Raw genomic sequence first — 42,160 nt, 5'->3', positions numbered from 1 at the left:
GCTAAACACGGGAGCTGCGCGGCGGACACGCCGACGTCACAGCTACCGCCACGCCATTTTTGCAGAACTTGACGCACACAACTGCCAAAACGCTTTACTACGGCGGCAGGGCGGGCATGGAGGTCACAATCGTCAAGGCATCCGGCATCGGCTCTTCGCATGCCAGGATACTGACCGGGCACACAAGGCGGAATGCAATCGCCTTCTGCCGCGACTATGTTGGCAAGGTGACCGAGGACTGCATTGCCAAGGAGTTGCAAACGCCTTTGCACCTCGAGATCACCGCTAACTGCCGGACCGGCAAATTCACCACCCTCTATGGTGCGAACATGCGGTTCCAGGGCCGCAACCCCGATGCGGACGCGACGACGGACTATTTGATATCGGACACCGACGACAATGTGGTGCTGGATGGCTCGGGTGCCTCGGGATACGACTACACTCTGGACCAGTTCAAAGCCCTGTGCCCCAATCGCGTGCGCTAGGACCATTCGCGAGGCATTGCGGCGTTGCCTGGCCCGCTAAAGCCTGAAGATTGGAGTGTGGCAGGCACAGCCATTTGTCGATACTCGTCATCGCAGTTTGACGCCTCCGGGCGTGTCGTGAATGCAGCGGAGGCCAAAGAGCATGACCCTTACCAACCGGGACATCGTCGAATTGACCGCGTGGCGGCGCCAGTTGCACCAGCATCCGGAAATCTCGAACGAAGAGGAGAAGACGGCAAAAGAGGTCGTCGACTTCCTCGCCGATACCAGACCGGACAAGGTGCTGACCGGCTTGGGCGGCCACGGCGTCGCGGCCATATACGACAGCGGCAGAGCGGGGCCGACGGTGCTGTTCCGATCGGAGCTCGATGCCTTGCCGATCGAAGAACTTTCGGGCGTACCGCATTCGTCGCGCGTGCCTGGCAAGTCGCATATGTGCGGCCATGACGGACATACCGCGATCCTTGCATCCCTCGGCCGCCAGCTCGGGCGCGAGAGGCCGGCAAGCGGCCGCGTCGTGCTGATGTTCCAGCCGGCGGAAGAAACCGGCAATGGCGCGGCCGGCATCGTCGCCGATCCGCGCTTCGGCGAGATCGCGCCGGATTTCGCCCTCTCGCTGCACAACTTGCCCGGCGTGCCGTTCGGCGAAGTGCGGCTCAAAACCGGCGTGGTCAACTGCGCCTCACGCGGCATGCGCATCGTGCTGGAGGGCAAGACCGCGCATTCGTCGATGCCGGAGACCGGCGTCTCGCCGATGCTGGCGATCAGCCAGCTGATGCCGGCCCTGCCCGCGCTCGGGCGCGGGACCTTCGCCGATGACGACTTCTCCATGATCACCGTTACTCATGCCGCGATGGGCGAAGCCGTGTTCGGCATCGCGCCTGGTCATGCCGAGGTGTGGGCGACACTGCGGACCCGCCGCGACGAGCGTATGGCTGACCTGTGCGCCGCCGCCGAGGCGCTGGTCGCGAAGATTGCCGCCGAGCATCGCCTCGCTGCCCGGTGGGACTATCACGAAATCTTCGTCGCCAGCGTCAACGCGCAGGATGCGGTGGAGCACCTGCAACGCGCGCTCGGCGAAGAGGGCGTCGCGCACAGCGAAGAAGCGCTGCCGATGCGCGCCTCGGAAGATTTCGGCCTGTTCGGCCACAGCGCGTCATCGGCGATGTTCTTCCTCGGCGCAGGCGAGCGGCACCCGGCATTGCACAATCCAGACTATGACTTTCCCGACGAGCTGATCCCGATCGGCTCAAGGATTTTCATGCGCGCGGCACGCAATGTTCTGGGCTGACTCGATGTTGGAACAGCCTGACGCAGATGGACATCCGCAGCTGGCGAACGCAGCGTGCGCTAATGCCGCTTGAAGTACTGGACCTCACGCTCGTGCTTCTCGGCGGCCTCGCGCGATTTGAACGTACCGAGATTTCTGCGCTTGTGGGTTTTTGGATCGACCTTCCGGGAATAGAGTCGGAACTCCCCGGACTTCAGCTTGCGGATCATGGCAACCTCCTGTGCCAATATTGAATTCGTCAGGGCCACGCCGGTTCCGTCGGTCCATGCGGGCTGCGGCAGTGGCGAGAAGCGGTTGGCGACCTATGTCAGAGCGCGGGTGGAACGCGAGGACGGAAATCAGCCTTTAGATCGAAAGGAACACGCAGTGCCAAAGACGCCGAAGAACACGATTTGCCTCTGGTTCGACAAGGACGCCGAGGCTGCGGCTCGTTTCTACGCGGAGACCTTTCCAGACACCAAGGTGGGTGCCGTTCACCGTGCGCCGAGCGATTTTCCGTCCGGCAAGCAGGGCGATGTGCTGACGGTCGAATTCACCGTCGCCGGCATTCCCTGCATCGGACTGAACGGCGGCTCCGCGTTCAAGCAAAGCGAGGCCTTCTCGTTCCAGATCGCCACCGACGATCAGCAGGAAACCGACCGCTACTGGAATGCCATTGTCGGCAATGGCGGCCAGGAGAGTGCGTGCGGCTGGTGCAAGGACAAATGGGGCGTGTCCTGGCAAATCACGCCGCGCACACTGATCGAGGCGATGGCGGCCGGCGGCGACGAAGCCAAGCGCGCGTTCGATGCAATGATGGACATGAAGAAGATAGACGTCGCAGCGATCGACGCGGCCCGGCGCGGCTGAGGCTCTTTCACTGCCGAGTTTTATCTGACCTTGATGACGACCTTGCCCTTGGCACGTCCGCTTTCGACGTAAGCCAGAGCCTCGTTGGTCGCTTCGAAGGGAAATATCCGATCGACAACCGGGCGGATCGCTCCGGATTCGATGAGGGATGCAATCTTGCTCAACTGATCACCCTGCGCCCACATGAAAAGGAACGAGAACTTCACGCCGCGGCGTTTGGCTTTGGTCCGGATATCTCGGCTCAACAGGCGCAGTATCAGCCTCAGCACGGGGTTCAGTCCCTTTTCCCGGGCGAATTCGGGATCCGGCGGACCGGAGATGGAGATCAATTTCCCACCCGGTTTCAGCACATTCAGCGATTTTTCAAGCGTCTTTGCGTCCTGGCTGTTCAAGACGACGTCGTATCCCGACAGAACTTTCTCGAAATCATCTTTCTTGTAGTCGACGACAACGTCGGCCCCGAGCCCCCTGACCAGATCGGCGCTCGCCGCGCTCGCGGTTGTCGCGACGGTCGCGCTAAGATGCTTTGCCAATTGGATGGCGAATGTGCCCACGCCGCCGGAGCCCGCCTGGATGAAGACTTTCTGTCCCTTCCCTAGGTTTGCCCTTTCAATGAGCGCCTGCCAGGCGGTCAACCCCACCAGCGGGACCGAGGCCGCCTCTTCCATGCTGAGATTTTTGGGCTTCAGGCCGACGTCGGCTTCGTCCATGGCGATGAACTCGGCGAATGCACCGATCCGTCCATCGCGCGGCCGTGCATAGACATCGTCGCCAGGTTTGAACTTGCGGACTTTCGATCCCACGCGGACAACCCTACCGGCCACGTCATGGCCCAGGATAAAGGGCCTGCGATAGGGCAGGATGAGCTTGAACTCTCCGGTTCTGACCTTGGAATCGAGGAGGTTCACGGCCGCGGCGTGGACCTCGACCAGGACGTCATTGTCCCCAAGCACCGGCTCCGGCATCTCGGCCAGCCGCAGAATGCCCTTCTTGTTATATTTATCGACGACAAATGCCTTCATGACAGTGACTTTCTGAAGAAGTGTTTGTTGATGTTCCGGGACGAAAAACCGCCCTGAGAGAGGCGTCAGGCATCAAGCATCAAGGAAGGCCAGGGCCTTCAAGACGAAATCGGCGTGGTACTGGAAGACCCCGCCATGTCCCGCATCGGGATAGATCACCAGTTGCGCTCCAGGGATACGCCGGGCGAGATCGTGCGTGTTGCCGGTTGGCACCATCCTGTCGTGATCGCCGTTCGCAACCAAAGCAGGAATTCGGATGGCGCTCAGGTCCTGCGGCGCCTGCAGTCCGTAAGCCTTGATCGCCTTGAGCTGAGCGCGGAACGCGCTCAGCGATACCGGCTTGTCGCGATCGGCGTGGCGCTCCGTCAACCGCTGCAGGAAAGCTTTGGCGGCGCGGCGCCCATTCGCCGTCCTTGTGAAGAAGAGATAGTATTTCGGATCCCGAAGAGTAAGCGCCCCCTTGATCATGTCGACGATCGTCAACGGCGTCACCTTGTCGATGCCTTCGCCACCGGCCGGCCCGGTGCCGGCCAGGATGAGCTTGCGCACAAGCCTGGGCTCGCTCAGCACGATCTCCTGCGCCACGAAGCCGCCGAGCGAAAAGCCGAAGAGATCTACTTCTTCGAGCCCCAGCGCCCGGATAAAGGCGACCGCATCCCGTGCCATCTCGGCAACGCTTGACGGCGTTTTGCCGCCCGAAGCACCGATGCCCCTATTGTCGAAGGCAATCACCCACCGGGTCGCGGCGAGGCCATCGACGATGCGTGGATCGAAGTTGTCCAGTTGAGCAGCGAGATGGTTGAGCAGGATCACCGGTACGCCGGTCCTGGGGCCGAGCTCCCGGTAGACGAACGCCGTGCCGCCGACATCCACCGAACGCGTCGGCGTGTCCTGGAACGACGCCGGTGAGCGGGGCGACTGATTGAACCTATGCGTCGTGCTTGGCACCTCCGTCTTGTGGGGACTGGCCAATTGTGTCGTCGTTGCTAGGCGCATGTGCGTGAGATCCTCTATCTGACTGTTGTTCAGACCGGCAGGCGGAACTGCTTGCGCAGGCTCTTGTCGAATATCCCCGCAGGGGCAAAGCGGCGCAGGAGGCTGACCTGGCGCGCGGCTTTGCCGGCGGTATAGCGCCGTCGCGGATTGGCATCGGTCGCCGCCTTGACGACCACCTGGGCCACCACTTCCGGTCGATCGGCTACAGGCATCACATCGCGAAGGAGCGCTTCGAGCCCGGCTCGTGCCCGATCGTATTCTCTCAACAGGGAATCCGGCGCGATCCCGTTCTGGTCGAAGACGGTGCGGACAAATGCCGGTTCGATAACCGAGACGCGGATATTGAAGGCACGAACCTCGTGGTCGAGCGATTCCGAATAGCCCTCGAGCGCGTGCTTGACCGCCGAATAATAAGCCGAATACGGCGCCGGCACGAGGCCCAGCACCGAGCCGATGTTGATGATGCGTCCCTCGCCGCGCCGCCGCATCGACGGCAATACCGCATTGGTCATGCGGATGACGCCGAACAGATTGACGTCGAACAGGGCGGCCTGCACCTGTGCCACGGAGGATTCCTCGGCGCCTCCGAGCAGACCGACGCCAGCATTGTTGACCAGGAGGTCGATCCGGCCGGTCTGCGCGAGCACCGTTGAGACAAGTGCGGCGACGGCCTCACCGTCGGTCACGTCGCAAATCAGCATGGTTACCCCATCCGGGCCGTTGGCCTTGCGGCGGCTCGTTCCGAAGACGGTGAACCCTGCCCGCACCAGCGCCTCGGCACTGGCGCGGCCGATGCCCGAGGAGGCTCCGGTAACGATCGCGGTTTTTCCGGAATTCATATTCATTTCGTGCTCCAAACTCATGGGGGCTAGCTTTTTTGTGCCCATTGAATTACAGTCATACTATCAGATTATGACCATAATGCAATAGCAGAGAGGAATAGCAGCCATGCGTTACGAAAAGGGCCGGAAAGACGCGTCACGCAGCCGAATCATGGAGGTCGCCGCCGACCGTTTTCGCGGCGACGGCATAGCCGCGTCCGGACTTGCAACCATCATGAGCGACGCCGGGCTGACGAACGGCGCGTTTTATCCCCACTTCCAATCCAAGGCGGAGCTTGTCCGCGAAAGCATCGCGGCGGCCATGGAGCTTCAGGCACAGCAGCTGGCGGAAGCATTGGCCTCGGGTGGTCCGGAGATGGCCATAGAGACGTATCTGTCGGCCGAGCATCGGGACAACCCGGGAAAGGGCTGCGCGTCAGCCGCGCTGCTGCCGGAGCTGGCGCGTCAGCCACCTGAAACGCGCGACGCCTATACCGACCATTTGCTGGCTTTGGTGCGCCAATTGGGTGAGGCACTTCCGCGGGCCAAGGACCCGGAAGGCGTGGCGCTTGCTGTCTTTGCGACGGTCATCGGTGCGCTTCAAATGGCCCGCGCTGTCAAAGGAACCGAATTGTCCGATCGCATCCTCGCGGCAGGGAAAGACGCGGCGCGGACGCTGGTCCAGCCTCACATGGGCATGTAAAGGACATCCTCAAACGGATTGGATGCAACGCGCAAAGCTCCGCACAAGCTCAACCTTGTGCGATCTGCCGAAGTCGCGCAGCCGACGGCGACCCTAAAGGTCGAGAGCGACCGTCATGCCGCGGACTTCGGCCATTTCCAGCAACAGGTCCTGCAGTGTTTCGTCCAGCCCAGCACCGGTCAGCGTCAGAAGCTCCCTGATGCTCTCTCTCATCGATATGACGGCGGCACCTGTCTTCTCGGCGAGCAGCCGTCCGACGGCCGCTCGGATCAGGTCGTCCTGACCAAGCATTGTTTCACCTCCCAACGCCTCCCCCACCGGCAGTTCCGTGAATGGGTCGAAAATCGAGAATGGGCCTGTCGGCTCCTCCAGGATTTCGAAACGCTCCCATCCCAAACCTCCCCTGCACAAAAGCAGCTACCAGCCGATACTCCTAAAAGGTTCACTCCGCGATATCTTTTTCGCGTCTTGGTTGTAGCGAATGCCGGCAAGCTAGTCATGGCGTAGGACTGCACGATCAAAATCCCTGAGCGCTGTTCTAAATGCTGACGCGTCTCAACTTATTGGAAGACATGCGGAAAACGCAGGGATAGGAGCATGCCGTAGCGGTCGGCGAAGCCACTGACCGACCTTGCAGTCGCGATCTGGCGCGGATGACCGATATCGTCGAGCGATAGAGGAAGGCGGCCAGCGTCGAGGCCTAGCCTACTGCCTACTGCCTAGTGCCTACTTCCCGCAGTGATGATCGTTGATCTTGTTCAACGCATTCGCGTCTGGCCCGACGCGATGGTAGGAGCACGCGCCGGCCGCCGTCGTGAACAGCTGCTGATCATAGTAACGCGGGCCGCCGAACAAGATGTCGATGAGATCGCCTTCGGCGGGAACGTAGCGTTCGGAGTGGGCTCGGCGGTCGTAATGCCGGTCGCCAGCGAATGCCGGGGCACAGAGGCTTGAGCCCATTGCCACAGCGAGAGCTAGGATCGCAACGCATTTCGTGGTCATCGGCAACATCCTCCCGGCCATTCCGGAATCATACCATACATCCAAAATCGCCAGCCGGACAAAAGTTCCAACGAAGACCTCGATAGGTCTTGCCGAAGCAGGCCACCTCGCTCATCCATGGCGCGTGGAAATGTGGGACCAGTGATGACCGATGGAAGCCTTCATCTCGTCGAAGCGACGATCGGCCAATTGCGCCGCGCGCTCGACGACGGCACTGTCACCAGCGTCGAACTGGTCGGTGCGTATCTCAGGCGCATCGCGCATTTCGACCGCCACGGCATAACTCTCAACGCCGTCCCGGTGCTCAATCCAGCGATGTTCGAGGAGGCTGCCGCCTCCGACGAGCGGCGGCGCAAAGGTGCCGTGCTCGGGCCGCTCGACGGCATCCCCTACACCGCCAAGGACAGCTACAAGGTATCTGGCCTGACGGTGGCCGCCGGCTCGCCGGCCTTCGAGCATCTCGTCGCCAATGAGGACGCCTTCACCATCGCCCGGCTCAGGGCAGGCGGTGCCGTGCTGATCGGCCTCACCAACATGCCGCCAATGGCCAATGGCGGCATGCAGCGCGGCGTCTATGGCCGTGCCGAAAGCCCCTACAACGCCGACTTCCTTGCTGCGGCCTTCGCGTCGGGCTCATCCAATGGCTCCGGCACGGCGACGGCAGCCAGCTTCTGCGCCTTCGGGCTTGGCGAAGAGACCTGGTCGTCCGGCCGCGCGCCGGCGACCAACAACGCGCTGGTCGCCTACACGCCGTCGCGCGGCATCATTTCGGTGCGCGGCAACTGGCCGCTGGTACCGACTATGGATGTCGTGGTGCCGCACACGCGCAGTGTGCCTGACATGCTCGAACTGCTCGACGTGATCGTCGCCGACGACCCCGTGACCCAAGGCGATTTCTGGCGCGCGCAGCCCTGGATCATCTTGCCGAAAGGCTCCGACGTGCGGCCGCCACGCTATGCCGACCTCGCACTGGCGGGATCGTTGAAAGGCATGCGGCTCGGCGTGCCCAAAATGTATATCGGCCGCGACAGCGAAGCGGACAAGCCGATCGAAACCCGGGCCTCGGTGCTTGCATTGTGGGAGCAGGCGGCGGCCGATCTCACGCGGCTTGGCGCCGAAGTGGTGGAGGTCGATTTTCCGGTTGTCTCCAACTACGAACGCGACCGCCCCGGCTCACGCACTATGGTCGAGCGCTGGCTGGTGCCGCAAGATTTCGCCGAGCGCGAACTCTGGGATCTCTGCATCTGGGGCTGGGACGACTTTTTGCGCGCCAACGCCGATCCCGCCCTGCCCGATCTCGTTTCGGTCGATGGCCCCAAAATCTTCCCGCACCCGCCGGGCACACTGCCCGACCGCTACGAAGGCGGCTTTGACCTGGCCGAGTATGTCGAGCGGGCGCGAGCCGGCGTCACGCCTTTCGCGGAAATTCCAACGCTCGAAGAGGGCCTGAAGGGGCTGGAGACGACGAGACGGATCGATTTCGAGGACTGGCTGGATGCACTGGGCATCGACGCGGTGGTGCTGCCCGCCGCCGCCGATGTCGGCCCGTCCGACGCCGACGTCAACGATGCATCCGCCGCCATTGCCTGGCGCAACGGCACCTGGGTCGCCAACGGCAATCTGGTCTGGCGCCATTTCGGCATCCCGACCGTCACCGTGCCGATGGGAACGATGGCCGATATCGGCATGCCGGTCGGCCTGACCTTCGCCGGCAAGGCTTATGACGACGAGAGACTGCTGTGCATGGCCGGCGATTTTGAGCGCTCCACGCAGCGCCGCACCCGCCCGTCACGCACGCCAGAATTGGTCGACGATGTGTTTGCGGGCCGCCCCGACGCAGGGAGCAGCAAGGCGCCTTCACTCACAATAACGCTCGCCGCCGAGACGCGGCCTTCCGGCGATCAGGACGAGATCGTCGTCACGCTCGACCTGCCTAGTGACGTCCCTGAAACGGCCAGCGTGAAGGTACACGTCAATGGCGAGGCGGTCGCGCTGCGGCGAAGCGGGACACGCTTCAGCGGGCATGCCCTCGTCCCGGCCGCCGAGCATCGGCGGCTACACAGCGTCTGGCGCGGCTCGTATGGGTCGATCGTGACGGCCGTGGTGCTGTTGGAAGATGGGCGTAGCGCCGGCGCTTATGTGGTCACCGGCGGCATCGAATGAGCGGGGAAGAAACTCAGCATCCACGTCAAGTTCCTTCGCGCCCCCCTCTGTCCTGCCGGACATCTCCCCCACGGGTGGGGAGATTGGCAATTTCGATGCCGGCTCTCTCCCCGCTAGGTCGAAGATTGGCAAAGACCGCGGTGACGGCCAATCTCCCCCCTCGTGGGGGAGATGTCCGGCAGGACAGAGGGGGGCGCCATAGAGCACCAGTTTTGCCGCTCTGCGCCGCGTCGCTTCGCTCCTTGCTACGCCCTTGAGACTCAGCGGCTCTCGGCAAAAGCAATATCCCGGCGAATGGCGTCCCGCTTATCCTGTGACAGACCGGCAAGCAGGCCTTCGTCGAGATAGCCTGCCCAAATAAGACCCGCGAAGACATACAAAAGCTGAGAGTAGCGGTAGTCGAACATCCGGTCGATCTCCCGCCGCCGTTCACGCAAATAGTCTCGACCTCCCACATGTCGGCGGCGACTGTCGCGGCGTTGGCTTTGCTCTTGAATTCGGCCATCGTCCTTGCGAGCGCCACCTCAAGTGCCGCGTCGAAGGCGCGGCGTGCGATCTTCTTTTCGGATGACGACCAGCTTTCCCTGGAATCCATGATTTTCTCCGTCTTTCGATCATTCCATCGCAAAACGCCGCCAGACGGCCCTCTCAATCCGTCCTTATCCACACGCCCTTGGTATTAAGATATTCGTCGAGGTGCTCCGCCCCGCCCTCGCGGCCGTAGCCGCTCATCTTGTAGCCGCCGAAGGGCACTGCCGGGTCGATGGCGTGGTAGGTGTTGACCCAGACCGAGCCGGCGCGCAGGCGGTTGGCCAGTTGGTGCGCCTTGCCGAGGTCGCGGGTGAACACGCCGGCGCCCAGCCCATAGGGCGTGTCATTGCCGCGCCGCACCACTTCGTCCAGCGTGTCGAACGGCAGCGCCGAAATGACCGGGCCGAAGATCTCTTCGCGGGCGATGCGCATGTCATCGGTGACGCCGGAAAAGACGCTGGGCGTGATGAAGTTGCCCGCTCCAAGCACACCTTCGGTGATGCGCTTGCCGCCGGTGACCAGCCGCGCGCCTTGCCTTGTGCCATCCTCGATGAATCCAGCGACGCGTTCGAGTTGCTTGGGCGAAATCAGTGGCCCGATCTCGGTCTCGGGGTCGGCGCCGTCGCCGATCCTGAGTTTTTCCGCATAGGCCGAGACCCGCTCGACGAATTCGTCATGGATCGGCCGTTCGACGAACAGCCGTGAGCCGGCGATGCATATCTGGCCGGAATTGGCGAACACCGACATCGCCGCGATCGGCACGGCGCGCTCAAGATCGGCATCGGCGCAGACGATGACCGGCGACTTGCCGCCAAGCTCCAGCGAAACGCGCTTCATGTTGCCGGCCGAGGCGCGCAGGATGTTCTGGCCGGTCACTGTCGAGCCGGTAAAGACGATCTTGTCGACGTCCATATGGGCGGCGAGCGGCGCGCCGGCCTCGGCACCAGTGCCGGTGACGACATTGACGACGCCGGGCGGCACGCCGGCCTCCATCATCAGCGCGCCGATCAGCAGCGGTGTCAGCGGCGCTTCCTCGGAAGGTTTCAGCACGATGGTACAGCCGGTCGCCAGCGCCGGGCCGATCTTCCAGATCGAGGCGGCGGTCGGCGCATTCCACGGAATGATGGCGCCGACGACGCCTACCGGCTCCTTGCGCGTGTACGAGATGATCTCGCCCGGCAGCGAATTTCCGATCGTGTGGCCATGGATCGATGTCGCCATGCCGGCATAGAAGCGCAGCATGCCAAGCACGCGGTTCTTGTTGGCCAGCGTACGCACGATGGGCATGCCCATATCCGTGGTGTCCGAAAGCGCGATCTCCTCCCAATGGCGCTCCATCAGGTCGGCGATCTTGAGCAGCAGCACCTGGCGCTCATAAGGCTTGAACCGGCTCCACGGCCCGTCGAAGGCGCGCCGGGCCGCCGCCACCGCGAGGTCGATATCGCTGGGATCGGAGAGCGGCACGGTGCCGATCACGGCGCCCGTGGCGGGATTGCGCGTCTCGAAGGTCCGGCCGCTGAGCGCGTCGCACCAGGCGCCGTCGATCAGCATCTTGCGGTGCCGGCCATCGATGGGCGTGTGCAGCGGCAAATCTGCCACCGAGACCGTCATGCTCATGTCCTCATTTCCGCTGATCTATCGGGCGGCCCAGATAAGACCCCGCTCGACAATCAAGGCCATTTCCGGGACCGCGAACTCGTCGGCATTGTGTCCCAGAGCGCTGTAAAAAACCTTTCCAGCTCCATAGCGACGTTTCCAAACGACCGGCATGACGACGCCACCTATTCCCGGGAAATGCGCGTCGGTGAAAATGGTCGTCGCGAGCACATCGTTGCTCGGGTCGACATGCATGTAGTACTGCTCCGACCGGTAGGCGAAATCACCGATGCCTGATGTGATCGGGTCATCCGGCCTGGTGATAGCGACCCTATAGTCGATAATGTCGCCGGGATGCGCCACCCACTGGCCACCGGTCATGAACTGATAGTCGGGTTCGTTGCGAAAACTGTCGCCCATCGTGCCGTGAAAGCCGCCGAGCCCGCTGCCTCCGCGAACGGCAAGCGTCAGGTTCTGAAGTTCGGCTTTCTCGATCGTCGACATCGTGATCACCGGCACGATGAGATCGAAAGAGGCAAGCTCCGGATCGGCGAACATCGCGGTGCCCTGGCCGAGCGTGATGTCGAATCCGTTGCGCTCAAGCAGCGAGCTGATGATTTTGCCGCTGCGCTCCGGTGTGTGACCTTCCCAGCCGCCCCAGGCGATCAAAGCCTTCTTCGCCATGGTATATCTCCCTGAAATGATCCGTCTTGAGCGATCCGGTGTCAGCGCCAGCCCAGCGCCGGGGCAACATGGGTCAGGATCGCCTCGATGACATGCGCATTGTAGTCGACGCCGAGCTGGTTCGGAACGGTGAGCAGCAGCGTATCGGCCTCGGCGATCGCCTCGTCCTCAGCCAGTTCCTTGATCAGCACGTCCGGCTCGGCGGCGTAGCTGCGGCCGAAGATCGCCCTGGTGTTCTCCTCGATGAAGCCGATCTGGTCGCGGCTCTCATTGCCGCGTCCGAAATAGGCGCGGTCGCGATCGTCGACCAGCGCGAAGATGCTGCGGCTGACAGAGACGCGCGGTTCACGACTGTGGCCGGCAGCCTTCCAGGCCTCGCGGTAGATGCGGATCTGCTCGGCCTGCTGGACGTGGAACGGCTTGCCGCCCTCGTCGAATTTGAGCGTCGAGCTTTGCAGGTTCATGCCAAGCTTCGCCGCCCATTCCGACGTGGCGTTGGTCGCTGCACCCCACCAGATCCGCTCGCGCAAGCCCTCCGAATGCGGCTCAAGCCGCAGCAGGCCAGGCGGGTTGGGGAACATCGGCCGTGGATTGGGCCGTGCGAACCCCTCGCCGCGCAGAGTGTCGAGGAAGACCTCGGCGTGATGCCGCGCCATGTCGGCGTCGCTTTTGCCTTCCGGCGGCGCGTAGCCGAAATAGCGCCAGCCGTCGATCACCTGTTCCGGCGAGCCGCGGCTGATGCCGAGTTGCAGGCGGCCGCCGGCGATGATGTCGGCCGCGCCCGCATCCTCCGCCATGTAGAGCGGATTCTCGTAGCGCATGTCGATGACGGCGGTGCCGATCTCGATGCGGCTGGTCTTGGCGCCGACAGCCGCCAGCAGCGGGAACGGCGAAGCGAGCTGGCGGGCGAAATGATGCACGCGGAAATACGCTCCGTCCGCGCCAAGCTGCTCGGCCGCGACGGCAAGATCGATGGATTGCAAAAGGGCATCCGATGCCGAGCGCACCTGCGATTGCGACGAGGGCGTCCAGTGCCCAAACGACAGGAAACCGATTTTCTTCATAGCCATGCGATATAAGGATGCGCGGCAGGCTTCAATGCAAAAGAAGTTTTCCAGCGCCCGGATTAGGGCTCACGCATCGCCATTTTCGAAGGCACCGATGCCTTGTGCGATGAGGTTGGTCGCCATCACCAGCGAGACGATTGCCGCGGAATTGAACACGACCACCCACCATTTGCCGCCGGTCAGGAAGCCGTAGCCGTCGGCGACGGCCAGTCCCCAATCGGCCGACGGCGGCTGGATGCCGAGGCCCAGAAAACTCAGCGTCGCGATCGAAAAGAACGCGTAGCCCAGCCGGGTGACAAGTTCGATGAGGATCGTCTCCCTGATGTTGGGCAATATCTCCAGGAACATGATGGCAAGCGCGCCTTCGCCGCCAAGCCGGGCGGCGCTGACATAGTCGCGCTCCTTCTGCTCGCGCACGGCGGCGCGGACGGTGCGCGCCACCAGCGGCGCGTAAGCGATGCCGATCACCAGGATGACGGTCAGGTTCGACGGCCCGATCGCCACCAGCGTCATGGTGACGAGAACGATGAACGGAAAGGCCATCAGCGTATCGAGCAGCCGCGCACCGATGGCATCGGTGAGGTCATCGAAATAGCCGAGCACCAGGCCGATGATGCTGCCGGCCGCAACGCCGGCCAGCGTCGCCAACGGCGCAACCAGCAGGATGTCGCGCGATCCAACCACGATGCGCGACAGCACGTCGCGGCCGAGCTGATCGGTCCCGAACCAATGCAAGGCATCGGGCGGCGTCAGCGTCGCCAGAAAATCCTCGGCATAGGGATCGTAGGGAACGAAGAGATTGCCAAACAGCGCGCAGGCGACCCAGAACAGCAGCAGCAGCGTTCCAATCACGACCGATGGGGGCAGTCCGGAGAAAGCACTGCCGATCCTGCGCACCGCTGGCAAACCAACCACAGCGCGCCGCGACGGCGGAGATTCCGTCAGATCCGTCATGGCGAGGTCCGACGGCGCTGCCGCGGATCGAGCAACGCCAGCACGAGGTCTCCCACTGCCGCCGACAGCACGAAGGTTGCCGCCATCACCAGCACGCCCGCTTCAAGCATCGGAAAATCGCGTGCCTTGGCCGCGTTCAAAACCAGATTGCCAAGCCCCTGGATGCCGAACAACGCCTCGATCACCACCAGCCCGCCAAGCATGTATCCGGTCTGCGTCGCCAGCACCGCGATGGTCGGGGTCAACGCGTTGCGCAGCACGTGCCGAAGGATGATCTCGCGTCGATTCAAACCTTTCAGTACGGCGGTGCGTGTGTAGTCGGCGGCCATCGCCTCGATCACGCCTGCCCGCGTCATCCGGGCAATATAGCCGGCAAGATTGAGCACCAGCGGCAACGCCGGCAGGATCAGATAATAGCCATGCGTCCAGAAGCCCGCGCCATCCGGCGCAACGCCTGAGATCGGGAACCAGTTCAGCCACAGGCCGAAGACGATGAGCAGCATCAGGCCGGACACAAAATCAGGAACGATGCCAAAGGAGACGCCTGCCATCACGATTAGCCGGTCGATGAGGCGGCCGGCGTTGAGTCCGGCAACGACCCCGGCGCCCACGCCGAGTGGAACGAGAAAGATCAGAATAATGGCGGCAAGGGCCGCGGAACGCTTGAGGCTCTCCAGCACGAAGGGCGCCACAGGCCCGCGCATCGACAGTGAGGTGCCGAAGTCACCTGTAACCGCCTTGCTGAACCACAGCCAATACTGGACGACAACCGGCTGGTCGGCACCGAGCTGCTTGTTCAGCTCCGCCACCGCCTGCGCGTCGGCAAACGGCCCGAGCATTACGCGGCCGACATCGCCGGGCAGAACCTGCCCGGCGAAGAACACCAGGACACTGACCAGCCACAGCGTAAGGACGAGTGTGCCCACACGCGCTGACAGAATGCGGCCGGTCAGCATGTCGCGATCATGCCTGGACGAAGGAAACGCGATCGAGCAGCAGATGCGAGATCGCGGTGAAGCGCACGCCCTCGACCTTTGAGCTGACAATCCGGCTGTATTGCGAGAAGTAGCTGATGATCGCCGGCGTCTCGTCGAGCAAGAGGGTCTGGATCTTGCCGGCAACGAGGCGCTGCGCCTGCAGATCACGTGCCTTCGAGTAGTCGAGCAGCAGCGCATCATAGGCCGGGTTGTTGAAATGCGCCGCGTTCCAGGCTCCCGAGCTCTTCAGCGTGGCGTTGAGGAAGATATCGGGAGTGCCGCGATGGCCGTAGTCGGTGATGCCGAGCACCGAATCCAGCCAGGGCGAGCTGCCGAAAGTCGCCGAGCCGTAATAGGCGTCCTGTGGCAGGACATTGAGCTTGACGTCGATGCCGGCCTTTTTGGCGAAGTTCTGGATGATCACCGCGTAATCGGGAATGTCATAGGCGCGTTCGGTGGTCAGCGTCACCTCGAAGCCGTTCGGCACGCCCGCCTCGCCAAGCAGGCGCCTGGCCTCGGCGATGTCCTGCTTGCGCTGCGGCACCGACGGATCGGCCGAGGGGAAGATCGGCGCGAACGGCGTGTCATTGCCGACGATGGCGCGGCCCTTGAGCAGGCCCTTGACCACCGCCTCGCGGTCGATGGTAAGCGCCAGCGCGCGGCGGATGCGCTTGTCGGTGAACGGCGCCTGGTCGGTTCTGAGATGCACCTGGTCGTGCGAGCTTGCCTGCACGCTCAGCAGCTTGAAATTGGGATTGCCCTCGATCGCCAGTTCCAGACGTGTCGTGCTCGGGATGACGTCGAGCTGGCCGGCCTGTAGCGCCAACACCTGCGCCTGCTCGTCGTCGAAGAACTTGATCTCAACCCGGTCGGGCAGCGCCTTGTCGCCCCAGTAATCCTCATTGCGCACGAAGCTGGCGCCCTGCTTGGGACGGAAGGATTCGAGCTTGAACGGGCCGGTGCCGTTGAAAGTCTTCTCGAAATCGCCGGCATAGTCGGCCGGCAGGATGACGGCGTTGTAGACGTCGGAGGAGACATAGAAGGGGAAGTTGCTGTTCGGACCGTCGAGATCGAAAGCGACTGTCTGCTCGTCGACCAGCTTGGCACCACCCTTGGACAGGATGCCCTTGTAGGCCGACAAGGCAGACGAGCCGCTGGCCGGATCGACCAGCCGCTCGAAGCTCGCCACCACGTCTTTGGCGGTGACCGCACGGCCATCGTGGAATTTCACCCCTTTCCGCAATTTGAAGGTCCAGCGGCTGGCCGTCTCGTCGGCTTCCCAGGACAGGGCAAGCTTCGGCTGCAGCCCGTCCTTGGGGTCGTCGAGGATCAGATATTCGCCGACCTGGCTGATCACCCCGATACTGGCCGGATCGGTCACTGAAACCGGATCGATCGCCTTGGTCGGCTGGCCGAGCCCGACACGCACCGTGCCGCCTGCTGCGGCGGCAGCGCGCGCGCCTCCCAGCCCCTGCGAGGCGGCAAAGCCGGTCAGGCCAAGCAAAGCGGCATATTTCAGGAGATCGCGGCGCTTGAGAAAGCCGTCTTGATATTCGTCGACGGCGACATTCCAGATGTCTCCCGACAGATTGCGAAGTGCGTCGATATCCCTGTGTTTGGTCATGTTAAAACCCCTGCTCTGAAATGAAGATTGAAAGCTATGCGACGGGTTCGCCGTCGAGATGGATGCGGTCCACGGCCTGCGGATAGAAGGCGATGAGGCCCTTGATCTTAGGCATCTCCGCGATCGGATCGCGATAGCTCCAGGCGATGTCCGGGCGCACCGTTCCATCGCTCAGCAGACCGGACCAGTAGGAGGCGATGCCCTTGTAGGGACATCGCGTCGTTGTGACGGACGCCGTCAGCCGCTCCAGCCGGATGTCTTCCGCGGGCAGATAGAAGCGGGTCGGCAGATGCGTCTCGAACAGCAGCACCGGACGATGGCTGTCGGCGATCGGTTCGCCGTCGAACCAGACCTGCACATGGCTCGTGCTTTGCAGCACATCGATGCGCGCATAAGGGTCTCGCGCATGGACGAAGACCTCTTCGTCCTCCTCGAACCATTGGTCGACGGCCTTCCAGGTGAAGGCGATGCGGCCGGCGAGCGGTGCCAGGTTCTCATCCGGCGGCGAGATGAAGGCCCACGCTGCGTTGGCACTGCGCCTGTCGCCGCTGTCGATATCCCAATAGGCCGTCTCGCCACCCACTGGATGCGGTTCGCGATGCAGCGAAGGCTTCAGCACCGACGGGTCGACCGCTGACGGCGGGAAGAAATAGATCGGCAGGAAATGGTTGGAGCGCAGCACCAGCACGTTGCGGCTGTCGGCGATGGTGCGGCCACCGAATTTGACCCGCACGCGCTTGGGGCTGTGCAGAACGTTGACGAGCTGCGGAGCGGTCGCTTCACGAGGCTGCAATCTTGGGGCGACGGTCATGATCGTTCTCCCGGTCAGGACACGGCGCGCGCATTGTCGCGCTGCTCGGCGAAGCGGTTGGCGGGCCGCGCCAGGCCGAAGCGGTCGCGCAGCGTTCCCTGCGCGTATTCGCTCGGAAACACGCCGCGCCGTTGCAGCTCGGGCACCACCTGTTCGGCGAAGTTCACCCAGTCCTCCGGCAGCAGCGGGAACATCAGGTTGAAGCCGTCGGCGGCACCGGAAACGAACCAGTCTTCGAGTTGGTCGGCGATCTGTCTTGGCGTGCCCGCGACGGTCGGTACAGAACCGCTGTTGGCGAGCTTGCGGGCAATCTCTCGCAGGCTGAGATTCTGCTTCGCCCACTGCTTGACCCGGTTGAGCGACGTGCGCCCGCCATTGAAGGTGCTTTCGTCCGGCAGCGGCGGCAGCGGCCCGTCCGGCGGATAGACGGAGAGATCGATGCCGCTCCAGCTCGACAGCAGGTCGATGCCGACCTGGTCGGGCAGCAGGGTCTGGAGGTATTCCTGTCTTTCCCGGCCTTCCGCCTCGGAAGGGGCGACGATCGGCAGGATGCCGGGCAAGATTTTGAAGCTCTCCGGCCGCCTGCCGTGGCGGGCGAGACGCTCGTTGATGTCCTGGCGATATTTGATGCCATCCTCCTTGGTGCTGTAGGTGGCGAAGTGCGCATCGGCCTGCGCGGTGGCGAAGTTCTTGCCGTCCTCGGACGATCCGGCCTGGACGATCAGCGGATGGCCCTGCGGCGGCCGTGAGACGTTGAGCGGCCCGCGCACCTTGAAATGCTTGCCCTTGTGATCGATGGGATGGACCTTGTCGGGGTCGGCGAAATAGCCCGACGCCTTGTCGATCAGCAGCGCCTCGTCTTCCCAGCTGTCCCACAGCGCCTTGACGATATCGAGGAATTCGGCCGCGCGCTCATAGCGAAACGCATGCTCGATGTTGCCATCGCAGCCGAAATTGCGCGCCTCCTCATCCATCGCCGAGGTGACGACGTTCCACGATGCCCTGCCCTTGCTTATATGGTCGAGCGAGGCGAACATGCGCGCCACATTGTAGGGCTCGCTGTAGGAACTCGACGCCGTCGTGATCAGGCCGATATGGCTGGTCGCCCCGGCCAGCGCCGACAGCAGCGTCAGCGGTTCGAGGCGGGCATTGGCGTAGTGGGCGACACCGCTCTTGACCGAATCCCAGATCGACACGTGGTCGGCGACGAAGATGGTGTCGATCCTGGCCCGCTCGGCCGCCTGCACGAGATCGCGGTAGAACTCGAAGTCCAGCACCTCGCGGCCCGGCGCCCGCGGATGGCGCCACGACATCCGATGATCGCCCTGCGGGTTGAAGAAAAATGCGCTGAGGATCATGTGGGCTCGAGCCATGCCGGTCTCCTTCCAGATCTGCTCCGAGGGACGTCGCGCTGCTTCGGCAGACGGCGACAATCTCTCTTGAGCCCTGAAAGTTAGATTGCGCTCCGGCTTAATTCGAGTAACTTTATAGAGATAATGCATTGACAAAGTGGAAGCGATTGCCCTCGATCGCGACGCTGGAAGAAAGTGGTTTCAAGCCCCAATGTTCTCCTCGGTTCTGAACGTCGACCAGCTTTCCATCGCCTATGACGGGCGTAATGGGTCGCATCCCGCCGTCAGCGGCGTCTCGCTGCGCATAGCGGGAGGCGAAGCACTCGGCCTTGTCGGCGAGTCCGGATCGGGGAAAAGCTCGGTGGCGCTCGCCATCCTGCGCTATCTGCCGAGGAATGCCCGCGTCGCCGCGTCAGCGCTGGAGTTCCAGGGCCGCGAAATCCGTGACCTCTCCGCCGAGCAGTTGCGCCAGCTTAGGGGGGATCATATCGCCGCCGTCTACCAGCATCCGGGCGCGGCCCTCAACCCAAGCATGACGATCGGCCGCCAGGTCACCGAAACGATCATGCGGCATCGCCCGGTGGGCCATGACGAGGCGCGCGAGCGGGCTTCCGAACTGCTCGGGCGCGTTCGGGTGAGCCATCCGGGGCGGGTGCTGGGGCTCTATCCACACGAACTCTCCGGCGGCATGCAGCAGCGTGCCAACATCGCCATCGCCATTGCGCTCGACCCGTCGCTGCTGGTGCTGGACGAGCCGACGACGGCGCTCGACGCCAGCGTCCAATCCGAGATCATCGCCATCCTCTCCGACCTGCGCAAGGACCACAAAACCAGCATCCTGCTGATCAGCCACGACATCAACATGATCCGCCGCTCCTGCGACCGGGTGGCGGTGATGCAGTCGGGAAAGGTGGTCGAAAGCGGCGCCGCCGGCGATGTCTTCGACAATCCGTCTCACGCCTATACGAAGGCGCTCGTCGCTTCGATCCCGGCGCTCAATTACACCAAACGGAACGGAAGGCTGGCGGAGACGGACGGCCTGCCATCACACCCGGCGGTCCAGAATGAAGCCCCCAGCCCGCCAAAGGAACGCCGGATCGCGATTGCCTGCAAGGGCATCAGCCATGCCTTCGGCAGCCAGCCAGTGTTGCACGGCATCGATCTCGACATCGGCCAGGGCGAGACCTTCGGGCTGATCGGCGAGTCTGGTTCCGGCAAGTCGACCCTGGCACGGATCGTCACCGGCCTGCAGCCGCCCGACGCCGGGTCGGTCGAGCTGCTCGGCAGGACCGTCGCGCCGCGCGTCGAGAGAAGGAACCTTGCCGAACGCCGCGACGTGCAGATGGTCTTCCAGTCGCCGGATCGCACGCTCAACCCGCGCCAGCGGATCGGCAGGATCCTCGGCCGCCCGCTGCGCCGGCTCGCTGGCCTGCGCAGCGGTGAGGTCAAAGCCCGCGTCCGCGACTTGCTGCAATCGGTTCGCCTTGCCGGCGCCACAGCCGAGCAGAAGTCGCGATCACTATCCGGCGGCCAGCGGCAGCGCGCGGCCATCGCGCGGGCCTTCGCCGGCGTGCCGAAAGTCGTCGTGCTCGATGAACCCACCTCCGCCCTCGACGTCTCCGTCCAGGCGACCGTTCTCAACCTGCTCAACGACCTGCAGCGCGACAAGGACACGACCTATCTGTTCATCAGCCACGATCTCAGGGTCGTGCGCTACATGGCCGACAGGATCGGCGTTCTGTACCGCGGCCGCCTCGTCGAAACCGGCTCATCCGACCAGATTTTTCAGGGCCCCAATCACCCCTATACGGCATTGCTTCTGGCGGCAGCGTCCGATGAGGCCGAGCCGAAGCTATCCGCTCCAGCCGACATCGAGGAAGCCCCGAACACCGGATGCTCCTTCGCCCACCGCTGCCCTCTGGTCCTGCCCGATTGCAGAAAGGCCGAACCGCCCGCCAGAGAGACAGCGGCCGGCCATTTCATCGCCTGCTGGCGACACGGCAAGGCTTCGTAAGCGGATTACCGACAGTCCAAAGCCCTCAACAGCATGGTTCTTCCTCAGGCACGATGCGATGCCGGGATTGTCGCAGCATCGGAATCCAGCTTGCAAATGCCATCTTTTGAGGCCAGCCTAGATGCATGATGGCACGCCGGTCGCCAAAACATATGCTTGTCATGCTGCTCGCGGTATTCCTGACCGCCGGGTTCAGCCTGTCTGCCGCTCAGGCGAGCGTCATGTCGGCGAAGATGATGATGACTGGCGGCGGCATGACCATGCCTGTCGGCACCGGCATGGCCAAGATGGCCGACACCGGCATGAATGGCGATTGCAACGCCTGCCTCAAGGGCGCGGCCGACACCGGCAAACCGATGCATTGTCCACCGACCTGCATCGCACCGGTGCTCGCCGTACTCCCTCAAAGCCTCGCCATCGCCGTGGTTCCACCGGTGCAACAACCATCGGCGCCACCGATGCCGTTCCTTCACGGGCGAAGTTCCTTGCCCGACCCATTCCCTCCCAAATCCATCGATCTCGCCTGACGCCGGTTCAGCCATCCCGCGGCTGATTTCCGGCGTTTGATTGCCGCTGGCGCTTTGCGCCGGCAGGCACACAGCAATTCGACGCCGAGAGGCTCGCCGTCGATCGAGATCGCAAAGGGAGTGAGAGTGAGTACCGATTTCCGTCATATGATGTCGCGCCGCAGGTTCGTCCTTGCGGCGACGGGCGTTGCTGCGGCCACCCTGGTGCACCCCGCAACGCCAAGAGCATCCGCCGTCGATGAGCGCCGCATCAGGATCGCGCCAGGCCACGCCAGCTTCACCAGCCCTGGCGATCCGCTTACTCCTGTCTGGGCGTATGACGGGACGGTCCCCGGCCCGATGCTGCGCCTGCGCCAGGGCCGACCCGTTCACATCACGGTCGAGAACGGGCTGGACGAGGAAACCACGGTCCATTGGCATGGCATCCGCCTGCAAAACGCCATGGACGGAGTACCCGGCCTAACGCAGCAGCCGATCAAGCCGGGGACAGTTTTCGTCTATGAATTCACGCCGCCCGACGCCGGCACCTTTTGGTACCATCCGCATGCAAACAGCCTTGTGCAGCTCGGTCGCGGGCTCGCCGGCGCCCTCATTGTCGAGGAGACCGAGCCCGTTGCCGTCGACCGCGACCTCTTGTGGTTGTTGCAGGACTGGCGGCTTGCCGACGACGGGCAGATGGCGCCCGGTTTCGGCAGCGCGATGGACGCGGCGATGTCCGGCCGCGTCGGCAACGTCGTCACCATCAACGGCACGGCGCCGGCCGACCAGAGCGTAAGGGCTGGCGAACATGTCAGGCTGCGGCTGGCCAATGCGTCGCTCGCCCGCATCATGTCGCTGCGCTTCGAAGGCCACCGCCCGGTCGTCGTCGCGATCGACGGCCAGCCCTGTGATCCGCATGAACCGGAGGACGGCCGCCTTGTTCTGGCACCTGCCATGCGCATCGACGTCGTGATCGATATGCAGGGCGACCCAGGCAAGCGTTACGCAGTGATCGACGATTTCTATGACGGCCTCGCCTATACGCTGACCACGCTTGCCTATGACAGCGCATCGCCACTTCGGACCCATCCTCTCGGTACGCCGCTTGGCCTGCCGCGCAACCCGTTGCAGCAACCCGATCTCGCAAGCGCCGAGCGCCAGGAGATCGTCCTGCAAGGCGGCATGATGGGTGGCGGCAAGCTCGCCGGCGTCGGCGGCATGATGGGCATGGCGACACCCGGCATGAAGGGTGGCGCTGCGTGGGCGATCAACGGCATGTCGATGACCGGTGACGGCCACGCCGGCATGGCGCCGCAGTTCACCCTGCCCCGCGGCGCAACCTGTCATCTCACAATGCGCAACGAAACTGCCTGGTGGCACCCGATGCACATCCACGGCTTCAGCATGCTGGTGCTTGCGCGCAACGGTTCGCCGGTACCGTACCGGCAATGGCAGGACACGGTGCTGCTCGCTCCCAGGGACACGATCGAATGCGCGTTCGTCGCCGACAATCCCGGCGACTGGATGCTGCACTGCCATGTCGCCGACCACCAGATGGCCGGCCTCATGACGGTGTTTCGTGTGACCTGATTTTCTCGTCAAAACAACAATAAGACAACAAGGAGTACTGCAATGAAACTGACTTACTCTCTCGCCGCTTTCGCCGTCGCGATCGCAATGCCGCTGCCGGCTGTCGCGGCGACGATCAACGCGGTGATGTACAAGAACCCGCAATGCAGCTGCTGCGAATCCTATGCCAACTATCTGGAACACAACGGCTTCAAGGTCGACATCAAGCCCGTCAACAATCTGTCCCAGATCAGCAGTGACGCCGGCGTGCCGGCGGACCTCGAAGGCTGCCACACGCTGATGGTCGACGGTTATGTCGTCGACGGGCTGGTGCCGGTCGATATCGTCAAGAAACTATTGACCGAACGGCCCGCCATCACCGGCATCACGCTGGCCGGCATGCCGACCGGTGCCCCCGGCATGGGTGGCGAGAAGGCTGGCCCTTTCATCGTCTACGCCTTCACCAAGGACGGCAAGGCGCCCACGATCTACGCGACGGACTGAAAGGAAAGCGCCATGTCTGCCGATACGTCGGACTGCCCTGCCCGAACCTGGCTCGCCATGACGTTCCTGCGGCTTGAATCGAGGGAACGGCAGCTATGAAGATGGTCGCTCTCGCTCTCTTCGGCGCACTGCTCGCGGTGCCTGGACCTGCGACGGCCGGCGAGCCGCCGCAGAATTTTGCTGTTCAGGCGAGCCCGCAGCCGCTTCCGGAGATTCAGTTCCAGGACGGCGATGGACAACCCAAAACGCTCGCCGATTTTTCCGGCAAGGTCGTGCTGCTCAACATCTGGGCGACGTGGTGCGCTCCCTGCCGAAAGGAAATGCCGACGCTCGACAGGCTGCAGGCCAAACTCGGCGGGCCGGACTTCGAGGTCGTCGCGCTGTCGATGGATCGCGGCGGTCCGGACAAGGTGAAAAAGTTCTTCGCCGAGATCGGTATCGAGCATCTCGCCCTCAACATCGACACGTCGGCCAAGGCGATGTTCGCGCTCGGCGCCCTCGGCCTTCCCATGACATTGCTGATCGACCGCCGGGGCAAGGAGATCGCCCGCCTGATTGGTCCGGCTGAATGGGATGCTCCCGACATGGTCGATTTTATCCGCAGCCATTTTGCTGCCAACTGAGAAGGAATTCACTGTGACCGCCACAGAACTGATCCGAGCCAAGGAGGCCTCGTTCGGCCGCAATGTCCTCGCCTCGATTCGCTACTATCTCGGCGGCCGGCGTGGCTTCCCCGCATTGGCGGCGGCCGTGATCCTCGCAGGCCTTGCATCCAACTGGAGCTGGCTGGCCGCGGCGGGCGTCACGCCGCTGCTTCTCAGCGCTTTGCCTGCGTCGCAATGTGCGCGCTCGGCCTCTGCATGCACAAGATGACAGGTCGCGCCTGTCCGGCCGAAGACGGTTCCCCCAAAGCTGAAGAGGTCGCCGTTGGTCCGACAACGGTGCCCGCCGATCTGAAAGGCAACAGCTGATGCCAGTCCGTATCCAAGAATGGATGCATTTCCTGCGGTGCCTGATTTCCGTTGCTGCGCTGATTGTGGGCTTCGTCCACGGCGCGCAAGCGCACTCGCTCGAAGAACTCGACGCCATGCTTCAGGGCGACGAAAAGTATTTCCAGCAGATCGACAAACCCGCGCCCGACTTCATGCTGCGTACCGCAGACGGGCACATGGTGCGGCTGGCTGATCTGCGTGGCAAGGTTGTCATCCTCCATTTCATCTACACATCGTGCACGGACGTTTGTCCCTTGCATGCCGAGAAGATCGCCGAGATCCAGAAAATGGTGAACGGCACGCCGATGAAGGACCAGGTCACCTTTGTCAGCATCACCACAGATCCGACGAGAGACACGCCGGACGTGATGCGAAAATACGGACCAACGCATGGGCTCGATCCCGTCAATTGGGCGTTCCTGACCACAACCCAGGACCAGCCGGAGGACGCTACCCGCACGCTGGCGGAAGCTTTTGGCCACAAATTTACCAAAACGGACGACGGCATTCAGGCGCACGGCATCGTCGCGCATGTGATCGACAAGGAGGGCTATTGGCGCGCGAATTTCCATGGCCTGGATTTCGCACCGATCAATCTCGTCACCTTGGTCAATGCGCTGACCAATAGCATCGAGCGGCCGCATCACGAACAGCAAGAGGGCTGGCTGGCGAAATTAAAGAACCTTTTCTGAAGCATCATCCGAAGGAAGGAGAACCCTATGATCTATAATTCAGGGCAATTCGGCGGAGTTTCCGGCAAAATGGCCCGTTCCCTCATGCTGGCCATTGCAACGCAACCGCCAGGTGGCGCCGATCATGGCGGGCTTCATCGTCGGCGACCAGATTTTCCCGGGCGCGACCGATCTTGCGACGATGAAGAGCCTGGTCGAGCAGGCCAGGGCCGCCAAATGAGCCAAATATCGCACGCCAGTCGACGAACGGTTCTGCGCGGCATTTTTGGGGCCGCCGCGATTATGGGCTTCCTCAAGGATACGGATTTGGCAATCGCCGCGGAGGATCCAGCACTGGCGAGCCGCTTCAAAGACCTCAGCGAAAACGGCAACAGCACGTGCTCGGCCAAATTCACGGAATCGATCGCCACCATGCCGAGCACCTCGCTGATCAAGGGCTCGTGCTGCAGCCCGATGGAAATGAAGCGCTATGTCGAGCAGGTGAACGGCTTGGCCAGATACCGGGACATAGCGATGATTCCGAGCGATCCGTACGATATCCCGGCGGGCATCGCGCAGAAGATGATGCCTTACTACGATATGAAACTCACCAGCACCGAACAGCCGACCTACGACTATGCGATGGCAAATTCCGAAGAAAAGGGACCATGCTGTTGCCAATGCTGGCGCTGGAAAGTGTATGGCGGACTGGCGAAATACCTGATCCACGAGCACGGTTTTAACGGCAAGCAGATCGTCGATGTATGGAACCTCTCCGACGGCTGCGGCGGGGCAATGTAAAATTGCCGTGGCGTGCTGGCTTGCCGTAACCGGAAGCGCGGAGTTTCTATCGCCGTGCTGGGCTTGGGCACTTCCTCGCATACAAGTACATTCGTTTATGCTAATATATCCTAGTCATGCACAATCGTTCGTGACTAACCAATGGGAGGACGCGATGAAAACCATGAATCGCAGGTCTGCAATTGCTCTCGGTATGACGGCCGCCGCGGCGACGCCTTTTTTTGCCCTGACGGCGTCCGCGAAGGTCAAGAAATACGGCCCGAAAGAAGGCAAGGAGATTGCGCCCGGTGTCAGACTGGTTGAGGTCGGCACCGGCAACTCCGACATTCCCGCCTACAAGAGCATCGCCATTGTCGACATAGTCTTTCAGCCCGGAGCACACGCCCCTCAAACCGTGATGGACAACGACATGGTCTGCACGATCACTTCCGGCGCGTTCACCATCAAGAAGGCAGACAAGGAATTCAAGCTCAAGACAGGTGACATGTACACCTGCTCCAAGGGCAAGACCGACGAGGCGACGAATACAAGCAAGGAGGTCGGTGTGCATCGTCTCGCCGTCCTGATACCTGCCTAGCAACTGGAACTCCGGCCGGACGGTTGGTTGCATCTCGTCCGGCCATCTCTTGCCTAACTGCGGCTGCCGGCCTCGTGGCCGATGGCCGCTACGAGCCGGTCCCGGCAATGCACCGGATCACTCGCGGCATGTTGCTTCAGGCACAGTGCGCCGACGGCATTGGCTCTTGAACGGTGGAGCCGGACCCGCGTACCATCGCGCCATCTGAATTGAGTCTGCTTTATTAGTCCGGGCTAACGTCCGGATTGGTCTGGATATTTTCCTTTGAACACGCAAGCAATCGGCGGCGCGCCGGAGCGCGGCAGATCGTTTGCCCATGTGGCGGAAGCCTCCTGGGGCAAGGGCCTCAGCACCTTGCTCCGTATCGTGCGCATGACGCTGCGCCATCCCTGGCAGGTCTCCATCACCATCGTCTCGACCTTCATTGCCGCGACGCTGCAGCTGTTCATTCCGCGCCTGCTGGGACGCGCCATCGACCAGGCGCAGGGCGTCATGACCACGGGTGCCGGTGCCGCGGCAGAGCAGGCGCTGTGGAACACGGCGCTGACACTGCTCGTCGTCAGCATCCTGCGCGGTCTCTTCACCATGGCGCAGAACTACTATGGCGAGGCCGTCGGCCACCGCACCGGCTATGAGCTGCGCCTGGCATTCTATGAGAAGATCCAGCGATTGAGCTTCTCCTTCCACGACAGGGTCCACACCGGAGATCTGATCACGCTCGGCCTGCTCGATCTCGACGGCGTGCGCATGTTCTTTTCCACCGGCATCCTGCGCGTCGTGCTGCTCGGCGTGCTGATCGGCGTCGGCGCCTATCTGCTGATCAGCACCGACCTCGTACTCGGGCTGCTCAGCTTGAGCTTCGTGCCGTTCGTTGCCTGGCGATCCTCAGTCACCCAGCTCGCATTGCGCAGCACCTGGCTGACGCTGCAGGAGCGCCTCTCGGTGCTGAGCCGGGTGATGGACGAGAATCTCGGCGGCATCCGTGTCGTGCGCGCCTTCGCGGCGCAGCGGCACGAGCTCGAAAAATTCGACCGCGCCAAGCTGTCGGCATTGGAGCTTGCCAATCAGCGCGTCGACATCCGCGTCGCCAACACCAGCGCCATGAACTTCTCCTTCTTGGCAGCCATGGGCCTGGTGCTCTGGTTCGGCGGCCAGAAGGTGATCGCGGGCCAGATCAGCGTCGGCACGCTGGCCCAGTTCCTCACCTTCATGACCATCCTGCAGATGCCGGTTCGCCAGCTCGGCCTGATGGTCAACTCGTTCGCGCGAGCCTCGACGTGCGGCACCCGTCTGTTCGAACTGCTCGACGCTGAGCTCGACATCGAGGACGCGCCTGGCGCCAGGGACCTCGTCGTCACCGACGGCGTGTTGCGCTTCGACAATGTTGGCTTCCGCTACGAGGGCGCGGGCGGACGGCCGACGCTGTCGGGCATCTCCTTCGAGGCCCGGTCCGGTGAAACCGTCGGCATTGTCGGCCCGCCTGGCAGCGGCAAGTCGACCATCGCGCACCTGATCCCGCGTTTCTATGACGTCACTTCAGGTTCAATCACCATCGACGGCCAGGATATCCGTGAGGTGGCGCTGCAGTCGCTGCGCAAGGCCGTCGGCGTCGTGCAGCAGGATGCGTTCCTGTTCACCACCTCGATCGAGAACAACATCGCCTACGGCAATCCCTGGGCGCGCGAGACCCGCATCGGGCAGGCCGCCGAATACGCCCAGCTGCACAACTACATCATCGGACTTCCCGCGGGCTACACCACGGTGGTCGGCGAACGCGGCGCGTCGCTTTCCGGCGGCCAGCGGCAGCGCCTGACCATCGCCCGCAGCCTTATGCTGCGGCCGTCCGTGCTGGTCTTCGACGATTCCACCGCGGCCATAGACGCCGGTACCGAGCAGCGGATCCGGGCGGCGATGAAGCGCTTCGCCAGGGATCGCGTCACGCTCATCATCTCGCACCGGCTGAGCTCGCTGATGCATGCCGACCAGATCCTGTTCGTCGAGGGCGGCCGGGTCGTCGAACGCGGCACGCATGAGCAATTGCTGGCGCTCGGTGGACGCTATCGCGCGCTCTACGACCTGCAGCTGCGGCCGGACGACGATCGGCCCTTGGCGGGAGCCGCGTGATGTCGACGCAGGCCGACGACGATAAGGAAGACACCAGCGGCCGGCCGACAAAGGCCGTCGTCGGCTCGCATCGCGACGAGGAAGAGGTTTTCGGCAAAGCGTACGATCCGCGCATCATCAGGCGTATCTGGAGCTTCGTGAGACCCTACCAGAGCCGGATTTTCCTCTCGGTCGCCGCGGTGCTGGTGTTCACCCTGACGCAATTGGCGATCCCGCTTGTCATCCGCTACGCCATCGACCACGGCATGACGGCGGGCAGGCTCGACCGGTCGGTGATGATCGCCGCGACCGGCGCGTTCACGCTGGTCATCCTCATCAACTATGCCGCCAGCTACGTGCAGGAAAGCGTCGTCGGCAAGGTCGCCGAGAACGTGCTGTCCGACCTGCGCCGTGCCATGTTCAGCCATCTGCAGCGTGTCTCGCTGAGCTTCATGGACAAGACCGAGGTCGGCCGGCTGATGTCGCGCCTGCAGGGCGACGTCAACTCGATGCAGGAATTCCTCGAGACGTCTGTTATGTCGGTCGGCGACATCGTGCTGTTGTTCGGCATTGTCAGCGTGCTTTTGTGGCTCGATTTCCGGCTCGGCCTGCTGACGCTGTCGACCATGCCGGTGCTGTTCGTCGTGCGCCTGTTCTGGCTGCCGCGCGCCAAGGTCGCCTTCATGGCCGCGCACGAAACCAACTCGATCGCCAACGGCGCGCTGGCCGAAGGCATTCATGGCGTACGCACGGTGCAGAGCCTCGAGCGCCAGCACGTCAATTTCGACCTTTACGACGAGAAGGTGCTGGCCAATCTCAATACCCATCTGCGCTCGGCGAAATATGCGCAGGTGATGGTGCCGATCGTCGACACGCTGACCGGCATCGCCATGGCGACGGTCATCGTCGTCGGTGGTTCGATGGTGCTCTCGCACAGCCTCGATATCGGCGTCATGGTGGCGTTCCTGTTCTACATCCAGCGCTTCTTCGACCCGATCCGCTCGCTGACCATGCAGTACAGCGTCATGCAGCGCGCCATGGCTTCGGGCCAGCGCATCTCCGAAGTGCTCGATGTCCCCGTCGACGTCAGTGACAGGCAAGGCGCCGTCGCCCTGACGCGCTACATGGACGGCTCGGTCGAATTCAGGAACGTCACCTTCGGCTATAGGCCGAACCAGCCAGTGCTGAAGAACATCTCCTTTCGCGTCAATCCGGGCGAGACCGTGGCCCTTGTCGGCCCGACCGGGTCGGGCAAGTCAAGCTCGATGGCGCTGGTGCACCGGTTCTACGATGTCTGGTCGGGTCAGGTCCTGGTCGGCGGCCACGATGTGCGTGACCTGACGCAGGATTCGCTCGGCGATCAGGTGGCGATGGTGCTGCAGGAGCCGTTCCTGTTCTCAGGTTCGGTGCTGGAAAACATCCGCTATCACAAGACGGGTGCCAGCCGCGAGGAAGTGGTGCGTGCCGCGAAGGCTGTCGGCGCGCACGATTTCATCGAGAACCTGCCCGATGGCTACGACACCGAGCTCGAGCAGCGCGGCGGCAATCTCTCGCTCGGCCAGCGCCAGCTGATCAGTTTTGCGCGCGCGCTGGTGGCGGATGCGAAGATCCTGGTGCTCGACGAAGCCACGGCCAGCATCGATTCCTACACCGAGATGCTGATCCAGAAGGCGCTGGTCAAACTGCTGGAAGGCCGCACAGGGCTGGTCATCGCCCATCGGCTCGCCACCATCCGCGGCGCCGACCGCATCATCGTCTTGCAGAACGGCGAGATCGTCGAAAGCGGCAACCACGAACAGCTGATGGCAGGAAAGGGCCTCTACGCCCGCCTTTACAACATGAATTACGCCTCGTTCGATGACATTTCTGGGGAAGAAATGGCAATGGACGCGGCGCTCGGCAAAGCGACCTGAGTGCGGCCGGCAAGGTTCGACCCGACAGATCGCCTGCTGCCCGTGCGTTTTCTGAGAAGGCTTATGTGCGAGATCGCCTGAGGCAAGCGGCGATTGCGCAATATGGCCGTTGTCCAAAGATCGCTTGTCCCGATTTTGTGAAGGAACGTGTGGGTGCAGAATCCGTTTCCGTCCCGTGCATGTCTCGCATGAACAGGAGGCATCCTCATGAAACGGCAGATGATGCTCACCGGTGCCATTGTCTTGGCGGCCGCGAGCGCGATCTCTTTTAGCACTGTCGCCGATGCCGCGGTCGTCAGGCACCATTTTGTCCGCCATGTCGCGACACATCGCGGCGGCGAGCATCGGCACGTGGTTCACCGGGAATATCTACGGACTGACATGTGGGTTGGCGGCGGTTGGACGGGCGACAACTCGGCCGGTGACAATGCCCGAATGGACAGCTACTACAATGGTTACGGCAGCTACCATGGGTATGTCGGCGACTTTTGCGGAACCGTCGCGTGGACGCTCGGTCTATGCGGTCCCCACGGCCCCTGATTCCTGACTGATATGTGGGGCCAACGAATTGTTTGACCGCCCGGATGCTACGCCATTTCGGGACGTCTTGACGCCTCGCGAATGGCCTTGTGGACGCCGCGCTGCAAATCCATGAATGCCGGGCTTTCCATCACCTCTTCACGGCGCGGACGCTCGATGTCGACGTTGAACGTCTGCGTGATGCGCCCCGGACCGATCCCCATGACCACGATCCGGTCCGACAGATAGACGGCCTCCTCGACGTCATGAGTGACAAACAGGACGGTCAACCTGTGTTCCTCCCAGATCTGCGTCAGCAGCTCCTGCATCTGGTGCCGGGTCAAGGCATCGAGCGCGCCGAAGGGCTCGTCCATCAACAGCATCTTGGGCCGATAGGAAAGCGCACGGGCGATGGCAACGCGCTGCTTCATGCCGCCCGAGAGTTCGGCCGGATAGCGGTCGGCGCTGTCCGACAGCTTGACGAGCTCGAGATGCTCGAGCGCGATGCTACGGCAGGTCGAACGGTCGTAGCCGGCGGCCTTGAGGGCGAACTCGATGTTCTGCCGCGCCGTCAGCCAGGGAAGCAGCGTGTAGGACTGGAAGACGACGCCGCGATCGAGCCCCGGCTGCAGGATCGGCGCGCCATCGATGCTGAGATCGCCGGCGTCGAAATCCTGCAATCCGGCGACAATCGACAGCAGCGTGCTCTTGCCGCAGCCCGATATGCCGACCAGGGAGACGAACTCGTTGTCGGCAAGATCGAGGTTGATGTCGCGCAGCACTTCCTTGCGCCGCTCGCCCATGCCGAAGCTCTTGTTGAGACCGGCGATCCGCAATTTGGGGGGGGTCATCGGCGGCACCTCATTGCGAGCGGCCCTCCTGCTTGAACAGCACCTTTTCCAACGCCTTCATGACCTGGTCGGTGATCAGGCCGAGCAGGCCCAAGAGCAGGATATAGCCGATGATGGTGTTGGTCTGGAAATAGCGCTGCGACACGGTGATGCGATAGCCAAGCCCGGATGTCGCCGCGACGAGTTCGGCGAGCACCAGCCAGGTCCACGCCCAGCCCAGGCTGATGCGCAGCGTATCCCAGATACCCGGCAGGGCGCTGGGGACGACGATGCGCGTCAGGATCTTGCGATCCGGCAGGCCGAGCGTGCGCCCAAGGCCGATGAAATCGGCGGGAACCCGTTTGACGTTGTCCATGATCATCAGCACCTGCTGGAAGAAGGTGCCGATGAAGATGATCAGGAATTTCTGCGTATCGCCGGTACCCGCCCACAGGATGGAGAGCGGCACGAAGGCGACGACCGGCATGTAACGGATGAAGTCCACCAGGGGTTCGATGGCCGCTTCCCAGGAGCGGAAACTGCCGATCAGAACGCCGATCGGTATCGACAGTGCCGAGGCGATGAGGAAGCCGATGGAAATGCGGTACATCGAGGCTTTGAGGTCCAGCCACAACGTGCCGTCAGCCGCGAGCTTGGCGATCTGCGTCGCGACGCTGCCCGGCGATGGCAGGAAGATCGGCTTCACCCACCCCAGTCCGGTCGCCGTCCACCAGGCAAGGCCAAGCCCGACAAAGACAGCCACCGCGATCGTCAGGAAACGCGATCTGGCGATGGGCACGCCGATCCCGGAGGATCGGCGGTGCCTCGCCGGTTTCGTGATGGGGCCTGGCGCGGAATGCGCCGGGCCTGTTTCCGCCGGTCGCTCCGCCGACATTTGCGTCACCACAGCGATCCGGCCTTGGTCATTCCGCCGCCTTGACGAAAGACGGGTCGATCATCTGTTCCGGCGTCACATCGGCCTGCAGCAGCTTGGCGTTCTTGGCAGCGGCTTCGACATCGGCGAAGGTCTTCGTGCTGAAGTCGCCGGTGAGCGCCGTCTTGTTTTCGGCAAGCGAGTAATAGCGCACGCCGTCAAAGGCGGTGTTGAGGTCCTTGACGTCCGAACCGACGGCCTTGGCAATGATGGCGCGGCCGCCTGATGTATCGGCTTTGTAGTCCTTGAGCGCCGCGTCCCAGCTCTTGATCATGGCCAGCACCTGGCCGGGCCGCGACTTGATCACCTCGTCGCGCACCACCAGCACGTCGCTGATCAGGCCGGGATCCTCGCCGGCGGTGAACAGCAGCTTGACTTCCTTGTTCTGCGCCATAGCGACAGTGAGGTACGGTTCGTAGGTCACCGCGACCGGCACCTGGCCGGCGATCAAGGCGCCGCCTGCGTCGGATGCCGGCATCGGCACGGGCTTCACGTCGTCGATCGACATGCCGTTCTTGGCGAGCGCGTATTTGAGCAGGATGTCGCTCGTCGTGCCTTCCTCGAAGGCGACTTCCTTGCCCTTGAGGTCCTTGATGGAAGTGATGTCCTTGCCGGCGATCATGGCATCGGCGGTCATGCTGACATCGAGCAGCAGCACGATCTTCACCGGCAGGCCGGCCGCAACCATGCCCATCGCCGTGTGCGTGGCGATGTTGGCGGCGTCGAGCTGGCCGCTTGCAAGCGCCGCGTTGATGTCCTTGTCCTCGGCGAAATTAACGATCTGTACGTCGGTCAAACCATTTGCCTTGAACAGCGCCTTGGCCTCGGCGACATGCCACTGGCCATAGCCAAGCCAGGGCTCGATGCCGATCTTGAACGCTCCCGCCTCGGGTGTGGTGGGAATGGCCGCATCGGCCGCATGGGCTGCCGGGGCGGCGGCGAGCCCGATGGCGGCGGCCATCACGAGCGCGCGAAATTGTCCTGTTAGGTTACGCATCATCTTTGTTCCCCTTGATGATCAGACCGCTTTTCTTACCCAGGCGTCCGGTCTGTTGAGACTGCGGGTTTCTGCTCTTGCGGCACTGTGCCTCGGCGTCTTACCTGCCACTTCATGGTGAAGTGCGACGATATTTCAGCGTCAGCAGGAGCGGATGTCAAGGCTAAAATACATACATGCATATACAAGTTGGAAGGGACTCAATTTCCACTTTGATCGGGTGCATCTCCCTGCCCTTAATACATGCAGATACGTTGGCAACGAAACCTCTCCGTCTTGCGTCGCAGCGTTGCCGTCAGCTGTTTTTGGAAGGGGAATAGCGGCTGCCGAGCGAGTAGCGGCTGCCGGCATAAGTCAGCCTGCTGATCGTTGCCACCACCGCGCCCGTCCATGTCCGGCGGTGCAGGAAAAGGCAGCAGGCGCCGACATCGATGCCCAGATGCCGCGCCGTCTCGGCATCAGCCGGTATCGCCGAGATGATATGCTCGACCTCGGTCACCGGGGTTTTCTGCATCAGGTAGTCATAGGTCGCCGTCTTCGAAAAATCCTGCTTGTCGTAGTCGGGTATCAGAGTCGGATTGACGAAGCGCTCTTCCAACTGCACCGGCAGATCGTTCTCGAAATTGACGACAACGGAATGATGGATCGAGACACGTTTTGGAAATTCGAACGACAGCGCCAACTCCTTTGTCGGCATGATCGTTTCGAGCACGAGGACTTCGGAGCGATGCCTGTTGCCGCGCTTGACGATTTCCGCCGCGATATTGTTGATCTCGATCAGCGCGGATTGCGGCCGCGGTGGCGCAATGAAAGTTCCCACACCTTGCAGCCGGGTCAGAAATCCCGCCGCGGTCAGTTCGCGCAAGGCGCGGTGCACCGTCATCCGCGATACGCCGAGCGACGCCACCAACTCATTCTCGGACGGCAGCTTGCGATCCTTGCTCCACTTGCCGGTTCCGATATTCGTCAGAATATAGTCCTTCACCTTCTCGTAGAGAGGGCTGGCCGTATCGGGCAAAGTGATCATTTCAAAGTCCTTTCCGGCGATTGATCGGAAATCACAACGGCTCGACAGGTTGCCGCATGCGAATGATTGTTTTCAAGCCGTCGCTGCGCCCCGCCAACAGCCGCTCGTAGGTGGCGGGAATCTCATCCAGGCCGATCTCTTGATCGATCAGGGCCAGCAGCGGTTCGCTGAGTTCACCCAGCATCCGGACGGCCTCGGGCAGCTCGTCGGCAAAGGCGTGGCATCCCAGCAACCCGATTTCGCGTTCGACCAGGATGTTGGGGTCGATGTCGAGCCTGCCATGGAAGATGCCGATCATCGCAACCGTGCCGCCGGGATCGAGAACGCCGAGCAACTGGTTAAGTGCCGTAACGCTGCCTGTCGCTTCGACGGCCGCGAGCAACGGGGCATTGGCGGTGGCGATGGCAACGGCATCCCGGTTCAGGTCGACGATCGTTGCCCCGGTCACCCGCGCCACCCGGGCGCAACGGGCCAGGTTGCGGTCGGCGACCAGCACGGTACCAGCGAAGGTGCGTGACAGCAGCAGCGCGGCGAGACCGCCGATGGGTCCACAGCCGACGACCAGCACGGAACCTGCCGTTTTCGGCAGCCGCCGCACCGCGTGCAGCGCCACCGCCAGCGGCTCGGCCATCGCCGCTACCCGCTCGTCAAGTGCGGCATCGATGACATGCAGCAGCCGTGCGGGCAGCACCGCCTGTTCTGCAAATCCGCCGTCGCAGATCTCGCCCACGAAGCCCAGATCAGTGCAGAGATGCCACCTCCCGGCGCGACATTGCGCGCAATCTCCGCACCAGAAGCGGGAATCGGCAATCACCCTGTCGCCGACGGCGACCGTATCGACGCCCTCGCCAATGGCGATCACCGTGCCGGTCAGCTCATGGCCGGCCGTCGAAGGCGACCGGCTTATCCATTGGCCGGTGCGGAAATTGTGCAGGTCCGAACCGCAAATGCCGGCGGCATCGACCCTCAGCTTCACCCAGCCCGCATCCGGCGTGCCCGGCGCGGCGATGTCCTCGACGCGCAGGTCGCCGGGTCCATAAAGTCGTGCGGCCTTCATCGCGATCGTTTCCGCTCAGCCGGCGAGATAGCGGTCGCGGATCTCCGACACCGCGTTCTCATGCGAGCTGAAGCCCTCGTAGCGGGCGAGCCTGCGCGCATGCAGCGCGAGTTCAGGATAGGCCGCCGAGGTCACATAGCCGACCGACGAGCGCTTGACGAAATCCGTCACCGAAAGTGGCCCATAGGTTCGCGCCCAGCGGCTGGTCGGCAGTACGGCATTGGGTCCGAGGACGAAGTTGGCAAGGGTCACCGGCGTGTGCGGTCCCATGAGAATTTCGGCTGCCTCGGTGATGCGTCCCAGATGCGCGAACGGCTCCTTCGACAGGATCTCGAGATGTTCGGGCGCATAGTCGTTGATGAAGCGGTAGCTGTCTTCCAGCGACGCGGTCAGCACGATGCCGCCGCGCTTTCCCGTCAGCACTGCGCGCGAGAACTCAACACGCTGTTCAGTCATCCGCGACCAGTGATCCGGAAGTGCAGCGAGTGCTGCTTCGGCGACCTTGCGGCTGTGCGTCACCAGATAGGCCGAGGAATCCGGCCCGTGCTCGGCTTCGATGAGAAGATCAAGCGCGGCAAGGCCGCCGTCGACGCTGTCATCGGCAAAGATGATCGCTTCCGACGGGCCGGCTGGAAGACCCGTATTGATGACGGAGGACAACACGCTCTTGGCCGCCACCACCCACGGGCTGCCGGGACCGACGATCTTGAGTGCGGGCTTCACTGTCTCGGTGCCGTAAGCGACGGCGGCGACGGCTTGCGCGCCGCCGCATTTGTAGACGGTCCCGACGCCGGCAAGGCGCGCGGCGACCAGCGTTGCAGCGTCCACCGAACCATCCGATGTCGGCGGCGTCACGATGGCGATCTGCGGCACGCCGGCAATCACCGCCGGTACCGATGTCATCATCGTCACCGACGGGAAGGCGCCCTTGCCGCGCGGCACGTAAAGCGCAACGGAAGCGATCGGCGTGTATCTGTCGCCGGCATAGGCGCCCGGCCGGACTTCCTTGAGCCACATTGTTTCCGGCTTCTGCTCCTCATGGAAATGCCGGATGTTGTCGATGCCGAACTGGATGCTCTCCACGACATCTTTTTCGACCTTGTCGAACGCCGCGTCGAACTCACTCTCCGACACCTGCAGTTCACCCTCGGCGACATTGGCCTTGTCGAGTTCCCTGGCAAACCGGATCAAGGCGGCGTCGCCTTCGTCCTTGACGGCCCGGATGATCGGCCGGACCTTCTCGACGAAGACCGTCAGATCGGTCTCGGCGCGCTTCAGCAGACTGGCGCGCTGGTCGGCATCGATGGATGACAAATCGTGGAAGCTGATGTCGGACATGGCAGCTGGTTCTCCTGGGACTTTTCGAACGCAATGACGGCTGGTCGGCCATCTTTCGGCGGGCCGACGGGTCGACCCGGGACGAGGATCAAAACCATCGCGAGGCTTCGCTCGGACAAAAAGTATATACATGTATGTATGATGGTCGCCAGCAATTTTTCCACCGTCCTTCCGGTCGAAACTGCCGAGGCAAACCGCTCCCATCAGATCGAGGCGAGAAAGCCGCCATCGACCGGGATGGACTGGCCGGTGATGTAGGCCGCGGCATCCGAAGCGAGGAAGACGGCGATGCCGTGCAGATCGCGGAGATCGCCGAAACGGCGCTGCGGAATCTTGGCCAGCATCGACTGCTGCCATGCTTCGCTGCTGTAAAACACGTCGGTCATCGCCGTCCTGAAATAGCCCGGCGCAATGGCGTTGACCCGGATGCCAAGCTCCGCCCACTCCACTGCAAGCGCCCGTGTCATGCCGAGCAAGCCCGACTTGGACGAGCCGTACGGCACCGCCGTGGGGATTCCGACTTCCGATGTCAGCGAACACAAATTGATGATGGCACCCGACCGGCCGGCGTCCCGCATCTGCCGTGCGGCGGCCTGGGCACAGAAGAACGCTCCCTTCAGATTTGTATCGACGATCCTGTCCCACAGCGCCTCATCGACATCGAGCGAGGGCCGCACCTCCTCCATCCCGGCATTGTTGACGAGAATATCGAGACCGCCAAGCAGGCCGGCGGCCTCGGCGGTTGCTGCCCGGCACCGCTCGACATCGGTGACGTCAAGCGCGATGGCGTGCGCCACCCCGCCGGCCGCGCGGATGGCTGTCGTCGTCGCCTCAAGCGAAGCCAGGCCGCGGGCCGTGACCGCGACGTCGGCGCCGGCTGCGCTCAGCGCCTCGGCGATGCTGCGCCCGATGCCACGGCTTGCGCCGGTGACAAGCGCCTTCCTGCCGGAGAGATCGAAGAGAGAAGCATTGCGCATGTGATCCTCCTTGCTGTGCCGGCTTCGGTTTCGAGGCTATCATATCATATTGCATATACAAGCATATACAAAGTACTTCAGCTGCGCTGCTGATGGCATCATTCGCCGCATGAGCACCCTTGTCATCAATGTCGACGGCACATTTTATTTGGCCTCGAACCGGACGCAGGTCTTAACTTTCGCGGCGTGGGTTTTTACATCCCTTGGCGTCTGCAAACCATTGACGCTTGAGGAGGCTCCTTTGCAGCAGCAACCAGACTCTGTCGCCGCCCGCCGATTGGGCATTCTCATCGAGCAGTATGTGGAAGCGCGCAAAAAGCGCTACGACTATGTGTCGACCGAACACGCCTATCGGGCCATCCGGCAGGTCCTCAAACCCGCCATTCCCGATCGCGAACTCGACGACATGGTCGCCTCGCATGCCGTCAAGAAGGGCTTGGCAGTCGTTTTCGACCGCCAGACCAAAGCGTCCGCCGATGATATTCCTCCGGGGATCCGGTCTTAGATCAACGCATGCCTGCCGGCCGCGTCAGGCCGCCGACCAATAAGCGCCGGCATCCGCGCCCGGTTTGTCGAATACAGGACGGTTGTCCTGTTTTGCCATGCCGCGCAGAAAATCGCCAACCATGCCGTGACCTTTGCGAAGCAATGGGCTCTACTCGTCTTCCGAACCGCCCGCAGTCGGCTTGCCTTCTATCACCTGCCGCAAGGCATCGTTGATGCGATCCTGCCAGCCGGGTCCATCCTCCTGGAAATAATCCAGAACGGCTCGGTCGATCCGGATCGAAACAAGCTCCCTGACACCTGGAGCGGCCGAGGGCTCACGAACCGGAGCAGCCGGCTTCTTCACCGGCTTGAAGGCGGCCTCGGCGGCCGTCATCGGATTTGTCGGTCGGCGCGGGGAATTAGCCATTGGGTGACCCTGACTGAAGATGATTCGTGCCCGGTGCTGCACGCTTGCGCCATCTTAGCCCAACCGGCGCCGTCGCGCAGGTCCTTTTGGTTTCGAGCGGCCGGCAACGGTCGGGCGCACTCTTCGCGGCCCGCTCTGGCGTTCGTCACTCGGCTGCCTGAAGAATTTGTGCGTCGACGATAACCCTGATTTCGGCGCGGCAGGAGCCGCAATTCGTTCCGGCATGCAGCGCCGCGCCGATTGCCGCGACGCTGCCGCAACCCTGACGCACCGCTTCCGCGATCTGGTTGGCGCCGACGCCGAAACAAGAGCAGACGATGGCGCCGCGGTCGGCGTCGATCCCGCCGGGCCGCCCGGCCACGATCGCCAGCCTGCCGCGCCGGTCGACATAATCGGCACTCAACTGTTCCGCCGCCCAACCACGCGAAACGGCAACCGGACCGGGCGCGACGAACAAGGCCCCGGACAATTGATCGCCGTCGAAGGCAGCGATGCGATGCTGGCCGGCGTCGCGGTCATGATAGGCGAGGATTTCGGCGCCCGGTGACGTGCCGAACAAGGAGCCGGCGAAGCCGGACCAGTCGATGTCGTCATCGCCAAAGGCAAGCTCGACCCGCCAGCCGCCTTTGCATTTGGCCACGGCCCAGTAGGCCGCTATGTCGAGTTCCGGCCTCCGCCGCGTCACCGCGAAGCCGAAGGCTTTCGCTGCGAATTTCTCGATACGGGCAGCCACGTGTTTCAGCGCCGGCTGGCCGGAAATCGGGTCGGTCAGCGGCGCGGTCAGCGCATCGAGCCGGCCCTTTGCCGCAAACTGATCGGTCCAGTGCATCGGTGCAAACAGGCTGCCCTGGCGCTGGCGTGCGGTCACAAGCGCGCGCACCAGCACGTCGCCGCGCGGGCTGGAAACGCGCGCGATGTCGGCGTCGCCGATGCCGTAAAGCGCGGCATCCGCCGGGTGGATTTCGACGAAGGGCTCGGCGATGTGCTGGGAAAGCCGCGGGCTTTTCCCCGTCCGCGTCATGGTGTGCCAATGGTCGCGGATACGGCCGGTGTTGAGGATCAGCGGATAGTCCGGGCTGGTGCGGATTTCTGTAGTGGGGCGGATGGCAATGAAGCGCGCCTTGCGGTCGGGTGTGTAGAAATTGCCGTTGGCGAAGAAGCGGGTATGTTCGCCTTCTGGTTTAAGTCCAGCCTGAGCGCCCCCCTCTGGCCTGCCGGCCATCTCCCCCTCAAGGGGAGAGATTGGCAGCTTCGGCGCTTCGCTCAGTTCTGCGACGCTGGAGATTGGTGAAAGCCCGTATGACAGCCGATCTCCCCCCTTTAGGGGGAGATGGCCGACAGGCCAGAGGGGGGTGCCTTGCCTCGGCGCCGGCCACTGGAACGGCTCAAGCGCCTCATACCCCTCCGCATCAACCCCGGCATAAGCGCCAATATCGAAATCCCGCGCGCCATCGTTCTCGAACCCCGACAGCGCGGAATGCTCGGCAAACACCTCCGCCGGCGTGGCATGGGAAAACGCCTCGCCAAAACCCATCCGCTTGCCCACCTCGGCAACAATCCGCCAGTCCGGCAGCACTTCTCCGGGCAGGTCCAAAAAAGTACGCTGGCGCGAGATGCGGCGCTCGGAATTGGTGACTGTGCCGTCCTTCTCACCCCAGGCGGCGGCGGGCAGCCGCACATGGGCGTGGCGCACGGTGTCGGTCTGGGCCAACACGTCCGACACCACGACGAACGGGCACGCCTTGATCGCCGCCTCGACGGCGTCGGCATCCGGCATCGAATCGACCGGGTTGGTGGCCATGATCCACAGCGCCTTGATGCGCCCGTCGGCCACCGCCTCGAACATCTCGACCGCCTTCAGGCCGGTTTTTTCGGCAACAGTCGGCGCGTTCCAGAAGCGCTGCACGCGGTCACGATGTTCCGGGTTTTCGACTTCCATATGGGCGGCCAGCATGTTGGCCATGCCGCCGACCTCGCGGCCGCCCATGGCGTTGGGTTGGCCGGTCACCGAAAACGGCCCTGCCCCCGGCTTGCCGATGCGGCCGGTGGCAAGATGGCAGTTGATGATGGCGTTGACCTTGTCGGTGCCCGAGGATGACTGGTTCACCCCCTGGCTGTAGACGGTCACCGTTTTCGCGGTCGCCGAAAACAGGCTGTAGAACCGGCCAAGCTCATCCTCGCTCAGGCCCGTGGCGGCGGCAACGCCGGCCAGGTCGAGCGCCGACGCCGCGAAAAGCGCCTGCCCGAAGCCGGTCGTGTGCGTCGTGATATAGGCGCGGTCGAGCGCATTGTGCTGGCCGAGATAGGCCAGCAAGCCGGTGAACAGGGCAACGTCGCCGTCCGGCGCGATCGCCAGGTGCATGTCGGCGATGTCAGCGGTCATCGTGCGACGCGGATCGACCAGCACGATCTTCATCTCCGGCCGCTTTTCCCGGGCCGCCGCGATGCGCTGGTAGAGCACGGGATGGCACCAGGCGAGGTTGGAGCCGACCAGCACGATGAGGTCGGCAAGCTCCAGATCCTCGTAGGTTCCCGGCACCGTATCGGCGCCGAAGGCACGGCGATGGCCGGCGACTGAGGAGGCCATGCACAGGCGCGAATTGGTGTCGATGTTGGCCGAGCCGATAAAACCTTTCATCAGCTTGTTTGCGACGTAATAGTCTTCGGTCAGAAGCTGGCCGGAGACATAGAAGGCAACCGAATCCGGGCCGTGCTCGGCGATGGTTTGCGAGAAGGTCGAGGCGACCAGGTCGAGCGCCTCGTCCCAGCCGGCGCGGCGGCCGTGGATCTCCGGATGGAGCAGCCTGCCGTCAAGGTCGACGGTCTCGGCCAGTGCCGAACCCTTGGAGCAGAGCCGGCCGAAATTGGCCGGATGGTTGGGGTGGGGCGGGGGGGGGGGGCGAGAGCGACCCCGCCCGCCCGCGCGCCCCCGCCCCGCCCCCCCCCCCCCCACGCGCGCGGGGGGGAGGGCGGGCGGCAAGAAGAAAGAA

The 42,160-nt window shown here is 63.1% G+C and carries 42 protein-coding genes; 18 read left to right on the top strand and 24 right to left on the bottom strand.

Translation table 11 applies throughout. The annotated features are described in order from the left end of the window. The first annotated feature begins 116 nt into the window (after positions 1–116). The gene (locus NKJ90_RS30365; protein WP_352487503.1) at positions 117–485 is read left to right on the top strand and encodes a hypothetical protein; all 369 of its coding nucleotides are present in this window, start codon (positions 117–119) and stop codon (positions 483–485) included. A gap of 142 nt (positions 486–627) precedes the next feature. Continuing rightward, positions 628–1,776: an amidohydrolase gene (locus NKJ90_RS30360; RefSeq protein ID WP_023759549.1), complete on the top strand. Its 1,149-nt coding sequence runs from the start codon at positions 628–630 to the stop codon at positions 1,774–1,776. A 59-nt stretch (positions 1,777–1,835) separates the two neighbouring features. Here the strand turns inward: NKJ90_RS30360 and NKJ90_RS30355 are convergent, their stop codons facing one another. After that, positions 1,836–1,985 carry a hypothetical protein gene (locus tag NKJ90_RS30355; protein ID WP_023759550.1) on the bottom strand — a complete coding sequence of 50 codons (150 nt, stop codon included), beginning with the start codon at positions 1,983–1,985 and terminating at the stop codon, positions 1,836–1,838. A gap of 157 nt (positions 1,986–2,142) precedes the next feature. Here NKJ90_RS30355 and NKJ90_RS30350 point away from each other — a divergent pair, with 157 nt between their 5' ends. After that, entirely contained in the window at positions 2,143–2,625 is a 483-nt protein-coding gene (locus NKJ90_RS30350) for a VOC family protein (protein WP_023759551.1), read from the top strand. A gap of 20 nt (positions 2,626–2,645) precedes the next feature. On the opposite strand, the gene NKJ90_RS30345 is transcribed toward NKJ90_RS30350, so the two are convergent. From NKJ90_RS30345 to NKJ90_RS30335, 3 genes are all read right to left on the bottom strand, one after another. Next, positions 2,646–3,647 (bottom strand): NADP-dependent oxidoreductase, encoded by a 1,002-nt coding sequence (locus NKJ90_RS30345; RefSeq protein ID WP_023759552.1) that lies wholly within the window; start codon positions 3,645–3,647, stop codon positions 2,646–2,648. Positions 3,648–3,719: 72 nt separating this feature from the next. Continuing rightward, a complete protein-coding gene (locus NKJ90_RS30340; RefSeq protein ID WP_084025433.1) occupies positions 3,720–4,643 on the bottom strand; it encodes an alpha/beta fold hydrolase in 924 nt (307 codons plus the stop codon). Positions 4,644–4,672: 29 nt separating this feature from the next. Next, a complete protein-coding gene (locus tag NKJ90_RS30335) occupies positions 4,673–5,488 on the bottom strand; it encodes an oxidoreductase (RefSeq protein ID WP_352487502.1) in 816 nt (271 codons plus the stop codon). 103 nt (positions 5,489–5,591) lie between these two features. Here NKJ90_RS30335 and NKJ90_RS30330 point away from each other — a divergent pair, with 103 nt between their 5' ends. Beyond that, a complete protein-coding gene (locus tag NKJ90_RS30330; protein WP_023759555.1) occupies positions 5,592–6,167 on the top strand; it encodes a TetR/AcrR family transcriptional regulator in 576 nt (191 codons plus the stop codon). A gap of 93 nt (positions 6,168–6,260) precedes the next feature. Here NKJ90_RS30330 and NKJ90_RS30325 read toward each other — a convergent pair whose 3' ends face one another. Both NKJ90_RS30325 and NKJ90_RS30320 read right to left on the bottom strand, forming a co-directional pair. Further along, positions 6,261–6,458, bottom strand: coding sequence for a hypothetical protein (locus tag NKJ90_RS30325; protein WP_023759556.1), 198 nt, complete (start codon positions 6,456–6,458; stop codon positions 6,261–6,263). A 435-nt stretch (positions 6,459–6,893) separates the two neighbouring features. After that, complete coding sequence (locus NKJ90_RS30320) at positions 6,894–7,169, bottom strand: hypothetical protein (RefSeq protein ID WP_023759557.1); 276 nt, start codon at positions 7,167–7,169, stop codon at positions 6,894–6,896. 144 nt (positions 7,170–7,313) lie between these two features. Here NKJ90_RS30320 and NKJ90_RS30315 point away from each other — a divergent pair, with 144 nt between their 5' ends. Beyond that, the gene (locus NKJ90_RS30315) at positions 7,314–9,332 is read left to right on the top strand and encodes an amidase (RefSeq protein ID WP_023759558.1); all 2,019 of its coding nucleotides are present in this window, start codon (positions 7,314–7,316) and stop codon (positions 9,330–9,332) included. 260 nt (positions 9,333–9,592) lie between these two features. On the opposite strand, the gene NKJ90_RS30310 is transcribed toward NKJ90_RS30315, so the two are convergent. From NKJ90_RS30310 to NKJ90_RS30270, 9 genes are all read right to left on the bottom strand, one after another. Next, positions 9,593–9,739 carry a hypothetical protein gene (locus NKJ90_RS30310; RefSeq protein WP_023759559.1) on the bottom strand — a complete coding sequence of 49 codons (147 nt, stop codon included), beginning with the start codon at positions 9,737–9,739 and terminating at the stop codon, positions 9,593–9,595. Between the two features lie 241 nt (positions 9,740–9,980). Continuing rightward, complete coding sequence (locus tag NKJ90_RS30305; protein WP_023759560.1) at positions 9,981–11,474, bottom strand: aldehyde dehydrogenase family protein; 1,494 nt, start codon at positions 11,472–11,474, stop codon at positions 9,981–9,983. 24 nt (positions 11,475–11,498) lie between these two features. Beyond that, complete coding sequence (locus tag NKJ90_RS30300) at positions 11,499–12,143, bottom strand: ThuA domain-containing protein (RefSeq protein WP_023759561.1); 645 nt, start codon at positions 12,141–12,143, stop codon at positions 11,499–11,501. A gap of 41 nt (positions 12,144–12,184) precedes the next feature. After that, a complete protein-coding gene (locus tag NKJ90_RS30295; protein ID WP_023759562.1) occupies positions 12,185–13,207 on the bottom strand; it encodes an LLM class flavin-dependent oxidoreductase in 1,023 nt (340 codons plus the stop codon). Positions 13,208–13,276: 69 nt separating this feature from the next. After that, positions 13,277–14,164 (bottom strand): ABC transporter permease, encoded by an 888-nt coding sequence (locus NKJ90_RS30290; RefSeq protein ID WP_023759563.1) that lies wholly within the window; start codon positions 14,162–14,164, stop codon positions 13,277–13,279. Further along, entirely contained in the window at positions 14,161–15,120 is a 960-nt protein-coding gene (locus tag NKJ90_RS30285; protein ID WP_023759564.1) for an ABC transporter permease, read from the bottom strand. Before NKJ90_RS30285 ends, NKJ90_RS30290 begins: the two co-directional genes overlap by 4 nt. A 7-nt stretch (positions 15,121–15,127) precedes the next feature. After that, positions 15,128–16,765: an ABC transporter substrate-binding protein gene (locus tag NKJ90_RS30280; RefSeq protein WP_023759565.1), complete on the bottom strand. Its 1,638-nt coding sequence runs from the start codon at positions 16,763–16,765 to the stop codon at positions 15,128–15,130. A gap of 34 nt (positions 16,766–16,799) precedes the next feature. Next, the gene (locus NKJ90_RS30275; RefSeq protein WP_023759566.1) at positions 16,800–17,576 is read right to left on the bottom strand and encodes a DUF427 domain-containing protein; all 777 of its coding nucleotides are present in this window, start codon (positions 17,574–17,576) and stop codon (positions 16,800–16,802) included. Positions 17,577–17,590: 14 nt separating this feature from the next. Further along, positions 17,591–18,949, bottom strand: coding sequence for an LLM class flavin-dependent oxidoreductase (locus NKJ90_RS30270; RefSeq protein WP_023759567.1), 1,359 nt, complete (start codon positions 18,947–18,949; stop codon positions 17,591–17,593). A gap of 190 nt (positions 18,950–19,139) precedes the next feature. Here NKJ90_RS30270 and NKJ90_RS30265 point away from each other — a divergent pair, with 190 nt between their 5' ends. From NKJ90_RS30265 to NKJ90_RS30210, 12 genes are all read left to right on the top strand, one after another. Beyond that, a complete protein-coding gene (locus tag NKJ90_RS30265; protein ID WP_023759568.1) occupies positions 19,140–20,942 on the top strand; it encodes a dipeptide ABC transporter ATP-binding protein in 1,803 nt (600 codons plus the stop codon). A gap of 161 nt (positions 20,943–21,103) precedes the next feature. Next, the gene (locus NKJ90_RS30260; protein WP_245266623.1) at positions 21,104–21,469 is read left to right on the top strand and encodes a hypothetical protein; all 366 of its coding nucleotides are present in this window, start codon (positions 21,104–21,106) and stop codon (positions 21,467–21,469) included. A 126-nt stretch (positions 21,470–21,595) separates the two neighbouring features. Then, the gene (locus tag NKJ90_RS30255; protein WP_502904956.1) at positions 21,596–23,038 is read left to right on the top strand and encodes a multicopper oxidase family protein; all 1,443 of its coding nucleotides are present in this window, start codon (positions 21,596–21,598) and stop codon (positions 23,036–23,038) included. Positions 23,039–23,080: 42 nt separating this feature from the next. Beyond that, positions 23,081–23,521, top strand: coding sequence for a DUF411 domain-containing protein (locus tag NKJ90_RS30250; protein ID WP_023759570.1), 441 nt, complete (start codon positions 23,081–23,083; stop codon positions 23,519–23,521). Positions 23,522–23,616: 95 nt separating this feature from the next. After that, positions 23,617–24,144 (top strand): TlpA family protein disulfide reductase, encoded by a 528-nt coding sequence (locus NKJ90_RS30245; RefSeq protein ID WP_023759571.1) that lies wholly within the window; start codon positions 23,617–23,619, stop codon positions 24,142–24,144. Positions 24,145–24,157: 13 nt separating this feature from the next. Continuing rightward, positions 24,158–24,394, top strand: a complete 237-nt coding sequence (locus NKJ90_RS30240; RefSeq protein ID WP_245266626.1) for a hypothetical protein — start codon at positions 24,158–24,160, stop codon at positions 24,392–24,394. Between the two features lie 97 nt (positions 24,395–24,491). After that, positions 24,492–25,205, top strand: coding sequence for an SCO family protein (locus NKJ90_RS30235; protein ID WP_352487501.1), 714 nt, complete (start codon positions 24,492–24,494; stop codon positions 25,203–25,205). A 27-nt stretch (positions 25,206–25,232) separates the two neighbouring features. Continuing rightward, positions 25,233–25,985, top strand: coding sequence for a hypothetical protein (locus NKJ90_RS30230; RefSeq protein ID WP_245266629.1), 753 nt, complete (start codon positions 25,233–25,235; stop codon positions 25,983–25,985). Between the two features lie 154 nt (positions 25,986–26,139). After that, positions 26,140–26,562: a hypothetical protein gene (locus NKJ90_RS30225; RefSeq protein ID WP_023759577.1), complete on the top strand. Its 423-nt coding sequence runs from the start codon at positions 26,140–26,142 to the stop codon at positions 26,560–26,562. Between the two features lie 264 nt (positions 26,563–26,826). Continuing rightward, complete coding sequence (locus NKJ90_RS30220) at positions 26,827–28,686, top strand: ABC transporter ATP-binding protein (RefSeq protein ID WP_352487500.1); 1,860 nt, start codon at positions 26,827–26,829, stop codon at positions 28,684–28,686. After that, positions 28,686–30,578 (top strand): ABC transporter ATP-binding protein, encoded by a 1,893-nt coding sequence (locus NKJ90_RS30215; protein WP_023759578.1) that lies wholly within the window; start codon positions 28,686–28,688, stop codon positions 30,576–30,578. Before NKJ90_RS30220 ends, NKJ90_RS30215 begins: the two co-directional genes overlap by 1 nt. Positions 30,579–30,785: 207 nt before the next feature. After that, positions 30,786–31,118 (top strand): hypothetical protein, encoded by a 333-nt coding sequence (locus tag NKJ90_RS30210; RefSeq protein ID WP_023759579.1) that lies wholly within the window; start codon positions 30,786–30,788, stop codon positions 31,116–31,118. Between the two features lie 47 nt (positions 31,119–31,165). On the opposite strand, the gene NKJ90_RS30205 is transcribed toward NKJ90_RS30210, so the two are convergent. The 7 genes from NKJ90_RS30205 to NKJ90_RS30175 form a co-directional block, all read right to left on the bottom strand. After that, positions 31,166–31,948, bottom strand: coding sequence for an ABC transporter ATP-binding protein (locus NKJ90_RS30205; protein WP_023759580.1), 783 nt, complete (start codon positions 31,946–31,948; stop codon positions 31,166–31,168). A gap of 10 nt (positions 31,949–31,958) precedes the next feature. After that, positions 31,959–32,726, bottom strand: coding sequence for an ABC transporter permease (locus tag NKJ90_RS30200; protein ID WP_031260273.1), 768 nt, complete (start codon positions 32,724–32,726; stop codon positions 31,959–31,961). Positions 32,727–32,850: 124 nt separating this feature from the next. Beyond that, a complete protein-coding gene (locus NKJ90_RS30195; RefSeq protein WP_031260274.1) occupies positions 32,851–33,858 on the bottom strand; it encodes an ABC transporter substrate-binding protein in 1,008 nt (335 codons plus the stop codon). A 295-nt stretch (positions 33,859–34,153) separates the two neighbouring features. Beyond that, positions 34,154–34,885 carry a histidine utilization transcriptional repressor HutC gene (gene hutC, locus NKJ90_RS30190; RefSeq protein WP_023759583.1) on the bottom strand — a complete coding sequence of 244 codons (732 nt, stop codon included), beginning with the start codon at positions 34,883–34,885 and terminating at the stop codon, positions 34,154–34,156. 31 nt (positions 34,886–34,916) lie between these two features. Further along, entirely contained in the window at positions 34,917–35,942 is a 1,026-nt protein-coding gene (locus NKJ90_RS30185) for a zinc-dependent alcohol dehydrogenase (RefSeq protein ID WP_023759584.1), read from the bottom strand. A 15-nt stretch (positions 35,943–35,957) separates the two neighbouring features. After that, positions 35,958–37,280 (bottom strand): histidinol dehydrogenase, encoded by a 1,323-nt coding sequence (gene hisD, locus NKJ90_RS30180; RefSeq protein WP_023759585.1) that lies wholly within the window; start codon positions 37,278–37,280, stop codon positions 35,958–35,960. Positions 37,281–37,483: 203 nt separating this feature from the next. After that, positions 37,484–38,257 carry an SDR family NAD(P)-dependent oxidoreductase gene (locus NKJ90_RS30175; protein ID WP_023759586.1) on the bottom strand — a complete coding sequence of 258 codons (774 nt, stop codon included), beginning with the start codon at positions 38,255–38,257 and terminating at the stop codon, positions 37,484–37,486. Between the two features lie 109 nt (positions 38,258–38,366). Here NKJ90_RS30175 and NKJ90_RS30170 point away from each other — a divergent pair, with 109 nt between their 5' ends. Beyond that, complete coding sequence (locus NKJ90_RS30170; RefSeq protein WP_023759587.1) at positions 38,367–38,762, top strand: hypothetical protein; 396 nt, start codon at positions 38,367–38,369, stop codon at positions 38,760–38,762. 150 nt (positions 38,763–38,912) lie between these two features. Here the strand turns inward: NKJ90_RS30170 and NKJ90_RS30165 are convergent, their stop codons facing one another. After that, positions 38,913–39,170, bottom strand: a complete 258-nt coding sequence (locus tag NKJ90_RS30165) for a BrnA antitoxin family protein (protein ID WP_023759589.1) — start codon at positions 39,168–39,170, stop codon at positions 38,913–38,915. Between the two features lie 145 nt (positions 39,171–39,315). Beyond that, positions 39,316–42,150, bottom strand: coding sequence for a nitrate reductase (locus tag NKJ90_RS30160; RefSeq protein ID WP_502904957.1), 2,835 nt, complete (start codon positions 42,148–42,150; stop codon positions 39,316–39,318). Positions 42,151–42,160 lie beyond the last annotated feature (10 nt).

The sequence above is a fragment of the Mesorhizobium sp. M0051 genome (assembly GCF_040323235.1).
Taxonomy (GTDB): domain Bacteria; phylum Pseudomonadota; class Alphaproteobacteria; order Rhizobiales; family Rhizobiaceae; genus Mesorhizobium.
The sequence above is the reverse complement of the archived record's forward strand: the minus strand, read 5'-3'. Positions and strand labels throughout refer to the sequence as shown.

Coding starts and splice junctions, on each gene's coding strand:
- NKJ90_RS30175 (WP_023759586.1), bottom strand. CDS start 38,257: ATGCGCAATGCTTCTCTCTTCGATCTCTCCGGCAGGAAGGCGCTTGTC.
- NKJ90_RS30170 (WP_023759587.1), top strand. CDS start 38,367: ATGAGCACCCTTGTCATCAATGTCGACGGCACATTTTATTTGGCCTCG.
- NKJ90_RS30250 (WP_023759570.1), top strand. CDS start 23,081: ATGAAACTGACTTACTCTCTCGCCGCTTTCGCCGTCGCGATCGCAATG.
- NKJ90_RS30315 (WP_023759558.1), top strand. CDS start 7,314: ATGACCGATGGAAGCCTTCATCTCGTCGAAGCGACGATCGGCCAATTG.
- NKJ90_RS30345 (WP_023759552.1), bottom strand. CDS start 3,647: ATGAAGGCATTTGTCGTCGATAAATATAACAAGAAGGGCATTCTGCGG.
- hutC (WP_023759583.1), bottom strand. CDS start 34,885: ATGATCACTTTGCCCGATACGGCCAGCCCTCTCTACGAGAAGGTGAAG.
- NKJ90_RS30360 (WP_023759549.1), top strand. CDS start 628: ATGACCCTTACCAACCGGGACATCGTCGAATTGACCGCGTGGCGGCGC.
- NKJ90_RS30195 (WP_031260274.1), bottom strand. CDS start 33,858: ATGCGTAACCTAACAGGACAATTTCGCGCGCTCGTGATGGCCGCCGCC.
- NKJ90_RS30245 (WP_023759571.1), top strand. CDS start 23,617: ATGAAGATGGTCGCTCTCGCTCTCTTCGGCGCACTGCTCGCGGTGCCT.
- NKJ90_RS30285 (WP_023759564.1), bottom strand. CDS start 15,120: ATGCTGACCGGCCGCATTCTGTCAGCGCGTGTGGGCACACTCGTCCTT.
- NKJ90_RS30295 (WP_023759562.1), bottom strand. CDS start 13,207: ATGAAGAAAATCGGTTTCCTGTCGTTTGGGCACTGGACGCCCTCGTCG.
- NKJ90_RS30335 (WP_352487502.1), bottom strand. CDS start 5,488: ATGAATATGAATTCCGGAAAAACCGCGATCGTTACCGGAGCCTCCTCG.
- NKJ90_RS30300 (WP_023759561.1), bottom strand. CDS start 12,143: ATGGCGAAGAAGGCTTTGATCGCCTGGGGCGGCTGGGAAGGTCACACA.
- NKJ90_RS30215 (WP_023759578.1), top strand. CDS start 28,686: ATGTCGACGCAGGCCGACGACGATAAGGAAGACACCAGCGGCCGGCCG.
- NKJ90_RS30205 (WP_023759580.1), bottom strand. CDS start 31,948: ATGACCCCCCCCAAATTGCGGATCGCCGGTCTCAACAAGAGCTTCGGC.
- NKJ90_RS30265 (WP_023759568.1), top strand. CDS start 19,140: ATGTTCTCCTCGGTTCTGAACGTCGACCAGCTTTCCATCGCCTATGAC.
- NKJ90_RS30305 (WP_023759560.1), bottom strand. CDS start 11,474: ATGACGGTCTCGGTGGCAGATTTGCCGCTGCACACGCCCATCGATGGC.
- NKJ90_RS30325 (WP_023759556.1), bottom strand. CDS start 6,458: ATGCTTGGTCAGGACGACCTGATCCGAGCGGCCGTCGGACGGCTGCTC.
- NKJ90_RS30320 (WP_023759557.1), bottom strand. CDS start 7,169: ATGACCACGAAATGCGTTGCGATCCTAGCTCTCGCTGTGGCAATGGGC.
- NKJ90_RS30260 (WP_245266623.1), top strand. CDS start 21,104: ATGCTGCTCGCGGTATTCCTGACCGCCGGGTTCAGCCTGTCTGCCGCT.
- NKJ90_RS30210 (WP_023759579.1), top strand. CDS start 30,786: ATGAAACGGCAGATGATGCTCACCGGTGCCATTGTCTTGGCGGCCGCG.
- NKJ90_RS30270 (WP_023759567.1), bottom strand. CDS start 18,949: ATGGCTCGAGCCCACATGATCCTCAGCGCATTTTTCTTCAACCCGCAG.
- NKJ90_RS30340 (WP_084025433.1), bottom strand. CDS start 4,643: ATGCGCCTAGCAACGACGACACAATTGGCCAGTCCCCACAAGACGGAG.
- NKJ90_RS30165 (WP_023759589.1), bottom strand. CDS start 39,170: ATGGCTAATTCCCCGCGCCGACCGACAAATCCGATGACGGCCGCCGAG.
- NKJ90_RS30330 (WP_023759555.1), top strand. CDS start 5,592: ATGCGTTACGAAAAGGGCCGGAAAGACGCGTCACGCAGCCGAATCATG.
- NKJ90_RS30230 (WP_245266629.1), top strand. CDS start 25,233: ATGATCTATAATTCAGGGCAATTCGGCGGAGTTTCCGGCAAAATGGCC.
- NKJ90_RS30225 (WP_023759577.1), top strand. CDS start 26,140: ATGAAAACCATGAATCGCAGGTCTGCAATTGCTCTCGGTATGACGGCC.
- hisD (WP_023759585.1), bottom strand. CDS start 37,280: ATGTCCGACATCAGCTTCCACGATTTGTCATCCATCGATGCCGACCAG.
- NKJ90_RS30310 (WP_023759559.1), bottom strand. CDS start 9,739: ATGTTCGACTACCGCTACTCTCAGCTTTTGTATGTCTTCGCGGGTCTT.
- NKJ90_RS30290 (WP_023759563.1), bottom strand. CDS start 14,164: ATGACGGATCTGACGGAATCTCCGCCGTCGCGGCGCGCTGTGGTTGGT.
- NKJ90_RS30280 (WP_023759565.1), bottom strand. CDS start 16,765: ATGACCAAACACAGGGATATCGACGCACTTCGCAATCTGTCGGGAGAC.
- NKJ90_RS30185 (WP_023759584.1), bottom strand. CDS start 35,942: ATGAAGGCCGCACGACTTTATGGACCCGGCGACCTGCGCGTCGAGGAC.
- NKJ90_RS30235 (WP_352487501.1), top strand. CDS start 24,492: ATGCCAGTCCGTATCCAAGAATGGATGCATTTCCTGCGGTGCCTGATT.
- NKJ90_RS30355 (WP_023759550.1), bottom strand. CDS start 1,985: ATGATCCGCAAGCTGAAGTCCGGGGAGTTCCGACTCTATTCCCGGAAG.
- NKJ90_RS30275 (WP_023759566.1), bottom strand. CDS start 17,576: ATGACCGTCGCCCCAAGATTGCAGCCTCGTGAAGCGACCGCTCCGCAG.
- NKJ90_RS30365 (WP_352487503.1), top strand. CDS start 117: ATGGAGGTCACAATCGTCAAGGCATCCGGCATCGGCTCTTCGCATGCC.